Raw genomic sequence first — 52,168 nt, 5'->3', positions numbered from 1 at the left:
GGATGGGTCGGTGGGGGTGGGGTCTGCGGGGATGGGTCGGTGGGGGTGGGGTCGGCGGGGATGGGTCGGTGGGGGTGGGGTCTGCGGGGGTGGGTGGGGTGGCTGTGGCGTGCAGATGTGGGTGCAGCGGCCGGTACCGGAACGGGGCGGGGGTGGCGCGGGGCGGAGGGTCCCGAGGGGGATGTGGACCAGGGGGTGGGACGCGGGGGCGAGATGCGGGTTCGGTGCGGGGGGATCGGGCAGGATGTACCGCATGGACAGGCAGCAGGAGTTCGTGCTCCGCACGGTCGAGGAGCGGGACATCCGCTTCATCCGTCTCTGGTTCACCGACGTGCTCGGGATCCTGAAGTCGGTCGCGGTCGCCCCGGCCGAGCTCGAGTCGGCGTTCTCGGAGGGGATCGGGTTCGACGGCTCCGCGATCGAGGGCCTGACCCGGGTCTACGAGGCGGACATGATCGCGCGCCCCGACCCGACGACTTTCCAGGTCCTGCCGTGGCGCGGCGAGCGGCACGGCACCGCGCGCATGTTCTGCGACCTGCTCACGCCGGACGGCGAGCCGAGCCTCGCCGACTCGCGCAACGTGCTCAAGCGCGCGCTGGGCCGGGCGAGCGACAAGGGGTTCACGTTCTACACGCACCCCGAGGTCGAGTTCTACCTGTTCGACGCGCCGGCCGACCCGAGCCAGCCGCTCGTCCCGGTCGACCAGGGCGGCTACTTCGACCACGTTCCGCGCGGCACCGCGCACGACTTCCGGCGCGCGGCGATCACCATGCTCGAGTCGATGGGCATCTCGGTGGAGTTCTCGCACCACGAGGCGGGGCCGGGCCAGAACGAGATCGACCTGCGCTACGCCGACGCACTGACCACCGCGGACAACATCATGACGTTCCGCACGGTGGTCAAGGAGGTCGCGCTCGAGCAGGGCGTGTTCGCGAGCTTCATGCCGAAGCCCTTGGTCGACCACCCGGGTTCGGGCATGCACACGCACCTGTCGCTGTTCGAGGGCGACCGCAACGCGTTCTACGAGCCTGGCGGCCACCTCGAGCTCTCGAAGGTCGCGCGCAGCTTCATCGCGGGCCTGCTGACGCACGCGGCGGAGATCACGGCGGTCACCAACCAGTTCGTGAACTCGTACAAGCGGCTGTGGGGCGGTGCCGAGGCGCCGAGCTACGTCTGCTGGGGCCACAACAACCGCTCGGCGCTGGTCCGGGTGCCGATGTACAAGCCCGGCAAGGGCAACTCGAGCCGCATCGAGTACCGCGCGGTCGACTCCGCGACCAACCCCTACCTCGCGTTCGCGGTGCTGCTGGCCGCGGGTCTCAAGGGCATCGAGGAGGGCTACGAGCTGCCCGAGGGTGCCGAGGACGACGTGTGGGAGCTGACGGACTCCGAGCGCCGTGCGCTCGGGATCGAGCCGTTGCCGACGTCGCTGAGGGCGGCGATCGCCGTGATGGAGAAGTCGGAGCTCGTCGCCGAGACGCTGGGTGAGCACGTCTTCGACTACTTCCTGCGCAACAAGCGTCAGGAGTGGGACGAGTACCGCCACCAGGTCACGCCGTACGAGCTGAAGCGGTTCCTGCCCGTCCTGTGAGCCGGCGATGACGGAACGACCCGAGCGGGGCGCCTCGCTCGCGACGAGGTTGTCGCGCGCGGGGGTCGACGACATCGCGCGTGGGGCACGGCTCCTGTCCGACGAGGCCCTGCTCGCGGTGCTCCCGGACGCGGCGGAGGTGCTCGTCGGACCGCTGGCCGACGTCGCGGACCCCGACGCCGCGCTGCTGACGCTCGCCAAGCTCGCGGGGGCGGTGCGCAACGACGCCGGGCTGGGGGCGCTGCTCGCGCGGATGCTCACCGAGGACGGCGGGCCGCGCGCGCGGCTGCTCGCGGTCGCGGGTGCGAGCCCGGCGCTCGGGGACACGCTCACCGCCCACCCAGGTCTGCTGCACGTGCTCGAAGACGACACACCCGGCATCGGGGTGCCGGCGGCGGACGTGCGGGCGGAGCTGCTGCGCGCCGTGGGCGCGGACCCTGACGCGCCGGTCCCGGTCGCGGCGACCGGCGGTTCGGAGGGCGTCGACGCCATGCGGCGCGCGTACCGGGCGCGGCTGCTGCGGATCTCGGCGACCGACCTGACGGCCGAGGACCCGCTGTCCCGGCTGCCCGGGGTCGCCGCGGCGCTCGCAGACCTGGCCGGCGCGGCGCTCGAGGCCGCACTGGCCCTCGCTCGGGCCGACCTGCCGGACCACGGCCAGGCCGCCCGGATCGCCGTGATCGGCATGGGCAAGGCGGGCGGGCGCGAGCTCAACTACGTCAGCGACGTCGACGTCGTCTACGTGGTCGAGCCGTCGGGCCCGGACGTCGACGAGGCCGACGCGGTCGCGGCGGGGACCCGGCTCGCGACAGGCCTCGCGCGCGCCTGCGCGACGCCGTCGGGTGAGCCGGTGCTGTGGCCCGTGGACGCCGCGCTGCGCCCCGAGGGCAAGGACGGCCCGCTCGTGCGCACGCTGGCGAGCCACCGCGCGTACTACGAGCGCTGGGCCCGCACGTGGGAGTTCCAGGCGCTGCTCAAGGCACGCACGCTCGCCGGCGACCGCGAGCTCGGCGCCGCCTACGTCGAGATGACGCAGCCGTTCGTCTGGGCCGCGGTGCAGCGCGACAACTTCGTCGAGGACGCGCAGGCGATGCGCCGTCGCGTCGAGGAGCACGTGCCGGTCGCGGAGGCCGAGCGGCAGCTCAAGCTCGGGGTCGGAGGCCTGCGGGACGTCGAGTTCACCGTCCAGCTCCTGCAGCTCGTGCACGGGCGTTCCGACGAGGCCATCCGGTCCGGCAGCACGCTCACTGCACTGGCCGCGCTCGCGGCCGCGGGGTACGTGGGCCGCGGCGACGCCGCGCACCTCGCGGTCTGCTACCGGTTCCTGCGGGTGCTCGAGCACCGGATCCAGCTGCACCGGCTGCGGCGGACGCACCTGCTGCCGACGAGCGACGCGGACCTGCGCCGGCTCGCGCGCTCGGTCGGGATGCGGGCCGAGGGAGCCGACGGCCTCACCGACCGGCTGCGGCAGGTCCGCCGGGACGTGCGCCACCTGCACGAGGAGCTGTTCTACCGCCCGCTGCTGCCCGCGACCGCGCAGCTCTCGGCGGCCGAGGCCAACCTCGCGCCCGAGGCGGCTCGTGCGCGGCTCGCCGCGATCGGCTACCGCGACCCGGTCGGGGCGCTGCGGCACATCGCCGCGCTGACCGAGGGTGTGTCGCGGCGCGCGGCGATCCAGCGTCAGCTGCTGCCGGTGATGCTGGGCTGGTTCGCCGACGGCGCGGACCCCGACGGCGGCCTGCTCGCGTTCCGGCGACTGTCCGACGAGCTGGGTGCGACCCACTGGTATCTCAAGCTGCTGCGGGACTCGGGCGTCGCCGCGCAGCGCCTCGCCCGTGCGTTGTCCACCTCGCGCTACGTCGCGGACGCGCTCACACGTTCGCCCGAGTCCGTCACCTGGCTCGCGGACGACGACGAGCTCGAGCCGCGCGCCGAGCAGCGGCTGGCGGCCGAGGCGGACGCGATCCTCACGCGCGCCGACGAGCCCGTCCCGGCAGTCACGGCGCTGCGTGTCCTGCGCCGGCGCGAGCTGGCCCGGACCGCGGCGGCCGAGGTGCTCGGCGTCGTGACGGGGACCCGCGCGGCGCACAGCCTGACCGTCGCGGCCGACGTCGTTCTCGCGGGGGCCCTGCGCGTCGCCGTGTCGGAGGCGCGGTCCGCCCGGGGGCTCGACGTGAGCCCGACGCGCATGCTCGTCGTCGCGATGGGCCGACTCGGGGGCCGAGAGATGGGCTACGCGTCGGACGCGGACGTGCTGTTCGTGCACGACCCGGTGGACGGTGCGGACCCCGGCGTGGCGCAGGACTACGCGCTCGCGGTCGCGACGACGTTGCGCTCGCTGCTCGGTCAGGTCAGCGCCGAGCCGCCGCTGGCCGTGGACGCCGACCTGCGCCCCGAGGGCCGCAACGGCCCGCTCGTGCGCTCGTTCGACGCGTACGCCGAGTACTACGAGCGGTGGTCGTCGCCGTGGGAGAGCCAGGCGCTGCTGCGTGCGCGCCCCGTGGCAGGCGACGACGAGCTGGGCGAGCGGTTCGTCGCGCTCATCGCCCCTCTGCGCTACCCCGCGGGCGGGCTGGACGCCGCGACCGTGCGCGAGGTTCGTCGGATCAAGGCGCGGGTCGAGGCCGAGCGGCTGCCCCGCGGAGCGGACCCGACGCGGCACCTCAAGCTCGGGCGCGGGGGGATCGCCGACGTCGAGTGGACCGCGCAGCTGCTGCAGCTGCAGCACGCGCACGAGGTGCCGGGCCTGCGCACGACGTCGACGATCCCCGCGCTCGACGCGGCGCACGCCGCCGGGTTGCTGGACGCGTCCGACCACGTCGCGCTCGTCGAGGCCTGGGAGCTGGCCTCGCTCCTGCGGGACGCGAACGTGCTCTGGAGCGGCCGCACCGACGGGTCGCACTCGGACCTGCTGCCGCACGACCGCCAGGCGTTGGCCGGGCTCGCGCGCGTCGTCGGGTACCCGGTCGGTTCCGGCGGCGACCTCGAGGAGCACTACCTGCGGACGGCCCGACGAGCGCGCGCCGTCGTCGAGCGGGTCTTCTACGGCTGACGCGCGTCGGGCTCGGTTCCGGCGGCGTCCGGCGTCGAGTCGACCGCGATCGGCTCGTCCGGGACGCGTTCGGCCTCGTCGGTCGCCGTGTCGGCGGCCGTGTCGGCGGCGGTGTCTGTGGCCGTGTCGGTGGGCACATGGACCCAGCCGCGGTTGCGCTTCAGGGCCTCGACGTCCTCGTGCAGCAGCGGGCTGTCGACGAGCTCGTGGCGCCGCAGGTAGGTCGACAGGACGGCCTGGATCGTCGCGATCACCGGCAGCGCCAGGAAGGCGCCCATCGCGCCGAACACCGCACCGAACGCAAGCACCCCGACGAACGAGACGGCAGGGTTGAGCTGCAGGGCGCGGGCCGAGACCTTGGGGGAGAAGACGTAGTTCTCGACCTGCTGGTAGAGGATGATCCAGCCGAGCACGAGGAGTGCCTTCGCGGGAGAGATGGTGAGCGCGACCGCGACCGGCAGCGCACCACCGATGTAGGTGCCGATCGTCGGGACGAACTGCGAGACGATGCCCGTGAACGCCGCGAGCGGGAGCGCGTACGGCATCTGGATGATCGCCAGGAACGCCCAGGTGAACGCGGTCGAGAGCGCCGCGAGCACCAGGCGCGACGTGATGAAGTCGGCGATCTTCTCCTGCGAGACCTCCCACACCCGCAGCACCTCGCGCTGCCGGTCGGCACGCAGGTAGGCCAGGATCGAGGCGCGGAACCGCGGCCCCGCGCTGGCCATGTAGTACGTGACCAGGAGGATCGACGTGAAGTTGAAGACTGCTCCGATGAACGAGACGCCCGCGCCGATGATGGTCGGTGCGAAGTCCTTCCACCGGGCGGCGACCTGGTCGATCGCGGCCTCGGACGTCGGTAGCTTCGTGTGGAACGTGTCGTCGACCCAGGCCGCGAACTGCGCGTAGTACTCCGGGATGTGCTCGGCGAACTCGACCACCTGCTGCACGAACATGCTGCCGAACACCACGAGGACGACGACGCCGACGGTGAGGCCGCCGGTCATCACGAGACCCGTCGAGCGGGTGCGGCGGATGCCACGCCCGACGAGCCAACGGATCGACGGCTCCATCGCCAGGGCGATGAACCACGACAGCACCAGGATCATGATGACGTTCGTCAGCAGCCCGAGCGAGCGCCACGCGAAGATCGCGAGGAACACGGCCACCGCGCTCATGAGCAGTGCGCGCGGCAGCCACCTGGGTGGGTAGCGATCCGACGTCGCGGCGGACGGTTCGGGCTTCATCCTGGGGTGTCCTCGCGTTCCCTCGTGGACGCCGGTCCCGGCGCCGGTCACGTCCGACCCTGAGACGGCCGACCTGAAACGGTCGCAGTGGTCGTCGCCTGGCACGCAAACTACCGTGATCGGCCGCGCAAGGAACTTACCCACTGCGAGTGTGGCGCGAGCGGCCGGGTGTGCTGCCATGCTCAGGTCAGGCGACGCGCGTGGGGTCGCGTCGAGCGCGACGAGGAGACGACGATGGCCGACGGCAAGCCCGTTCGACGCACCACCGGCAGCAGCCCCCGCAAGCCGGCCGGGTCCGCGGCGCACCCGGTCCAGGAGACGACGGAGCCGATCAGCCCGACGCCGCCGGTCGGGCCGACCGACGCTCCGCTCGCCGACCAGCCGACCGAGCCGGTCGTCGAGCCGGTCGTCGAACCTGTCGTCGAGCCGGTCGTCGCGTCCGAGTCCGGTGCCGACGCGTCGTCGGAGAACGTGGCCGTGCTGCGCGCGCGGCTCGCGGCGCTCGAGGACGAGAACGCGCACCTGCGTCAGGCGACCACAGCGGTCACGGTCGTCACGGCGCCGCCCCGGAAGCGTCGCCACTGGGGCCGATCGACGGCCGCGGTCGTCCTCATCCTCGTCGGCGCGCTGCTCGCACCCGTCGCGGTGGTGTCGGCCTGGGCCCAGTCGCTCGTCACCGACACGGACCGCTGGGTCGCGACGGTCGCACCGCTCGCGGACGACGCGACGATCCAGCAGGCGGTCACCAACCGACTGACCACGGCGATCGTCGAGGGTCTGAACGTCGAGGAGCTCGCCACCACTGCCACGGAGGCGGTCGCGGACCTCGGGCTGCCGCCGACGGTGTCGACCCTCATCCTCGGCCTGCAGGGTCCGTTGGTCGACGCCGCGACCAACTTCGTCCGACAGGGCGTCGACAAGGTCGTCACCTCGGACGCGTTCTCCGCCGCGTGGGAGGAAGCCAACCGCACCGCGCACGACCAGCTCGTCGCGGTGCTGGAGGGTGATCCCGACGCGATCGCGAGCATCGACGCGAACGGCACGTTCTCGGTCAACCTCACGACGGTCGTCAACGCGGTCGTCGCGGCGCTGTCCGACGCCGGGTTCACGATCGTCGACCGCCTCCCGACGATCAACGCGTCGTTCCCCCTCATGCAGAACTCCGACCTGGTGCGGCTGCAGAACGCGTACCAGGTGCTGGACCTGCTCGGGACGTGGCTGCCGTGGATCGCGCTCGGCCTGCTCGGCGCCGGGGTGCTCGCCGCGCAGCGGCGCTCACGGGCGCTCGTCGTCGCCGGCCTGTCGCTCGCGGGCGCGATGCTGCTGCTCGGCATCGGTCTCGCGGTGGGTCGAACCGTGTACGTGGGCTCGCTGCCGAGCACGGTCCAGCGTCACGACGCCGCCGTCATCGTCTACGACCAGTTCGTCTCGTTCCTGCGCATCGCGCTGCGCTCGGGACTCGCGATCGGTCTCGTGCTCGCCGCGGTCGCGTTCATCGTGGGCGGTACGGTCGCGGCGCGCTCGCTGCGGTCGTCGTGGTCGCGCGGGACGGCCGCCCTGCGCGGTGCGGGCGACCGGCACGGCGTCTCGACCGGTCCCGTGGGCCGCTGGCTCTACCAGCAGCGGGTGCTCGTGCGGGTCGTCGTGATCGGCGGCGCCGCCGCGGTGATCGCGCTGGCGGACTACCTGACGCCTGCGTTGATCTTCTGGGTGGCTGCGGTCGCCGCGCTGGTCCTGCTCGTCGTCTCGCTCGTGTCGCGGCCCGCACGCCCGGAGTCCGACGAGGCCGAGACCGAGCCCGTCGCGACCACCTGATCCGCCCGACGACCCACCCGGCCGCGCCGGGCCGGTCGTGCCGTCAGGCGCGCCGGCCCGTCGCGGAGCCGATCCCCAGCCACGTGTGCCGGTTGCCGGCCCAGCACCAGCCGATCTTCGGTGCGCCGCGGCGCTCGCGTCCGTCGCGGCCCGTGCCGCCGGAGATCCACAACGCGGGCGTGCGCGCATCGAGCCGTCCGTCCGCGCGTCGCACGCGCGAGCCGCTCGTCATGAGGCAGTGGTTCGGGGCGACGACCCCGGTCGCCTGCAGCGCCCAGTGCAGGCCCTCGGTCAGCAGCAGTCGGGTTCGACCGCGTGCGGCGATCTCGACGTCGGCCTCGTCGGGTGACCAGCCGCGCAGGTCGTCGCCGCGGTCGATGCCGTCGACGACGTAGAGCGGCGCGTCGGGCACGTCGATTCCGTCGACCGGCGCGAACGCGTCGACGTCGGTCATGTCCTCGACGACGAAGCCCGGCAGCGCACCCAGGCGCAGCAGCGGCGCGAGCGCGGAGGCCGGCGCGATCCGACGGTCGAGCACGAGCAGCGCACCGGTGCGGTCCTCGAGCGTGCGGGCCCGCGCCACGAGGTCGTCGGCCTCGAGCTCCGCGGGCAGGTGCAGGCCGAGCGAGACGAGTCGCTCGGCTTGCACCTGCAGCGGCGGGAGCGGGCCGGGCTCGGCGCCGACGGCGGTCACGGACGGTGTCGTCGGTGCGGCAGCTGCGGACATGGATCCTCCTCGCGTCGTCCGACCAACGAGCGGGAGACCGCCGGGATTCCCGCGACGACCCCTACATGTCAGGCGAGCGCGAGGAAGAGCGACTCGAGCTTCTTGAGGTCGGCCGGCTCGTCGGATGCGAGGCACTCCTTGAGCCCGGCGGCGACGAGCGCGAAGCCCGCACGGTCGAGCGCCTTGCTCACCGCGGCGAGCTGCGTGACGACGTCCTCGCAGTCGCGGCCCTCCTCGAGCATGCGGAGCACGCCGGCGAGCTGACCGTGCGCGCGCTTGATGCGCGTGATCACCGGCGTGATGTCGTCCTCGGGGAGCTTCACGATGCCGTCCTTCGGTGGGTGGAGTCGTCGGTGGAGTCGTCGGTGCGCGTGCCGTCGAGCCACGTGCGGTACCCGCCGTCGAGGTTGCGCACGTCGCGTCCGTGCTGGGCCAGGACGCGCGCGGCGAGGTAGCCGCGCATGCCGACCGCGCAGTGCACGACGAGCGGGCCGGCGGGCAGCTCGTCGAGCCGGGAGCGCAGCTCGTCGAGGGGGAGCAGGACGGAGCCGGGGATGCGTGCGCGGGTGTGCTCGTCGGGCGTGCGCACGTCGACGAGCGTCGCGCCGGCGGCCAGGACGTCCGCGAGCTCGTGCCACTGCACGGTCGCGACGAGGCCCTCGTCGGCCGCGCGGTCAACCCAGCCGAGCATGTTCACGGGGTCCTTCGCGGAGCCGAACTGGGGCGCGTACGCGAGCTCGAGATCGGCCAGGTCGCTCGCGGTGAGCCCGCCGGCCATCGCGGTCGCGACGACGTCGATCCGCTTGTCGACGCCGTCCTCGCCGACGGCCTGTGCGCCGAGGATCTCGTCGTTCGTCGGGTCGACGAGCAGCTTGAGCGACATCGACGCGGCGCCGGGGTAGTAGCCGGCGTGCGACGAGGGGTGCGTGTGGATCGCGCGGTACGGCTTCCCCGCGGCGCGCAGGCGGCGCTCGTTCCAGCCGGTCGAGCCGACCTGCAGCCCCAGCACCGAGACGATCGCGGTCCCGCGCACGGGACGCTGCGCCGTGGGGCGGCCGACGATGGCGTCCGCGACGAGCCGCCCCTGCAGGTTGGCGGTGTTAGCGAGCGGGACGAGCGTCGCGGCGCCGTCCAGGGCGTCGAGCTTCTCGACCGCGTCACCGACGGCCCACACGTCCGGCGCGCTCGTGCGCAGGGTCTCGTCCACGACGATGCCGCCGCGTGCGCCGATGCGCAGCCCGGCCTCGCGCGCCAGGTCCACGTCCGGCCGCACGCCGATCGCTGCGACCACCAGGTCGGCCGGCAACGAGCGCCCGTCTGACGTGACGACCGCGTCGGCGGTGATCTCGGCGACCGTGGTCCCGAGCGACAGGTCGATGCCGTGCTCGCGCAGCCGGCGGTGCACCGGCGCGACCATCTCGACGTCGATCGGGGTCATCACCTGCGGCGCGGCCTCGACGATCGCGACCTGCAGCCCGGCGGCGAGCAGGTTCTCGGCGACCTCGAGCCCCACGAAGCCGCCACCGATCACCACCGCCGTGCGGGCGCGGGCGACCTGCTCGCCGAGCACGTCGAGGTCGTGGACGTCGCGCAACGTGAGCGCGCGTTCGGCACCCGGGACCGGCGGGACGACGGCCCGCGCGCCGGGGGAGAGCACGAGTGCGTCGTACCCGACGACGCGCGACTCGCCGGTCGTGAGGTCGACGATCTCGAGCTTGTGCCCGGCGGTGTCGATCGAGCGCGCCTCGTGCCGGACCAGCACCTCGATCCCGAAGCGAGCGGCCAGCCCCTGCGGCGTCTGGAGCAGCAACGAGTCCCGCTCCGGGATCACGCCGGACAGGTGGTACGGCAGCCCGCAGTTCGCGAACGACACGTGCTCGCCGCGCTCCACGACGGTGATGCCGGCGTTCTCGTCGAGCCTGCGCAGCCGGGTCGCCGCCGACATCCCGCCGGCGACCCCTCCCACGATGACGATGTCCATCCCCAGACCATATACCCCATGGGGTATTGGCTTGGACGGCGCCGGTGTCGCCAGGTCGGCGCGCGCCGGCCCGTCGTGAGGGGAACGGGAACAGCTCTTCTCGTTCCCTTCGCCGCCCGATCTGGGCGGCGAAGCACACCGTTCGTGGCCCGGTCAGCGACGCAGGTAGCCGCCTGAACTGGGAAGACGCTCGACTTCAAGGTGGAGCGACCGCAGGGCCAAGACGTGTAGGGGCTGCTGAGGAGTGCTTGGCCGACGCGAGCGTGCCAGCCGTCGTTGACATCGTCCCGGGATGCCAGGCGAGCGACCTCGAGCTGCCGTCCCGCCCGACCTACTGGAGCCTGGCTGGCCTTCGTAGGCGCGTGCGGTTGGTTGATGCTGCCGCCGCGTACGCAGGCACTGCGCGCGCCAGGACGCCTCGAAGGCGCGGCGAGACCTCACCTCGAACGAACTGGAACGCCGGGTACACCAGAGCTGCCCGGGACGCGGAACTGCGACGTCAGCCGGATAGTGGCGAAGCGCGACGAGCACATAGCGAACGTTCGACTTCGCCGGTCAGCCCCGGCGCGCGTAGGCGTCGACGGGACCGCAGGTGCCCCCGCGGTGCTGGCGCTCGCGCCAGACCCCTTCAGATTGAACTCGTTGGTGCCGATGGACGGCTTGAGGCGCGTCGGTGAGGTCGAACGGATGCGCGGTGGTCGTGTGATTCGGGGGCAGGCGGTGGGTAGGCCAGGTTCGAGTCACGGTGAGCCGCGCTCGACGTCCGGGAGGCCGCGCTCCGGGCACCCGACCGCACGAGCGGCCGGCGGCCCGCAGCGTCAGGTCCAAGACACACCGATCGGTACGCCGCCCGCGCATACAGGAGTGGCTCGTGCCTCGCGCCGCCCGCCGCGCTGGTGGGTCGCCGTCTTGGTCGCGGTCCTGGTCGCGTCGGGTACTGGACTCTTCGTGTACCGGGACCAACTCTGGGGTGTGCGCGCTGACGCGCGAGCCGCGCTTCGGGCACTCGACGACGGCGACCTGGTCGCACTCGATGAGCTATTGACGGCGAACCGTGGCCGGGGCGACTTCGCCTACCACTTCGCCTCCGGGGCCACTCCGCGCGAACTCGGAGACGCGCTCGCGACGGTTGCCGGCACGAGCAAGGACATCCCACTCAAGTCCGGAGTGAACCCCGCTACGTACGAGTTGACCTTGACCGACCTGGCGGGAGTGCTGGCACTCGCCACGCACGGAACGGGGGATGAGGCGCTGCCCACGGCATGGGCCGACGACTTCGTCGTGGCCACGACGAACCCCACCGCGCTCTACGGCGAGCACGACGGCTTCTTCGATCGCGACGGGAAGCGTCGCGAGGCGCAGGACGAGGCCAACAGGTCGAACCTCCTCTTGCTGCTCTCCCGGGGCTACTGGTCGCTCGAGTTCCTCCAAGCGGTGACGACGGGCTACCACGAGTACGACCTTGCGCACGACGAGGACGCGTGGCCACAGGCCGACCCCAGCGACGACGTTGGCTACGCACCCGCGCCCAACGGGGTCTACCTGAACGACGGCGTGCTGGCCCTCACGGCCGCACTCACGGCGAACCCAGCCGCGAGCGAGTGGGCGTTCACGGAGTTCCTGCCCGGGACGGTGACGCTCGACGGGTCCGACCAGACGATCGGCCGGTTCACCCACTACCTGTTCTTCGAGCACCGCTTCCCCGAGGACTCGGACGACAACAGCATCGGCGCGACGGCCGCACTCACCGCGCTGTCGTCCGCGATCGACGCCGCTGGCACGAGCGGCGCCACGGCGACTGCGGAATCGAACACTTCGCCGACCAGTCCCGGTCCGATGCACGACGTGCAAGTTCTTCGGGCGATGGCCCAAGACGTGTCCGAGTCGAGCGGCTGCTCCTGGAACCCGCTCGACTACGGCCACTGCGTCGTTGCCGCCGCCAAGGCCGTGTGGCGATGGGTCCAACACTGGGGCCACCTGGTGCTCGACATCCTGTCCGTCGCGACGTTCGCCCCACCGCCCTTCGACATGGTCGGCGTGGCCGCAGCCGCCACCAACGCCACCTGGTACGCGATCGACGGGGACTACGGCACGGCTGGCCTCTCGCTCGCCGCGGCCGTCCCGGGTCTCGCATTTGCGAAGACCGCCAAGGGAGCGGGTCCGGTCAAGATCACGGCTCTTGCGACGAAGCTCAAGACGACGCCCGTGCAAGCCTCGAGAGTGGCTCAGGCCGCAGCGCGCTGGCGCCCGTGGAAGCGGTGCGGCCGACTGCCCGCGGGGTACCTGCGTCTCGAGTTCGGCAAGGGCTGGACGCCCGAGCAACGCACGGCAGCCGAAGCGAAGGTGAAGGCACTCTGGGAAGCAGGTCGGCGCGGACAGTTGAAGAAGACCGTCGCGGAGCGCGATCCGACCGCGACAGCACGGTTCAAGCGGGAAGGCGGATCCATCCCCGCTGGCCACGATCTTGACCACGTCGTCGACCTTCAGCTCGGTGGAAGCAACGACACCGCGAACCTGAAGCCGCTGGACAGCACCGTCAATCGCAGCATCGGCAAGCAGATTGAGCAGAGGCTCAAGCACCTCGAGCTCGACACACCGATCCGCGGTGTGGCCATCTGCTGATGGCTGCCGACTGCCGGTCTACGCGCGGACGGCGTCCGCGGCCGCCGCTGCCGATGGAGCGCCACGGAGGAGCAGATGAGCTAACGGGCAGGTGCCTCGGCGGTCGCTGAGGTGTGGGCGCGGCTTGATGGGTCGGGCGGCGGGTCTGCGCGCGACGGTCGGTGCGGTCGGTCGTGCCCTGGAGGTGGCCGGCGCTGCGGCGACGGCGGCAGGCCCGGTAGTGGAGAGCGCTGGGCGGGTGATGGTGCAGGTCGGCTCGTCGGTGCAGCGTGCTGGGCTGCGCCGCCGGTAGGGAGTTGGCTTCCGGCGTCCGACCTGGCCAGCACGCCGGACGCCGAGACCCTGCGAGGTCGCAGCCTCGAGTCGCGTCCGGGGGCCATCGCGGGTCGCAGTCGCCACACCGAGCGCGTGGCAGAGAGACGGCAGCCCAGCCGCCGAGAAGGAGGCTGGGCTGCCGTCACTGCAGGTCACCGGCCCCCGGGAGCAGCCGGGGGCCGGGACGATCACACGTCGTAGTAGAGCTCGAACTCGTGCGGGTGCGGCCGCAGACGAATCGGGTCCACCTCGGCGGAGCGCTTGTAGTCGATCCACGTCTGGATCAGGTCCGGCGTGAAGACGTTGCCGGCCGTGAGGAAGTCGTGGTCGGCCTCGAGGTTGTCGAGCACCTCGCCGAGCGAGCCCGGGACCTGCTGGATCTGGGCGTGCTCCTCGGGGGGCAGCTCGTACAGGTCCTTGTCGACCGGCTCGGGCGGCTCGATGCGGTTCTGGATGCCGTCGATGCCGGCCATGAGCATGGCCGCGAACGCCAGGTACGGGTTCGACGACGGGTCCGGCACGCGGAACTCGATGCGCTTGGCCTTCGGGTTCGAACCGGTGACCGGGATGCGGATGCACGCGGAGCGGTTGCGGGCCGAGTAGACGAGGTTGACGGGCGCCTCGAAGCCGGGCACCAGACGGTGGTAGGAGTTCACCGTCGGGTTCGTGAACGCGAGCAGCGACGGCGCGTGCTTGAGCAGGCCACCGATGTACCAGCGCGCCAGGTCGGACAGGCCGCCGTAGCCCTTCTCGTCGAAGAACAGCGGCTCGCCGTCCTTCCACAGGGACTGGTGCACGTGCATGCCCGAGCCGTTGTCACCGAACAGGGGCTTCGGCATGAACGTCGCGGTCTTGCCGTTGGCGTGGGCCACGTTCTTCACGACGTACTTGAAGAGCATGACCTTGTCGCCGGAGACGGCGAGCTTGTCGAAGCGGTAGTTGATCTCCTGCTGGCCGGCGGTGCCGACCTCGTGGTGCGCGCGCTCCACGTCCAGGCCCAGCGCGTCGAGCTGCAGCGAGATCTCGTCGCGGATGTCCGAGAAGCCGTCGACCGGCGGGACGGGGAAGTAGCCGCCCTTGTAGGGGATCTTGTGGCCGAGGTTGCCACCCTCCTCGACGCGGCCGGAGTTCCACGCGGCCTCGAAGGAGTCGATGTGGTAGAACGCCCCGCTCTGGCTCGTCTGGAAGCGCACGTCGTCGAAGATGTAGAACTCGGCCTCGGGCGCGAAGAACGCGGTGTCCGCGATGCCGGTCGACTTGAGGTACGCCTCGGCCTTCGCGGCGACCTGGCGGGGGTCGCGGCTGTAGGGCTCGTCGGTGTACGGGTCCACGATGTGGAAGTTGATGTTGAGCGTCTTCTCCACGCGGAACGGGTCGACGTAGGCCGTCGTCACGTCCGGGATCAGCTTCATGTCCGACTCGTGGATCGCCTGGAAGCCACGGATCGACGAACCGTCGAACATCTGGCCGTCGGTGAAGAACGACTCGTCGACGGACCGCGCCGGGACGTTGAAGTGCTGCATCACGCCGGGCAGGTCACAGAACCGGACGTCGATGAACTTGACGTCCTCGCTCTTGATGAACGCCAGGACTTCCTCTGGCTTGCTGAACATCCGCTGCTCCTCGGTTGGTAGTGCCCGATGCGGGCTAGGGCGACGCTAGGCGGAACGGGTTTCTCTCGTGTGAGTCGAGTGTTTCCGCCGTGTTACGCACGAGCGTCGGATGTAACGCTTGTGGGAACGGGCCGATCTGTCCACCTACCCTGGGACCGTGGCGACGCGGGACGACGTGGGTTCGTGGCTCGAGGGTGGGCCTTCCGGCGAGGGTCGGCGGGGCGCAGGTCTCGGCCTGCCCGACGAGGGAAGCGGCTCCCTGGCCCGGCTCGGGCGGCGGGTCGCGGCCCTGTGCGTCGACTGGCTGCTCGCGCTGGCGATCTCCGCGGCGCTGTTCCCGGCGAACCAGGATGCGTGGTTCCTGGCGCGCGCGGACTCGCTGGTGACGCTCGGCATCTTCGCGGCCGAGAACGTGCTGCTCGTCGGGCTGCTCGGGTTCGGCGTGGGGCACCGGGTGCTGGGCATGCGGGTTCGCCGCGCCGGCGCGACACCCGACGGCCCGCTTCCCGACGACGGGCGCGCGCCGGGTCTGGGGCGCGCCGTGGTGCGCACGGCGCTGCTGTGCCTCGTCGTGCCCGCGGTCGTGTGGGACGCGGAAGGACGTGGCATGCACGACCGGCTCGCGGGAACCGCGCTCGTGCGCCGCTGAGTCCGCAGGCCGGCCGGACCCGTGGGCTCAGCGCCCGCGGATGCCCTTGCGGTCGGGGCGGGCGCGCATCGGGTCGACGCCCTTGGGCACCGGAAGCTTGGCCGCACCGAGCGCCGTGAGCCGCTTCGAGATCTCCGCGACCTCGGCCTTGGTGAGCTGCTGCTTGAGCTTGCGCACCTTGCCGGGCAGCTTGCGCAGGGGGACCTGGCCCTCTCCGTCGCCGCACTCGATGACGATGACGGGAGCTCCGGAGATGACGCGTGCCGTGCGCTTGCGCTCGGCCTCGAGCAGCTTGGTCACACGGCCGTGCGGGCCCTCGCCGACGAGCACGACGCCGGGGCGCCCGACGCCGCGGAACACCATGTCCTGCGTGCGAGGGTCGATCGCGACCGGCTGCTCGAGGAACGTCCAGCCCCGGCGCAGCGTGCGCAGCGCCGCGAGTGCGGCGCCGGGCTGCCCCTCGATCCGCGAATAGGCGGCGGCCTCGACCTTGCGACCGAACACCAGCATCGTCGCCATCAACGCGAACGGGACCGCGAGGACCGTGAAGTACACGACGTGGTCCAGCAGGAGGCCGACGAGGACGCCGACCGCGGTGACGCCTACGAAGATCGCGAGCAGGATCCAGGTGACCGAACGGTCGACCTCACGGGTCATCCGGTACGCCTCGGCGTACTGGTGGTACCACCGCTTCTTGCGAGGTGCCGTCGTCTCGGTCTTGTCACGCGCCATGGGGCAGGAGTCTACCGAGCGTCGGGGCGTGCGAGATGCGCGTCAGCGGGCGAGCAGGCTCGCGGCCTCCTGGCGGGCCGTCGTCGGCTCGCCCAGGTGCGCGAGCGCGTCCGGGATCGGCAGGCCCCGACGACGCATCGCCTGACCCCACAGCCGCCCGGCCCGGTACGACGAACGCACCAGCGGGCCGGACATCACGCCGAGGAACCCGAGCTCGGTGGCGACGTCCGAGAGCGCGACGAACTCCTCGGGCCGCACCCAGCGGTCGACGGGGTGGTGCCGCAGCGACGGTCGCAGGTACTGCGTGATGGTGATGAGGTCGCAGCCCGCCTCGTGCAGCGCACCGAGCGCCTCGACGATCTCGTCGTACGTCTCGCCCATGCCGAGGATGAGGTTGGACTTGGTGACGAGCCCGGCCGCGCGCGCGTGGGTCAGCACGGACAGCGACCGGTCGTAGCGGAACGCCGGCCGGATCTGCTTGAAGATCCGCGGGACGGTCTCGAGGTTGTGCGCGAGCACCTCGGGCCGCGAGTCGTTGACCTCGTCGAGCAGCTCGGGGATCGCGTTGAAGTCGGGGATCAGCAGCTCGACGCCCGTGCCCGGGTTGAGGGCGTGGATCTGGCGGACGGTCTCGGCGTACAGCCACGCGCCGCCGTCCGGCAGGTCGTCGCGCGCGACGCCGGTCACGGTCGAGTACTTCAGCCCCATCGCCTGCACGGACTCGGCAACGCGGCGCGGCTCGTCGGCGTCGAAGTCCGCGGGCTTGCCGGTGTCGATCTGGCAGAAGTCGCAGCGCCGCGTGCACTGGTCGCCGCCGATGAGGAACGTCGCCTCGCGGTCCTCCCAGCACTCGAAGATGTTGGGGCAGCCCGCCTCCTCGCACACCGTGTGCAGGCCCTCGCGCTTGACCAGGCCCTTGAGCTCGGAGTACTCGGGGCCCATGGTCGCGCGGGTGCGGATCCACTCGGGCTTCTTCTCGATCGGCGTCTGCGCGTTGCGTGCCTCGACGCGCAGCATGCGCCGGCCCTCGGGAGCGATCGTCACCTGGTCAGACTAGCCCGGGCGTCGCACCGCGGACCGGCCTCGGGCGAGTCGTGCGTCACACGGGACCGAGGTCCCCTGGTCGGCGAGAGGTTCGCGGGGGACGCTGGGCGGGCCACGTGCACGCCCGACGAGGGGAGCCGAGATGCGAGTCCTGGTGACGGTGGCATCGCGCCACGGCGCGACCGCCGAGATGGGCGACGTGATCGCCCACGAGCTGGAGGAGGCGGGGCACCAGGTCGACGTGATCGCGCCCGACGAGGTCGAGCGCGTGATGCCGTACGACGCCGTGGTCCTCGGCTCGGCGGTGTACGTGGGCCGGCTCGGGGCGTCGCTGCGCGACCTCGTCGAGCGGCAGGGCGCACACCTGCGGCTGCGGCAGGTGTACCTGTTCTGGTCCGGTCCGGTCGGCGACCCGCCGATGCCCGCGGGGGTTCCCGACGACGTCGAGGCGATGGCGCGCGCGACCGGCGCCGTCGAGGTCGAGTGCTTCGTCGGAGCCCTGGACCGGTCGCACCTCAACATCTCCGAACGCGCGCTCGTCGCGCTCACCCGGGCCGAGGCCGGCGACTTCCGCGACCTGGACGTCGTGCGGGAGTGGGGGCGCAAGGTCGCCGAGGCGCTCGCGGTGCACCACTGACCCGACGATCCCGACCGGCGCACCCGCCGCGCGGGCCTGTCAGGCGGCGGCCGGGTGCGCGGCGAGCAGCGGCGTGAGGGTCTCGACGAGGTGCCCGCGCACGATCGGCGCGACGTCGAGCACCGTGACGGCGCGGCCGAGCTCGGCGCTCAGCGAGGTCACGTCCGCGTCGGGCAGCCCGCACGGCACGATGCGGTCGAAGACCGTCAGATCCGGGCTGCAGTTCAGGGCGAAGCCGTGCATCGTGGTGCCGCGCGCGACCCGGACGCCGATCTGGGCGACCTTGCGCGCCAGCCCGCCCGGCCGTGCCGCGAACCACACGCCGCTGCGGCCCTCGACCCGGATCGCGGCCAGCCCGAGGTCCGCGCACGTGCGGATCAGGGCCTCCTCGAGCGCCCGGACGTAGCGCACCACGTCCACGGGTGCGGCGAGCCGCACGATGGGGTAGCCGACGAGCTGGCCGGGGCCGTGCCATGTGATGCGTCCGCCGCGGTCGACGTCGACCACGGGCGTCCCGTCGAGCGGTCGGTCCCACGTCCCGGTGCGACGGCCGGCGGTGTAGACGTTCTCGTGCTCGACGAGCAGGACGGTGTCCTCCCGCTCGCCGGCCGCGACCGCGGCGTGCACCTCGCGCTGCAGGTCCCACGTCGGCACGTACGGCTGGTGCCGCACGCCCAGGTCCAGCTCCTCGAAGCGCACGTCGGTCAGCCTAGCCCGCGCGCCCGGACCGCTCGGATCCCCGGGTGCCGGCGGTCCGTCGGGTGACCGCGGTCCGTAGGGTGACGGCATGGAGCCGATGCGCGTGGGACTGGTGGGGTACGGCGGCGCGGGACGGGGGATCCACGCGCGCCTGCTGCGCGCGGCGGGTCAGCGCGTGACGCACGTGGTGACCCGGAACCGGGCCGGGCAGGTCGCCGAGGACTGGCCGGGCGCGGTCGTCGTCCCGGACGTCGCGGCGCTGCTCGCGCACGCGGCCCAGCTCGACCTCGTCGTCGTCGCGAGCCCGACGGGCGACCACGTCGAGCACGTGCGGGCCGCGCTCGCGGCGGGTGCGCACGTGCTGGTCGACAAGCCGCTCGCGACCACGGCGGCCGACGCGCAGGCGCTCGTCGACGTCGCCGACGGGCGTCTCACGGTGTTCCAGAACCGCCGGTGGGACCCCGAGCAGCTCGCGCTCGTCGACCTGCTGGCCGCGGGCACGCTCGGTGACGTGCACCGGTTCGAGCGGCGCTGGGAACGGTTCCGGCCGCAGCCGCAGGACCGATGGAAGGAGAACGACGAGGAGGCCGGTGGGCTGCTGCTGGACCTCGGTGCGCACCTCGTCGACTCCGCGGTCCAGCTCTTCGGGCCTGTGCGGAGCGTCTACGCCGAGCTCGCGGCGCGCACCACGCCCGCGGTCGACGACGTGTTCCTCGCGCTGCGCCACACCGGCGGCGTCGTCAGCCACCTTCAGGCGGGCGGGCTCGTCGGGGCGCCCGGACCGCGCACGCGCGTGCTCGGGAGCGCCGGCGCGTACCTCGTCACGTCGTTCGAGGGCGAGCACACGCCGTTCGCCGTGCTCGACGACGCGTACGAGGAGGGCCGTCGTCCGGGTGAGCCCCGGCACGAGGGGTGGCTCGTGCGCGGCGCCGAGCGCACGCCGGTGCCCGCACCGGCCGGCGGGCACCACGACGTGTACCCCGCCGTGGCCCGTTGGGTGCGCGGGCTCACGCCGCCGCCGGTCGACCCGGCCGACGCCGTGATGACCGCGCGGGTGCTCGACGTCGCGCGGCTCGCCGCGGCCCGCGGTGAGGTCGTCACGATCTGATCGGTCTGGTCAGGGCAGGGCAGTGCAGGGCCTGTGGATGACGCCCGACGCGGTTCGCCGGAACGGGCTTGCATGGGCGCATGAACATCCACGCGGTGCCGCCGGAGGTCGACGAGGTGCTCGCGGCCGCCGGCTTCCGTGCCGTCGGGCCCGTGGGACCCGGGGGATCGGGGCTGCTGGCCCGGGCGCTGGACGGCTCCGCGTGGGCCGTCGAGCTGTACGTCGTTCCGGGCCGGCTGGACGACGACGCACGCGCTCGCATCGGTGCGTTGCGCGCCGTGCGGCACGAGCACGTCGCGCGGCTGCTCGAGGTCGTCGCGCTGCCGGGTGATCGACTGGCCCTGTTCGTCGAGCACCACGAAGGTCCGAGCGTGCGGCTGCTGCTCGCGGCGCGCGCCGCGCTGAGCGAGGGGGAGGCGGTCACGGTCGCGATCCCGATCGCGCAGGGCCTCGGGGCACTGCACGACGCCGGTGTGGCCCACGGCGCGGTCGGCCCCGACTCGGTGGTCGTGCGGCCCGACGGGCGTCCTGTGCTCGTGGACCTGCGCGCCGCGGTGGCCGGGACCGGTGCGGCCGGTGGAGATGTCACGGGCCTCGTCGAGTGCGCGCTCGCAGCGCTCCCACCCGAGCCAGGTCCGGCCGACCTGGTGGGCGCTCTCGGCGAGCTGCGTGACGGCAGCGCCGACGCCCGCCGCGTGGTGGACCGCTGCTTCAGGGCGGTCCCGCCCGAGCCCGTGCTGCTGCCGTCGGCGGCCGACCTCGCGGCCGCCGACGTCGCGCGCGTGCAGGGTGGCGAGCGCGTCGCGGCGCTGCGGCGTGTGGCGAGCGGGCGACCCGTCGCGCCCGACCGGTGGTCGGTGGCTCGGCGGGCGTCGATCGCGGTGGCCGCGCTCGTGCTCGTCGGCGGGCTCGCGGTGGGTGTGTTCGGCTGGCGCGGAGCGGCCCGGGCGGTCGCCGAGCCGGACGGCGGGTCGGCTGCGGCCGCCCCGGCTTCGACGTCGCCGGCAACGACCTCGCAGGCTTCGACCTCGCAGGCGACGACCTCGCCGGACGAACAGCCCGAGCGGGACCCGGCGCGGGCGGCCGAGCTGCTCACGACGCGCCGTGCGCAGGTCCTCGTGTCGGCGGACGCCGCGGGGCTCGACGGGGTGGACGAGGTCGGCGGCCCGGCGCATGCGGACGACCTGGTGCTGCTGGCGAGCCTGGGCGGGGACCGGGCGGTCGGCCTGGACGTGCGGGTGATCGAGGCCCGCGCCCTCGACGGCGATCAGCAGGTCGCTCGCGTGCGCGTGGTGAGCACGACGAGCGCGTACGAGCTGGTCGGGCCCGACGGCGCCACCCGCGCGGGCGGGCCGTCCGTCACCGCGACGGTCGTTCTCGAGCTGCGCTGGGGCCACGACGGCTGGCGGGTGTGGCAGGTCCTGCCGGCGTGAACCGGCCGGGCCGACTGTGGTCGTGATGGTCTCTCAGGAACGCGACGAGGCGAGCCAACGGGCCGCGGACGCGAGGTCGGGGTGCGTCGGGTGGAACCCCGTCGCGTCGAGCGCGGCAGGGACCGCACGGATCGAGCCGAGCACCTCGCTCGAGAAGTCCCGCAGCACGAGCCGCAGCGCCCATGCCGGTACGGGCAGCGGGGCCGGTCGGTGCATCGCGTGCGCGAGCTCGTGCACGACGTCGGAGTTGCGGTCCGCTCGTGTGACGAGGTTGACCGGTCCGGCGACGTCGGCCGACAGCAGGTGCTCGATCGCCGCGACCTCGTCGGGCAGCGTGATCCAGGACCAGTACTGGCGACCCGAGCCCATCCGCCCGCCCAGGCCCGCGCGCAGCAGCGGCCACATCGGTTTGAGTGCGCCGCCGCCCGGCCCGAGCACGACGCCGGTGCGCAGCAGGACGACGCGGACCCCGGCGTCGGCGGCGGGTGCGGTCGCCGCCTCCCACTGCCGGACGACCTCCGCGAAGAACGTCGTGCCCAGCGGCTCCGACTCGTCGAGCGCGGTGTCGCCGCGGTCGCCGTACGCACCGATGCCGGAGGCCTGCAGGAGCACGCGTGGACCGTCCAGCGTCGCGAGTGTGCGGGCGATCAGCCCGGCGCTGTCGACGCGCGAGTCCAGCACGGCCCGCTTGCGCGCGGCGGTGAGTGGTCGCGTGCCCGGGTTGACGCCCGCGAGGTCGATCACCGCGTCGGCCCCGGCGAGCGCGTCCGGGTCCAGCCGTCCGTCGCCGGGGTCCCACCCGATCTCGTCGGGCGCGGTCGGCTCGCGGCGCACCAGCAGCCGGACGTGGTGCCCCGACCCGGCGAGCCGACGGCGCAACGCCGTCCCGATGAACCCGTGCGCACCCGCGACGACGACCTGCATGCCGCCACGGTAGGCGCCGGCGGTCCCGTCGTCGCGCCGGACGCAGCGCGGCCGCCGTCGCACCCGAGGGTGCAGCGGCGGCCGCGACGTGGTCCGGTCGAGCCGGGGGGTGGCCTCAGAGACCGAGGTCGGCCTCGAACGCGCCCTCCTCGAGGCGGGCCTTGAGCGCGCTGAGGTAGCGCGACGCGTCGGCTCCGTCGACGAGGCGGTGGTCGTAGGACAGGCACAGGTAGCACAGCGAGCGGATGGCGATGACGTCCTCACCCTCCGGTCCCTTCACCACGGCGGGACGCTTGACGATCGCGCCGGTGCCGAGGATCGCCGAGGTGCCACCAGGGACGATCGGCGTGTCGATGATCGCGCCGCCCGAGCCGGTGTTCGTGACCGTGAAGGTCGCACCCGACAGCTCGTCCGGCGTCACCTTGTTGGCGCGCGTGCGGCCCGCGACGTCGGCGATCCTGCGGGCGATCCCGCCGAGGTTGAGGTCGCCCGCGTCCCGGATGACCGGTACGACGAGGCCGCGCTCGGTGTCCACCGCGATGCCGACGTTCTCCTGCGCGTGGTACGTGATCTGGTTGCCCTCGAGCACGCCGTTGATCTTGGGGTACGCCTTGAGCCCCTCGATCGCCGCGAGCACGAAGAACGGCAGGAACGTGAGGTTCACGCCCTCGCGCGCCGCGAAGTCCGCCTTGGCGCGCGTGCGCAGGCGGGCGATCTTCGTGACGTCGACCTCGACCACCGTGGTGAGCTGGGCCTGCGTGTGCAGCGCCTCGACCATGCGCTCGGCGATGATCTGGCGCAGGCGGCTCGCCTTCTCCGTGGTGCCCCGCAGCGGAGAGACCGCCGGGACGGCCGCGGGTGCGACCGGTGCCGACGACGCAGCCGCAGCCGGAGCCGGCGCTGCAGCCTTCTCGGCCGCTGCCTTCTCGGCCGCGGCGGCAGCTGCTGCGGCGGCCTCGGCGGCTGCCGCGGCCTCGAGCACGTCCTCCTTGCGGATGCGACCGCCCACGCCGGTGCCGGTGAGGCTCGCGACGTCCACGCCCTTGTCCGCGGCGAGCTTGCGCACGAGCGGCGTCAGGTAGCTGCCGGAGGCCGCGGGAACCGGAGCGGGTGCGTTCTGCGCCGGTGCAGCCGCGACGGGAGCCTGCTCGGCGGGTGCAGCCGGGACGGGAGCGGGCGTCGCCGGGACCGGCGCCGGAGCGGCGGCAGGCTCGGCTGCGGGCTCGGCGGCCTGCGGGGCCTCGGGTGCGGGTGCCTCGGCTGGTGCGGGCGCCGAGCCGGAGCCGATGACGGCGAGCACCGCGCCGACCTGCACGGTCTCGTCCTCCTGGACGAGGATCTGCTGCAGGGTGCCGGCGAACGGCGAGGGGATCTCGGTGTCGACCTTGTCGGTCGAGATCTCGAGCAGCGGCTCGTCGAGCTCGACCGTGTCGCCCACGGACTTGAGCCAACGCGTGACGGTGCCCTCGGTGACGGACTCACCGAGCGCCGGCAGCGTGACGTTCTCGCTCACGCCGCCCGCATCGGAGGCTGCATCGGACACAGCATCGGACGCGGCTGCCGGAGCGGCGGCCTCCTCGTGCTGCTCGGGAGCCTGCTGCTCGGGTGCAGCCTCGGCCGCCGGCTCCTCGGCGGGCGCCTGCTCGGCGGACTGCTCCTCGGCGGCCGCCTGCTCGGGAGCGGCCTCGTCGGACCCGGAACCGGCGCCTTCGCCGGACCCGATGACCGCGAGCACCGCGCCGACCTCGACGGTCTCGTCCTCCTGGACGAGGATCTGCTCGAGCACGCCGGCGAACGGCGAGGGGATCTCGGTGTCGACCTTGTCGGTCGAGATCTCGAGCAGCGGCTCGTCGACCTCGACCGTGTCACCAACGTTCTTCAGCCAGCGGGTGACGGTGCCCTCGGTGACGGACTCGCCGAGAGCGGGAAGCTGCACGTTGTCGGACACGTCTGCGTCTCCTTCGATGTCAGTTGTGGGCGTGCAGCGGCTTGCCGGCGAGGGCCAGATGGGCCTCGCCGAGCGCCTCGTTCTGCGTGGGGTGGGCGTGCACGAGCGAGGCGACGTCCTCCGGGTACGCCTCCCAGTTCACGATGAGCTGACCCTCGCCGATGAGCTCGCCGACGCGCGCGCCGATCATGTGCACACCGACGACCGGACCGTCCTTCTGACGCACGAGCTTCACGAAGCCCGACGTGCCGAGGATCTTGCTCTTGCCGTTGCCCGCGAGGTTGTACTCCAGGGTCTCCACGCCGTCGTCGCCGTAGAGCTCCTTGGCCTTCGCCTCGGTGACGCCGACGGAGGCGACCTCGGGCTCCGAGTAGGTCACGCGCGGGATGCCGGACTCGACGATCGGCGCGGGGTTGAGCCCGCAGATCTGCTCCGCGACGTAGATGCCCTGCGCGAAGCCGCGGTGCGCGAGCTGCAGGCCGGGGACGATGTCGCCGACGGCCCAGACGTTGCCGACGCCCGTGCGCAGGTTCTCGTCGGTGATGACGAAACCGCGGTCGAGCGTGAGGCCCTGCTCCTCGTAGCCGAGGCCCGAGGTGCGCGGACCGCGGCCGACGGCCACGAGCAGCAGGTCGGCGTCGAACGTCTTGCCGTCCTCGAGCGAGACGTGCACGCCGTTGTCGTCCTGCGTGACGCCGGAGAACCGGACGCCGAGGTTGAACTTGATGCCGCGCTTGCGGAACGCCCGCTCGAACGCCTTGGACAGCGCCTCGTCCTCGTTGGGCACCAGGTGGGGGAGCGCCTCGATGATCGTGACGTCCGCGCCGAACGACTTCCAGACCGAGGCGAACTCGGAGCCGATGACGCCGCCGCCGAGGATGATCGCGGACTGCGGCACCCAGTCGAGCTGCAGCGCCTGGTCGGACGTGATGACCCGGCCACCGATCTCCAGGCCCGGCAGCGACCGCGCATAGGAGCCGGTCGCGAGCACGACGTGCTCGCCGGTGAGCGTCTGGCCGTTCACCTCGACGGCGTTCGGACCGACGAGCCGGCCGTAACCCTCGACGACCGTGATGCCGCGCGACTTCACGAGACCCTGCAGACCCTTGTAGAGGCCGCCGATCACGGAGTCCTTGTACTGGTTGACGCCCGCCATGTCGACCCGCTCGAGCGTGGTGTGCACGCCGTAGTGCGCACCCTCGCGAGCGTTGTCGGCGAGCTCGGCCGCGTGCAGCAGCGCCTTGGTCGGGATGCAGCCCTGGTGGAGGCAGGTGCCCCCGACCTTGTCGGCCTCGACGAGGGCGACGTTCTTGCCGAGCTGGGCGGCGCGCAGGGCGGTGGCGTAGCCGCCGCTCCCGGCTCCCAGGACGACGATGTCGAAGGCGGTGCCGTTGGTGTCGGCCACGTGCTGACTCCTATGCGCAGTCGGACAGACGGGTGGGGGAGTTCGCCGACCATCTTGTCATCACCGTGCGACGCCCACGAACCCGGACGGCGCGACCGGCGTGTGACGCTGCGAACAGTCATCCCACGACTGGAGACGGCCCGGACGGGTCACGCGGTGGCGCTCTTGCGTTCCAGCAGTCGCTGACGCGCGTTCCAGTCCCGCCAGCTCTGCGGGTAGCCGGTGCGCTGCACGTCGTAGACCGGGACGCCGATGTCGCGTGCGAGCTGCTCGGCGGTGCGGGCGTCCGGTACACGCCGCCGGGTCCACTCGCCGTCCCGCGCGACGAGCATGATCGTCGTCTGCGTGACCGACGTCTGCGGCTCGACGTACGCCTCGACGCCGATGCGTGACGTCGCGAACTCGCGCAGGTGGGCCACGGTCGCATCGCGAGCCGACGTGTCGTCGGCGACGGCGGCGGGCGCGGCCTTCTTGCGGGAGAACAGACCCATGCGTGGACCCTAACGTGCCTCGAGGAACGCGAGCAGGGTGCGCACCGCAACACCCGTCCCGCCGACGGGCGTGTAGCCGTGAGCACCCTTCTCGTTGTACGCGGGCCCCGCGATGTCGAGATGCGCCCACGGCGTGCTCCCGACGAACTCGCGCAGGAAGATCCCGGCGCTGAGCATCCCGCCGAAGCGGTCGCCGATGTTCGCGATGTCGGCGACCTTCGACTTGAGGCCCGCGCGCAGGTCCTCGGGCAGCGGCATCGGCCAGAACAGCTCGCCACCCGCGTCGGCGGCGGCCACGATCTGCGCGCGCACGTCGTCGGAGCCCATCACGGCCGACACCCGGTGCCCGAGCGCGACGACCTGGGCGCCCGTGAGCGTCGCGACGTCGATCACGACCTCGGGCGCCTCCTCGACCGCGGCGACGAGCCCGTCGGCCATGACCAGCCGGCCCTCCGCGTCGGTGTTGAGGACCTCGACCGTGGTGCCGCCGCGGATCGTGATGACGTCCGACGGCCGCTGCGCGGTGCCCGACGGCATGTTCTCGGCGAGGCACAACCACGCGGTGACGGCGACCGGCAGCTCGAGCCGGGCGGCGGCCAGCACCGTGTGCAGCACCGCCGCGGCGCCCGCCATGTCGGACTTCATCGCCTCCATGCCGGCGGCGGGCTTGATCGAGATGCCGCCCGAGTCGAACGTGATGCCCTTGCCGACCAGCGCGACGCGCCCCGTGGGCCGCGAGGGCGAGTACGCCACCTTGACCAGGCGCGGCGGACGCGACGAGCCCTGCCCGACGCCGATGAGGCCGCCGTACCCGCCGGAGGCGAGCGCCTTCTCGTCGAGCACGGTCACCTTGACGCCCTTGACCCCCTTGGCCGCGGCCTTCGCCTCGTCCGCGAACGCGGCCGGGTACAGGTCGTTGGGCGCGGCGTTGACCAGGTCGCGCACGGCGTGCACCGCGGCGGCCACGACCTCGGCGCGCGCGATCGCGTCCTTGGCGGCCCGGTCGCGCGCGCGGTCCGAGAGCACGACGACCTTGGCGACCGCAGGCTTGGCGGCGGCCTGGTAGCGGCCGTAGGAGTAGGCACCCAGCAGCGCGCCCTCGGCGACTGCGGCGACGCGTGCCACGTCCTGCGCGGGCAGGGCCAGCGCGACCGTGCCGACGCCCGCGAGCTCGCGCGTCGCGGCGCCCGCCGCCCGCCGCAGGGTCTCGGCGGTCGGGTCGTCTGCGCCGACGCCCGTGAGCACGAGCACCGGGGTCTTCAGGCCGTCGACCGGGATGCGGCGGACCTCGTCGGCGGCGCCCGTGAGCCCGAGGGCCGACGCGCTCGCGATGAGCGAGGTCCGCACGTCCTGCGGGAGCCAGTCGGCGAGCAGCCGGGGCTTGCCTTCGGACTGGGCGACGGCGACCACGAGGGCGTCGGCGGAGACACGCAGGGGAGAGGTGGAGGTCAGCTCGATCACCCGTCGATGCTAACCGCCCGCACGCCCGGGTCAGGGCCGGTAGGTTGTGCGCCCGTGGTCGTCGCTCTCGCCGTCGTGGTCGGTGCCCTGTGCGTCGCACTCGCGGGCTGGGCGCTGTGGTTCGTCGTCGCCGACCGCGCGGTGGTGCTCCGCCAGCTGTGGGGTGCCGCGGTCGTCGAGGGCGTGCTCGTCGTCCAGGCCGTGATCCTGGGCGTGCTCGCCGCGACGCAGCACGACGTCGACGGTGCGTTGTTCTGGGGCTACGTCGTGACACAGGCGATCGTCCTGCCGATCGCGGCCGCGTGGGCGTTCGCCGAACGCACCCGCTGGAGCTCGGTCGTGCTGCTGGTCGCGGCGCTGACGGTCGGCTTCCTCGAGTTCCGTCTCCTGCAGATCTGGGGTGTCGTGTGACCACCGAACCGGCCGGACCGACCGCCCGTCCCCGCACGGGTGCGGGCTTCGGCCGCCTGCTCGTCGCGGTGTACGCCGTGCTCGCGCTCGCCGCGACGGCCCGCGGCCTCTACCAGGTCACGACGAAGCTCGACGAGGCGCCGCTGGCGTACGCGCTCTCCCTCGTGGCGGGCGTCGTCTACGTCGTCGCCACCGTCGCCCTCGCGACGAACCGGCGCACGCCGGCCTGGGTGGCGGTCGGGTTCGAGCTGGTCGGCGTGCTGACGGTCGGGATCCTGTCGCTCGTAGACGTGGGTGACTTCCCCGACGAGACGGTGTGGTCGGGTTTCGGCGTCGGCTACGGCTACGTGCCGCTCGTGCTGCCGTTCGTCGGGCTGTGGTGGCTGTGGCGGACGGGTCGGACGCCGACGCCCGCGCCGACCGTAGGGTGAGCGCGTGTACCGGCTGCTCTTCGAGCTCGTCTTCCGTCGTATGGACCCCGAACGCGCGCACGAGCTCGCGTTCGGGCTGATCGGCTTCGTCGGCCGAGCGGGGTTGCTGCGCTCGCTCGTCGGACGCGTGTTCGCGGTGCCGCGCGGCGGTGAGGTGCAGGTGTGGGGGCGCACGTTCCCGGGCCGGTTCGGCGTCGCGGCGGGCTTCGACAAGAACGCGCGCGCGGTCGAGGGTCTGGCGATGCTCGGCTACTCGTTCGTCGAGATCGGCACCGTGACCGCGCAGCCGCAGCCCGGTAACGAGAAGCCGCGCCTGTGGCGGGTGCTCGACCAGCGCGCGCTGCGCAACCGGATGGGCTTCAACAACGAGGGCTCGGCCGTGGTCGCCAGGCGCCTCGAGAGGCTGCGCGCCGGTGCGCACGGACGTTCGCTCGTCGTCGGCGTGAACATCGGCAAGACGAAGGTCACCCCCGTCCAGGACGCGGCGGCGGACTACGCGACGAGCGCGGGCCGGCTGGCGCCGTTCGCCGACTACCTCGTCGTGAACGTGTCGTCGCCCAACACGCCCGGCCTGCGCGACCTGCAGTCCGTCGAGGCGCTGCGCCCGATCCTCGAGGCGACGCGCACGGCCGCCGACGAGGCCACGACCCGCGCCGCCGTCGCGCCCGTCCCGCTGCTGGTCAAGATCGCTCCCGACCTGTCCGACGAGGACGTCGACGCGGTCGCCGAGCTCGCGGCCGAGCTCGGTCTCGACGGCGTCGTCGCCGTGAACACGACGATCGCGCACGACCTGGGTCCCGGCGGCCTGTCCGGCCCGCCGGTGCTGGCCCGGGGCCTCGACGTCGTCGCGCGGCTGCGCGACCGGCTCGGCCCCGAGGCCGTCATCATCGGGGTCGGCGGGATCACGACCTCCGCGGACGCGCGCGAGTACCTCGCGGTGGGTGCGACGCTGGTGCAGGGATACACGGGCTTCATCTACGAGGGTCCCGCGTACGCGAGCCGGATCGGGCGGGCGTTGGCGGCCGATGCCGGCCGGCGCGAGGCACGGGAGGCGGGACGATGACGGTGCGGCCGCAGTGGGAGTGGCGTCTGGACGACGAGCGCGGTCCGGTCGACCGGCCCGTCAGCCCGGTGTTCGGCAACCGCTACGACGCGGAGCAGTGGCTCGGCGAGCACTGGCGGACCCTGGCCGCGCAGGGCGTCGCGACCGCGAACCTGCTGCACGAGGGCGCCGTCGCGGCGCCTGCGCTCCCGTTGCCGCCCCAGGGCTGAGGTCGCCGCCTGCTGTCACGTGACTGCCTGAGGGCGGCTGCTCAGACGACCAGGCGCTCGGCGTCGAGGGGCGAGGCCGCACCCGTGTCGAGGCCGAGCGCGGACCACGCGCGGCCCAGACCGTCGACCGCCCGCTCGAGGCGGTCCGGGGTGGACGTGTAGGGAAGCCGGACGAAGCGCTCGAGGCTCGCGTCGGTGCCGAACGTCGGCCCGGGCGCGACGCGCACGCCGTGCCGCAGCGCGATGGCGGCGAGCGCCGACGAGACGGGTGCGCCGAGGTCCGCCCAGAGCGCGAGGCCGCCGGGCGGGACAGGGACGTCCCACGCGGGCAGGCGCTCGCTCACGAGTGCGTGCAGCAGGTCGCGGCGGGCCCGCAGGACACGCCGCCGCTCGGTCAGCACCGCTTCCTCGTCGGCGAGGAGCTCCACGACGACGAGCTGGTCGAGCACGGACGTCCCGATGTCGACGTGCGCGCGCGCGGCGGCCAGGCGCACGACGACGTCGGGGTGCGCGCGCAGCCAGCCCACGCGCAGCCCGCCCCAGAACGACTTCGAGGCCGAGCCGACGCACACGACGAGTCCGGCGGCCGAACCGTCGCCCGCGAACGGCGGGGGAGCCGCGCCCTCCAGGGTCAGGTCGGTCAGTGCCTCGTCGCCCACGACGAGCGTGCGGTGGCGGCGCGCGAGCGCGCGCACCTGCTCGCGGGCGGCGGCGTCCAGGGACGTGCCGTTCGGGTTGCGGTGGTCCGGGATGAGGTAGGCGAGCCGCGGCGCGGTCTGCCGCAGCGTGGACTCGAACAGGTCGAGGTCCAGCCCGTCGCGTCCGCTCGGGACGGGCACCGGCCGCGCACCGGCCGCGCGGACCGCGTCGAGCGCGTGCGGGTAGGTGGGCTGCTCGACGAGAACGCGGTCGCCGGGGCCGGCGTGCGCGGCGACGAGCAGGTGGATGGCCTGCTGCCCGCCCGTGGTGACGAGGATCTGCTCCGGCGTCGTCGGCACGCCCCGCGCGGTGTAGCGCTCGGCGATCGCCCGGCGGAGCTCCGGCAGGCCCGTGGGTGAGTACCCGGTGCTCGCGAGGTGGCGAGGCAGGGCGTCGAGTGCGGCGACGACCGCGCCGTGCAGCGCGGTCGGGGCGTCGGGTGCGGCGATCGACAGGTCGACGACCGCCTCGTCGTCGGGCAGCACGGACGTCCCGCTCGGGGCGACCGTCGCATGGTGCTCGGGCACCGTGGTGACCGTCCCCGAGCCGCGGCGGCTGACGAGGTAGCCCTCGTCGCGCAGTGCGTCGTACGCGGCGGTCGTCGTGGTGCGGGACACGCCGAGCGCGTCGGCGAGCTCGCGTTCGCTCGGCACGCGGGAGCGCAGCGGCACGGTCCCGGAGAGCACCGCGGCGCGCAGCGCATCGGCGAGGGCCGTGTAGGCCGGCCCGGGGCGGTGCCAGGCGCCGAGGAGGGTGGCGAGCCGGTGGCCGGAGACCCGGCGCTCGCTCGGGAGCTCGATCATCCGACCACTCTTCCACAAGTGGCTATGGGATACCAGGCCACTTGCATCCAGGGTGGAGCTCATGACAAGTCTGGTGCTGGGTACGCTCCTGCTCGTGCTCCTCCTCGCGCTCTCGGCCGCGCTCGTGCGGACCGTCCGTCGCGACGGCATGGCGCCGCGCGGAACGGTCCGCGACTGGGCGGTCGGCACCACGCTCCCGATCGCGCGCAGCACGCGGGCGGGCCGGTGATCCCCGCCCCGCGCACCCGACGCCTCGCCCAGCTCGCGCTCGGGCTCGTGCTCTACGCGCTGTCCATGGCGATGCTCGTGCACGCCGGGCTCGGCGCCCTGCCGTGGGACGTGCTCACGCAGGGGATCTCGCAGCGCACCGGCCTGTCGTTCGGCACCGTGACGCTGCTGGTCAGCCTCGTCGTGCTGGCGTGCTGGGTGCCGCTGCGGCAGCGGCCCGGAGTCGGGACGGTCGCCAACGTGCTGGTGATCGGGCTCCTGGTGGACCCGGCGCTCGCCCTGCTCGACCTGCTGCCCGACCCGCTGCCGCTCGGCGTGCGCATCGCCGGCGCCGCGGTCGGCATCGGCCTCAACGGCGTCGCGACCAGCCTGTACGTCGGTGCGGGCCTCGGTCCCGGTCCGCGTGACGGGCTCATGACGGGCCTGGTCGCCCGCACGGGTCGGCCGGTCGCGCTCGTGCGCACGGGCATCGAGGTGGTCGTCGTGCTCGCGGGCATCGCGCTCGGCGGGACGTTCGGTGTCGCGACGGTGGCGTACGCGCTCGTCGTCGGGCCCGTGGTGCACCTCGTGCTCCCGCGTGTGCGCGTCCCGACCGACGAGCGCGCTGTCCCCGCCGCCGGTCCGAGCACGCAGGAGGCCCCGGCCGTCGTGTGACGAGCGGGGCCTTCTGCGAGTCGATCAGTACAGGTCGATCAGCGCGGGCCGGGGGCGTTGCGGGCCGTCATGCCCGGGTCGCGCTGGACCGAGTCGCCGAGGACCTCGTCGATCGTCGCGAGCAGCTCGGGCGGGATCGTGACACCCGAGGCCACGACGTTCTCGGTGACCTGCTCGGGCCGCGACGCGCCGATGATCGCCGCCGCGACGTTGTCGTTCTGCAGCACCCACGCCACCGCGAGCTGCGCCATCGTCAGGCCCAGCTCGTCGGCGACCGGACGCAGTCGCTGGACGCGCTCGAGCGTGTTCTCCTGGCCGAGGATCCGGGAGATGAAGTTCGCGCCGCCCTTCTCGTCGGTCGCGCGTGATCCGGCCGGCGGCGGCGTGCCCGGCAGGTACTTGCCGGTCAGGACGCCCTGCGCGACGGGCGACCAGACGACCTGCGAGACGCCGAGCTCGCGCGAGGCGGGCACGACCTCCTCCTCGATCACACGCCACAGCATCGAGTACTGCGGCTGCGACGAGATGAGCTGGACGTCGAGCTGCGCGGCGAGCGCGTGGCCGGCGCGCAGCTGCTCGGCGGTCCACTCGCTGACGCCGATGTACAGGGCCTTGCCCTGGCGCACGACGTCCGCGAACGCCTGCATCGTCTCCTCGAGCGGGGTCGACACGTCGTAGCGGTGCGCCTGGTAGACGTCCACGTAGTCGGTTCGCAGGCGTCGCAGCGAGCCGTTGATCGACTCGAGGATGTGCTTGCGGGACAGGCCGGAGTCGTTCGCACCGTGCGGCCCGGTCGGCCAGTACACCTTGGTGAGGATCTCCAGGCTCTCGCGCCGCTCGCCGTCGAGCGCCTCGCCCAGCACGGCCTCGGCGGCGGTGTTGGCGTAGACGTCGGCGGTGTCGAACGTGCTGATCCCGGCGTCGAGGGCGGCGCGCACGCAGGCCTTGGCGGTGTCGTTCTCGACCTGCGAACCGTGCGTCAGCCAGTTCCCGTAGGTGATCTCGGTGATCTTCAGGCCGGATCGGCCCAGATAGCGGTAGGCAACCATGCCGTTCACCCTAGGCTCCGGCCGGGCCTGCGACCGCCCGTGCCGTCAGGCGGGGGTCACTCGGGGAACTGGCGACGCTTGACCTGCGGCTTGGGCAGGCGGGCCCGGCGTAGCTGGAACGCGCGCATGACCGCGTACATCAGCAGGCCGGAAGGCACCTCGCCGAACTTGGCCTTCAGGCGGCGCTTGAGCTGCCACCACATGACGATGCCGTCGATGATCGACACGACGACGTACAGGTACAGGAAGAGCATCGCGAAGATCGCGATGGGCGAGTTCGCTGCGGCGAACGCGAACTGCACGACGAGGAAGAGCGCCGCGACGGGCAGGAAGAACTCACCGAGCGTGAGCCGGGCGTCGATCCAGTCGCGCACGTAGCGCCGGACGGGGCCGCGGTCGCGGGCGGGCATGTGGCGCTCGTCGCCGCTCTGCATCGCACGCATCTCGCGGTCGCGCTGCTCCTTGGCCGCCGTGCGGGCGGCCTTGGCCGCACCCGAGCGGTCCTGCGCGACGAGCGGACGCTTGTTGGCCGCCTCGGCCTCCTTGCGCCTGGGCGTGGGCCGACCCTTGCCGGTCACGTCCGTGGGCGCGTCCTGCTGCGGCGTGGGGGAGATGATCTCCGGGTCCTTCTGGCGTCCGAACACCCCGTCAGGGTAGTCGAGTAGCGTGACGGAGCGTGACTGCGAACGACGCTGCGACCCCCGCCCATGTGCCTGCCGACGTGCCCACCCACGACGATCCGCGCACCGCGACGCTGCGCTCGCGCGTCGCCGCCGGGTTCCCCGCCCTGCGGGCCGATCTCGAGGCGCTCGTGCGCATCCCGAGCGTCTCGAACGGAGAGTCCGACCAGGCACACGTCGCGGCCAGCGCCGATGCGGTCGCGGCACTGCTGCGAGGCGTCGGGTTCGACGACGTCCGCGTGCTGTCGGTGACGACGGCCGACGGTCGCACCGGGCGGCCCGCCGTGGTCGCGCGGCGCCCCGGACCGGCCGGCGCACCGACGGTGCTGCTGTACGCGCACCACGACGTCCAGCCCGTCGGCGACCTCGCCGAGTGGACCACGCCGCCGTTCGAGCCGACCGAGCGGGACGGGCGCCTGTACGGACGCGGTGCGGCCGACGACAAGGCGGGCATCGTCGCGCACCTCGGCGCGCTGCGGGCCCTGCGCGACGAGCTCGCCGTGGGCGTGACGGTGTTCGTCGAGGGCGAGGAGGAGATCGGTTCTCCGACGTTCGTCGAGTTCCTGCACGCGCACCGCGACGAGCTCGGTGCGGACGTGATGGTCGTGGCCGACTCGTCGAACTGGGCCGTCGGCACGCCGGCGCTCACGACGGCACTGCGCGGCCTGGTGTCGTGCGACGTCGAGGTCGCCGTGCTCGACCACGCGATCCACTCCGGGATGTTCGGCGGCCCCGTCCTTGACGCGCCGACGCTGCTGGCGCGCCTCGTCGCGACCCTGCACGACGAGAACGGCGACGTGGCGGTCGCCGGCCTCGTGCACGCCCCGGACCCGCAGGTCGACCACGACGAGGCGACGTTCCGCGCCGACGCAGGCGTGCTCGACGGCGTGCGGCTGGCCGGCACCGGACCGCTGAGCGCCCGGCTGTGGGCGCGGCCCGCGATCGGCGTCATCGGGTTCGACGCGCCGCGGGTCGCGACCGCGTCGAACACCATCGCGCCGCGCGCGACCGCGCGCCTGTCGATGCGGATCGCGCCCGGGCAGGACCCGGCGGCCGCTGCGGCCGCGCTGGCGACCCACCTGGAGGGGCACGCGCCGTTCGGCGCACGCGTCGAGGTCCGGACCGTCGACCTCGGCAAGCCGTTCCTGGCGCCCGCGGACTCGCCCGCGATGCGCGCCGCGCGCAGGGCGTTCGCGCAGGCGTGGCGCACCGCGCCCGTCGACATCGGGCTCGGCGGCTCGATCCCGTTCATCGCCGACCTGCTCGAGGTGTACCCGGACGCGTCGATCCTCGTCACAGGCGTCGAGGACCCCGACAGCCGCGCGCACGGCGCGAACGAGTCGGTGCACCTCGGCGAGCTCGAGAAGGCCGTGCTGGCCGAGGCGCTGCTGCTCGACGGCCTGGCGCACCCGCTGGCCTGAGCGACGGGCTCAGCGGGCGGCGACGTCCACAGCCCGTGCCCACGCGGCGACGTCGGCGGGCAGCTCCGGGGGGCTCACCGGCTCGCCCGCGAGCAGCGCGACGACGTCGGGCGCCGCGACGCGCTCACCCTTGCGGCCGAGGAACCGGCCCGCGACGATGCCGCGCGCGACGTGCTCCGGTTCGCCGTCGCGACCTCGTCGGGAGAACGACTGGTCGAGGTACACGACGCGCTCGTCCCAGCCGAGCACGCTCGTCGTGACCTCGAAGCGCTGGCGCCACGTGAGCGAACGGCGGTACTTGATCGTCTGGGCCGCGACCACGGGGTACCAGCCGCGCTCGTTGAGCGCGCCGAACGCGCCGAGGTCCGCGAGGTAGTTGGACCGCGCGACGTCCATGCACTGCAGGTAGATCCCGTTGTTGACGTGCCGGTACAGGTCGAGGTCCGACAGGTGCACGCGCATGCGCGTGACGGACGGGCTGAACAGGTCCTGACCGGGGACCGCGCGGCGGGGACGGAACGTGGCAGCCGCGAGCTGGAGGGTGCGGATCACCCGGCGATGTTACTCAGTGGTAGCCGGGCTCGTCTCGGGCGGTCCCGTCCGCCTCAGACCGGCGGCTCGGGGTCGTACTGGATGCCGCGCCGCACGATCCGGGCCGCCTCGACCGAGTCGAGGCGCGCGACCAGGTGCAACGCCATGTCGATGCCCGCCGAGACGCCCGCGGAGGTGACGACGTCGCCGTCGTCGACGAACCGGGCCTCGGTGTCCACGAGCACGCTGGGGTCGAGGAGCGCCAGCTCGTCGAACGCCGACCAGTGCGTGGTGGCCGGACGACCGCCCAGCAGCCCGGCAGCGGCGTACACGAGCGACCCCGTGCACACGCTCGTCAGCAGCGGCGTCGTCGCGCGCATGGACCTGACCCACGTCAGGTGGTCGGGGTCCTTCGCGAGCGCCCGGGTGCCCTGACCGCCCGGGTAGACGAGCACCGACAGCGGGCCGAGGTCGTCCGACGAGGTGTCCGGCACGAGGCACAGGCCCTTTGCGCAGCGCACGCCCGAGCCGTCCTGCGAGAACGTGCGCACCTCGGCGTCGGTGCGCAGGTGCTGGGCCCACCAGGACAGCACCTCGTAGGGCCCGACGACGTCGAGCTCCTCGGCGCCGTCGAACACGAAGATGCCGATGCGCAAGGGTCGGCCGGCGGCCATCGAACCTCCTGGTGGCTCGGGGGTGTCAGTAGCCCGGCAGCGCCAGCATCTGGTCGAGCGCGACGCGCGCCCAGTGGGCGTCCTCGGGGTCCACGACGATGCGGTTGACGGGACGTCCGGCGACGAGCGACTCCATCGCCCACACCAGGTGGGGCAGGTCGATGCGGTTCATCGTCGAGCAGAAGCAGACCGTGTCATCGAGGTACGCGACGCGCTTGTCCGGGTGCTGGTCCGCGAGGCGGCGCACGAGGTTGAGCTCGGTGCCGATCGACCACGACGAACCCGCGGGGGCCGCGTCCAGCGTCTTGATGATGAACTCCGTCGAGCCAACGAGGTCCGCCGCGGTGACGACCTCGTGCGTGCACTCGGGGTGCACCAGGACGGTCACGTCGGGGTCGGCCGCGCGGGCGTCGGCGACGTTGCGGGCCGAGAACCGGCCGTGCACCGAGCAGTGGCCGCGCCACAGGATCATGCGCGCGTCGCGCAGCTGCTGGACCGTGAGGCCGCCGTTCGGGCGGCGGGGGTCGAACACCACGCAGTCGTCGAGCGTCAGGCCCAGCGCCAGGACGGCGGTGTTGCGGCCGAGGTGCTGGTCCGGCATGAAGAGCACCTTGCCCGTGCCCTCGACGCCGCCGACCTTCTCGAAGGCCCAACGCAGCGCGACGTGCGCGTTCGACGACGTGCAGACCGTCCCGCCGTGGCGGCCCGTGAACGCCTTGATCGCCGCGGTCGAGTTCATGTACGTCACCGGCACGGTGTCGTCCGCGACGCCCGCGTCGACCAGCACGTCCCACGCGTCCTCGACCTGGTCGATCGCCGCCATGTCGGCCATCGAGCAGCCGGCGGCGAGATCGGGGAGCACGACCTGCTGGTGGTCGGCCGTGAGGATGTCGGCCGACTCGGCCATGAAGTGCACGCCGCAGAACAGCACGAACTCGGCCTCGGGCCGCGCGGCGGCCTCGCGCGCGAGCTTGAACGAGTCGCCGGTCACGTCGGCGAACGCGATGACCTCGTCGCGCTGGTAGTGGTGGCCGAGCACGAACGCGCGGGGGCCGAGGGCCGCCCGCGCCGCACGCGCACGTTCGACGAGGTCCGGGTCGCTGGGGGCCGGCAGGGCACCCGCGCACTCGACGCCGCGCTCGGAGGCCAGGTCGACGCCGCGTCCCAGCAGCAGCAGCGCGGAGGCTGCCGGCTCGGTGAACGCAGCGGGGGAGGTCGTCAGGCTCACGGTGCCGATCCTTGCACACGGCGCTCGCGCGGCCCCCGGCGCGCCGTCCCGTGGACGGCCCGGTGTGACCGCCGCCACGGGGACGTGCGAGAGTGCGCACGTGCACGTCCTGGTGGCTCCCGACGGCTTCGGCTCCAGCCTGACCCCGACGCAGGCGGCGGCCGCGATCTGCGCCGGCTGGGCCGACGGCGCACCGCACGACGAGACGATCGGGCGACCCCTGTCCGACGGCGGACCCGGCTTCGTCGAGACGCTGCGCACCAGCCTGCGCGGCGAGCTCGTCGCGACGACCTGCACAGGTCCGCTGGGGGAGCAGGCGCCTGCGGCGATCCTGCTCGACGAGGCCCGCGGTACGGCATACGTCGAGTCGGCGCACGCCGTGGGTCTCGCGCTGGTCGCGCCGGCGCACCGCGACCCCACCCGGACCTCGACGCGCGGCCTGGGTGAGCTGCTGGTAGCCGCCCGGGCGACCGGCGCGCGGCGCATCGTCGTCGGTCTCGGGGGTTCCGCGACGAACGACGCGGGTGCGGGGCTGCTCGTCGGGCTCGGGCTCGACGACCCCGCCGGTCGGCTGACCGAGGGCGGCGGGCGCCTCGGCACGGTGGTGCCCGACGACCTGACGGGGCTGCGCGCGCTGCGCGCCGACTGGGCCGGCATCGAGCTCGTCGTGGCCACCGACGTCGACGTGCCGTTGCTCGGCCTGCAGGGTGCGAGCGCGGGCTTCGCGCCGCAGAAGGGGGCGAGCCCGCAGCAGGCCCAGGACCTCGAGCGCGCGCTGGCCCACTACTCGCGGCTCGTCGTGGATGCGCTCGGCGACGCCGTGCGCCCCGACCTGCTCGCCGGTGCGCGGGCCTCCTCGGGTGCGCAGCGGCTCACGCACACGCCCGGTGCGGGTGCCGCGGGCGGGCTCGGGTTCGGTCTGGCCGCGCTGGGGGCGCGCATCGTGCCCGGCGCCGCACTCGTCGCCGACGCCGTCGGGCTCGACGCGGCGCTGGCGGACGTCGACCTCGTCGTGACCGGCGAAGGGCGGTTCGACTGGCAGTCGCTGCACGGCAAGGTCGCCTCGCTCGTCGCCGAGCGCGCACTGCTGCACGCCGTGCCGACCGTGGTGCTCGCGGGCCAGGTGGAGGTCGGGCGTCGCGAGCTCGCCGCGGCCGGCATCACGGCCGCCTACGCGGTCGCGGAACGGCCCGACGAGGTCGCGGCGGCGCTCGCGGATCCCGCCGGGACCCTCGCCACGCGGGCCGCCCGCGTCGCCCGCACCTGGAGCCCGGCCGGGGCGTGATGCGTGCGCGCGGCCGTGCTCGTCGTACCCTGGGAACAACAGGCCGGGTGTGCGTGTTGGCACCCTCGACAGTCGCCGCCTTCCAAGGAGTGAGCATGAGCGAGACCACCGAGGTCGCCACCCACGGCGTCATTCTCTCCGACGTCGCCGCGGGCAAGGTGCGCAGCCTGCTCGAGCAGGAGGGTCGTGACGACCTGCGACTGCGTGTCGCGGTCCAGCCCGGCGGGTGCTCCGGCCTGATCTACCAGCTCTACTTCGACGAGCGCGTGCTCGACGGCGACGCCGTGAAGGACTACGACGGCGTCGAGGTCATCGTCGACCGCATGAGCGTCCCCTACCTCGAGGGCGCGACGATCGACTTCGCGGACACCATCGAGAAGCAGGGCTTCACGATCGACAACCCGAACGCCGGCAGCGCGTGCGCGTGCGGCGGTTCGTTCAGCTGATCCGCTGACGCCACGAGAGGCCCGGTCCCCCGCGGGGCCGGGCCTCTCGGCGTCCGAGCACCGCTCGGATCACGCGACCGTCAGTCGTCGGGGTCCAGCGCGGCGCGCACGCGCGCGACCGCTCCCGGCAACGCGTCGAGGAACGCCGTCACGTCGTCGCCGGTCGTCGTCGGCGGCAGCGCCAGACGCACGTTGCCCTGCGTGAGGACGTGCATCGCGGCCAGCACGTGGGACGGCTCGAGGGTGCTCGACGTGCACGCCGAACCCGAGCCGACGGCGAACCCGAGCCGGTCGAGCTCGGTCACCAGTGCCTCGCCGTCGGCGTACAGGCACGAGAACGTCAGCACGTGCGGCAGGCGGTCGTGCGGGTCGCCGACGACCGCGACGTCGGGCACCTGCGCCGCGACGCGTTCGCGCACGAGTCCGACGAGCCCGCGCAGCCTCTCGTCCACCGCGCGCTGCGCCGCCTGCGCCTCCTGGAGCGCGACGGCGGCGGCCAGCGCGGCAGGCACGCTCACGCCGCCGGGGAACCAGCGCGCGTCGTCGTGCGGCCCGTCCGGCGAGCGACGCACGCCCGCGCGCGTCACGAGCACGCCGATCCCGGCGGGCCCGCCCCAGTCCGCCGCGTCCGCGGCCAGCACGTCCCACGCCGGGCCGACGTCGACGTGACCGAGGCTCGAACCGGCGTCGACGAGCAGGGGGACACCGGCCGCGCGCGCGGCCGCGTGCACCTCGTCGAGCGGCTGCCGGGTCCCGACCTCGCCGTTGGCGTGCTGGAGCGCGACGAGCGCGACACCGGGTGCGGCGAGCGCGGCCGCCATCGCGTCCGGGTCGACCCGGCCCAGGCGGTCCACGGGCACGACGACCCGGCGGCCCGCACCACGCGCCGCGACGAACTCGGCCGCGTGCAGCACCGCGGCCCGCTCGACGGCCCCGACGACGACGTCGGCGCCCAGCCGGCGTCGGCCGTGCGCCACGGTGCGGACGGCCGAGTGCAGCGCGGCCGTGTGGGACGGCGCGAGATCGACCTCCTCGGTCCGGGCGCCGACGGCGGCCGCGATCGCCTCGCGCGCGCCGTCCAGCAGTGCGCGGGAGCGGCGACCCTCGGCGTGCAGCCGGCGGGGGTCCGCCCAGCCCTCGTCGAGCGCCTGCAGGAAGGCCTCTCGGGCGCGAGGGCGCAGCGGTGCGCCCCCTCCGGCGTCGAGCATGCGGCGCGGCGCCGGAGGGGCCGTGGCGGCCCGCTGCGCGGCTCGCTCGTCGTGCATGCGTGGATCCACACGGGGAACCGTAGCCCGCACGCCCGACCTGCGGATGTGACGGTGCTGACACAGTGTCGTCAAGTGGTGTCGTCGGGGCGAAACCCGGTCCGCAGCGCGCTAGGCTGCACGCGTCGAGGACGAAGGTCCCGGGTGAGGCGCTTCCGCAAGGCCGCGCTCCGGGACGCCGAGTGAGAGGTCACCCGTTGCACCCGGACACCCCCCGCCGGAAGCGGCGCCCGGCCCTGAAGTGGGCGGGCCTCGCGGCCGTCGTCGCGCTCGCCCTGAGCGGATGCTCCGCCGAGGTCAGGCGCGGCTGGCTCCCCGGCAACTCCGACGCCGAGGTCACCGACCAGACCGGCCGCATCACCGACCTGTGGGTCGGCTCGTGGACCGCCGCGCTGATCGTCGGGCTCATCACGTGGGGCCTGATGCTGTGGTGCGTCACGGTCTACCGCAAGCGCAAGGACGACGACGTCCTGCCCGTGCAGCTTCGCTACCACGTGCCGCTCGAGATCATGTACGTGATCCTGCCGATCGTCATGGTCGGGGTGCTGTTCTTCTTCACGAACCGCGACATGACCGAGATCAACGCGACGGACAAGCCCGCGGACCTCCACGTCCAGGTCGTCGGCAAGCAGTGGAGCTGGGACTTCAACTACCTGGACGACGACGTCTACGACACGGGGCAGCACGCGCAGGACGTGGGCGGATCGCACGGCGTGCTGGCCGACCAGGTCACGCTGTACCTGCCCGTGGGCGAGCGCGTCGAGTTCACGCTCGACTCGCGCGACGTCATCCACTCGTTCTGGGTGCCCGAGTTCCTCTACAAGCTGGACATGATCCCGGGCAAGACCAACCACTTCCAGGTCACGCCGCAGCAGGAGGGCACCTACCTGGGCAAGTGCGCCGAGCTGTGCGGCGAGGAGCACTCGTCGATGCTCTTCAACGTCAAGGTCGTCTCGCGTGACGAGTACGACGCGCACATGGAGGAGCTGCGGGCCAAGGGCCAGACCGGGTCGCTGGGCCTCGAGTACAGCCGGCAGCAGGACCTGAGCAGCACCACGCAGGAGGACGAGAACTGATGGCGGCCGTCGCGGAGCACGTCCCGGGGCTGGCGCCATCCCGCCAGACGCTGGGTCGCACGATCATCAAGTGGGTCACGTCGACCGACCACAAGACGATCGGCTACATGTACCTGATCACGTCGTTCGTGTGGTTCATCGTGGGTGGCCTCCTGGCGCTGCTCATCCGCGCCGAGCTGTTCCAGCCGGGCATGGAGGTCTTCCAGTCCAAGGAGCAGTACAACCAGGCGTTCACGATGCACGGCACGATCATGCTGCTGCTGTTCGCGACGCCGCTGTTCGCGGGTTTCGCGAACGTCATCATGCCGCTGCAGATCGGCGCGCCCGACGTCGCGTTCCCGCGGCTCAACATGTTCGCGTTCTGGCTGTTCTTCTTCGGCGGGCTCATCGCCGCGTTCGGCTTCCTCACGCCGCAGGGGGCCGCGTCGTTCGGCTGGTTCGCGTACGCGCCGCTGTCGAACACCGTGTACTCACCCGGGCTGGGCGGGGACCTGTGGGTCTTCGGCCTCGCGCTCGGCGGTTTCGGCACGATCCTCGGCGCGGTCAACTTCATCACGACGATCGTGACGATGCGCGCGCCCGGCATGACGATGTTCCGGATGCCGATCTTCACCTGGAACACGCTCGTCACGTCGCTCCTCGTGCTGATGGCCTTCCCGCCGCTCGCCGCCGCGCTGTTCGCGCTCGGCGCCGACCGCCGGCTCGGCGCACAGGTCTTCAACCCCGAGAACGGCGGTGCCATCCTCTGGCAGCACCTGTTCTGGTTCTTCGGCCACCCCGAGGTCTACATCATCGCGCTGCCGTTCTTCGGCATCGTCACCGAGATCCTGCCGGTGTTCAGCCGCAAGCCGATCTTCGGCTACAAGGGCCTGGTCTACGCGACGATCGCGATCGCGGCCCTCTCCGTGACCGTCTGGGCGCACCACATGTACGTGACCGGCTCGGTGCTGCTGCCGTTCTTCGCGTTCATGACGATGCTCATCGCCGTGCCGACCGGTGTGAAGTTCTTCAACTGGATCGGCACGATGTGGCGCGGCAAGCTCACGTTCGAGACGCCGATGCTCTGGGCCATCGGCTTCCTCGTGACGTTCCTGTTCGGCGGTCTGACGGGCGTCATCCTGTCCAGCCCGGCGCTCGACTTCCACCTGTCCGACTCGTACTTCGTCGTGGCGCACTTCCACTACGTCGTGTTCGGCACCGTCGTGTTCGCCATGTTCGCCGGCTTCTACTTCTGGTGGCCCAAGTTCACCGGCAAGATGCTCGACGAGCGGCTCGGCAAGGTCCATTTCTGGCTGCTGTTCATCGGCTTCCACACCACGTTCCTCGTGCAGCACTGGCTCGGCGTGCGCGGCATGCCCCGGCGGTACGCGGACTACTCGCCCGACGACGGCTTCACCTGGATGAACCAGCTCTCGACGATCGGTGCCGTCATCCTCGCCGCGTCGACCCTGCCGTTCCTCTGGAACATCTACATCACCGCGCGCCACGCGCCCAAGGTGACCGTCGACGACCCGTGGGGCTACGGCGGCTCGCTCGAGTGGGCCACGAGCTGCCCGCCGCCGCGGCACAACTTCACGTCGCTGCCGCGCATCCGCTCCGAGCGGCCCGCGTTCGACCTGCACCACCCCGAGGTCGCCGCGATGGACCACATCGAGCCCAACCCCGGTCCGTGGGACTGGGAGGCGCAGCGCACCGGTGAGACGCAGGTCGCGCAGGAGCGGACGGCCGAAGGGACCGGCGAGCCGGAGCAGTCGTCCGCGGTGATCGTCGAGGAACGGCCCGCGGACCAGCCGCTCGACGGCGACGAGGAGGGCACGAAGTGAGGCTCGAGGCGAAGATCTTCGGGATCGGCGTGCTGTTCTTCGTCCCCGTCGGACTCATCTACGCCGTGATGAGCGACGGTGAGCCGGTCGGCACCGTCGGCCTTCCGCTGGTCGGCGGCCTGGTGGGCATGATCGGCGCGTACTTCGCGCTCCTGGCGCGCCGCATCGACCCTCGCCCCGAGGACGACGACGAGGGCGAGATCGACCAGGGCGCCGGCGATCAGGGCGTGTACGCGCCGTGGAGCTGGTGGCCGCTGGTCATCGGGTTCGCGGCCGCGCTGGCGTTCGCGGGCCTCGCGATCGGCTGGTGGCTCGTGCTCATCGGTACGGCCGTCGGCGCGATCGGCCTCGTCGGGTGGGTCTTCGAGTTCTCCCGCGGACAGCACGCCCACTGACGCCTCGGCGTCAGGAGGACGGCAACAGGAGGACTTGGCGGCGCGGCGCGCCACTGGCGAAGTCGCGAGCCTCCGGCTCGCTAGTCGCGGCGGCGTGAGCGGACGAAGCGGGTCGTGGTCTCCAGGCTGCGCGCCGCCTCGATGCGTGCCCGATGGCCCTGCTCGAGCTTGGGCAGGTCGTCGAGCGGGAACCAGTAGGCCGCGATGTTCTCGTCGTCGGCCGGGAACGGCTCGCCGGCGACCCAGCGCATCAGGAACACGAGGTCGAGGAACTGCGCGACGTCGCCGTTCGGGTAGGTGACGGGCGGCAGGGTGTGCACCAGGGCGAGCCGCTGCGGCTCCGCGACGACACCGGCTTCCTCGAGCGTCTCGCGCGCCGCGGCGTCCGCCGGCTCCTCGCCGGGGTTGACGATGCCCGTGACGGGCGTCCAGCGACGGTTGTCGGCGCGCCGGACGAGCAGCACGTTCTCGTCGCGCAGGACGACGGCCGTGACGCCGACCAGCGGCAGGGACTGGTGGCCGACGTGGGCACGCAGGGCGAGGACGAAGTCGGGCGTGGGCACGTGCCCATGCTGCCATCGACGGGCGTACACATGCCGGAGGCCGCCCCGCAGCGGCGGGACGGCCTCCGGCACAAGTGCTCAGGTCGAACGGATCAGACCGGGACGATCAGGCCGGGACGATCAGACCGGCGGTCTGGGTCCGTGCGCGCTCGAAGCGGGCGCCCGCGTCGGTCCAGCTGACGATGTTCCACCACGCCTTGACGTAGTCGGCCTTCACGTTGACGTAGTCGAGGTAGAAGGCGTGCTCCCACATGTCGAGCACGACGATCGGCACGAGGCCGAGCGGGAAGTTGCTCTGCTGGTCGTAGAGCTGGAAGATCGCCAGCTTCTGGCCGATCGAGTCCCAGCCGAGGATCGACCAGCCGGAGCCCTGGATGCCGATCGCGTTCGCCGCGAAGTGCTTCTGGAAGGCCTCGAACGAGCCGAAGAACTCGTCGATCGCCGCGGCCAGCTCGCCGACGGGCTTGTCGCCGCCCTCGGGAGACAGGTTCTGCCAGAACACCGAGTGGTTGACGTGACCGCCGAGGTTGAACGCGAGGTTCTTCTCGTGCAGGTTCACGGCAGCGAGGTCGTCCGCCGCACGGGCGGCGGCGAGCTTCTCGAGCGCCGTGTTCGCTCCGGCCACGTATGCGGCATGGTGCTTGTCGTGGTGCAGCTCCATGATGCGGCCGGAGATGTGGGGCTCGAGGGCCGCGTAGTCGTACGGCAGGTCCGGAAGCGTGTAGTCAGCCATGTGTGAGTACCTCTCCTGCGTCGGTGCGGGTCGCATCTCTGAGGACCCGCGGTGGTACGAAGCGGGCGGCTCGCCGTGTAGCGCGCCGCCCGACCTCGTCAACTCTTGCCGACGATCAGCTGTTCCGCCCGTCGGGGGCCGTCTCACCATCCGGCTCGGCGCCGTGCGCGGACGCGCCGACACCGGCGGGCTGGCCGTGGCCTTCGATCGCGGTGTGCTGCTCGTCGTGCTCGTCGTGCCCGTGTGCGGCGGCGACCTCGGCCGGGGTCACGGGCTCGACACGGTCCTCGTAGAACAGCTGCGAGAGCCGCTGGCGCATCCGGTCGGCCTTGTACCCCTTGCGCCGCACGCCGCGCGAGTCCTCGGCGGGTTCGATCTCGAGGGGACGCACGGCCTCGTGCTGCACGCGCAGCCAGCGCTCGTGGGCGTCGAGGGGCTTGTGCACCTCGATGTACTCGCCGCTCGCGAACCGCACGATGCGGCCGGTCTCGTGGCCGTGCAGCACGAGCTCGCGGTCCTTGCGCTGCAGCCCGAGGCAGATGCGCTTGGTGACGACGAACGCGATCCAGGGACCCAGGAACAGGAACACCCGGAACGTCCACGTGATGTCGTTGATCGACAGGTGGAAGTGCGTCGCGATGAGGTCGTTGGACCCGGCCAGCACGAGGATGAAGAACGCGACCAGCAGGGCGACGCCGAACGCGGTCCGGAACGGACGGTTGCGCGGCCGGTCGAGCACGTGGTGCTCGCTCTTGTCGCCCGTCGCGAACGCCTCGAGGAACGGGTACGCGGCGAGTGCCGTGAACAGGATCCCGGGCACGATCATCGCCGGGATGATCACGTTCAGGCTCAGCGTGTACGGGCCGATCATCACCTCGGTCGCGCCTGGCATGAGCCGGAGCGCACCTTCGAGGAAGAGCATGTACCAGTCCGGTTGGGCGCCGGCCGAGACCGGCGACGGGTCGTACGGGCCGTAGTTCCAGACCGGGTTGATCGTCATGGTGCCGGCCATCAGTGCGATGACGCCGAAGACCACGAAGAAGTTGAACAGCAGCTTGCCCGCGTAGACCGGGACCGCCGGGTAGCCCACCACGTTCGTGTTCTTGCGACCCGACCCGGGGTACTGCGTGTGCTTGTGCATCACCATGAGGAACAGGTGCAGGCCGATGAGCGCGAGGATCAGGCCCGGCACCAGCAGGATGTGCACCGTGAACAGGCGCGGGATCAGGTCGTGGCCGGGGAACTCGCCGCCGAACACGAAGTACGACATGTACGAGCCGATGATCGGGATCGCCTTGATCACGCCGTCCGTGATGCGCAGGCCGTTGCCGGAGAGCACGTCGTCGGGCAGCGAGTAGCCGGAGAAGCCCGCCGCGAGGCCGAGGATGAGCAGCACGAAGCCGACCACCCAGTTGATCTCGCGCGGCTTGCGGAACGCGCCCGTGAAGAACACGCGCATCATGTGGACGACGATCGCGGCCATGAAGACCAGCGCCGCCCAGTGGTGGATCTGGCGCATGAGGAGCCCGCCGCGAACCTCGAACGAGAGCCGTAGCGTCGAGGAGAACGCCTCGGACATCTCGACGCCGCGCATCGTGGCCCAGACGCCCTCCGTGGGGTACGTGACCTCGCTCATGCTCGGGACGAAGAACAGCGTGAGGAAGACGCCGGAGATCAGCAGCGTGACGAAGCTGTACAGCGCGATCTCGCCGAGGAAGAACGACCAGTGGTCGGGGAACACCTTGCGCGCGAAGAACTTGACGGCGTTGCCGACGCCGGTGCGCTGGTCCAGGTAGTCAGCCGTCGCCGCGGCGGCCTTGGCGCCGCCCGACGGGGGAGTCTTGAGCTCGCTCACTTCGTCGCACGCTCCCAGAAGCTCGGGCCGACGGGCTCGTGGAAGTCGCTCTGGGCGACCAGGTAACCCTCGTCGTCGACGGTGATCGGCAGCTGCGGCAGCGGCCGCTTCGCGGGACCGAACACCACCTTGCACGCGTCGGCGACGTCGAACGTCGACTGGTGGCAGGGGCACAGCAGGTGGTGCGTCTGCTGCTCGTAGAGCGCCACCGGGCAGCCGACGTGGGTGCACACCTTGGAGTACGCGACGATGCCGTCGTAGCCCCAGGTCTCACCCGCGGGCGACTGGTCGGACTTGAGGTCGCGCGGGTCGAGGCGGACCAGCAGCACGATCGCCTTGGCCTTCTCGTCGAGCTTGCCGTGCTCGAGCTCGTTGAGGCCGTCGGGGATGACGTGCCAGACGTCGCCGATCGTGACGTCGGACGCCTTGATCGGGCGGCCCTGGGGGTCGGTCGCGAGGCGGGTGCCCTTCTTCCACATCGTGTGCTTGAACTTGCGGACGTTCCAGTCCTCGCCGACGTTGCCGATCAGCGGCACGACGATCGCGAGCGGGAACAGCGCGAGCGCGGTGAGCCCGGCGCCGACGAGCGCGCCGCGTCGGCTCAGGCCCGAGTCCTGCGCGCCGTCCTTGAGCATCTGGACGGCGATCTCGCGGGTCTCGTCGCTGGAGCGCTGTTCGTGGCGCTCCTCGACGTACTCGCGGTTGCTCATCAGCACCTTGATGTAGTGGTTGCCGCCGATGCCGATGCCCAGCAGGCTCAGGGCGAGGCAGACACCCAGCACCACGTTGGACGTACGCATCGAGTCCGGGGTCTCGCCCGGCGGCAGCGCGAAGTAGGCCCAGACGACGCCGATCGTGCCGAGGATCGAGAGCGTGAACAGGAAGAGCACCTGTCGCTCGACGCGCTTGGCGACCTTGGGGTCGACATCCGCCTGCCGGGGCTTGTGCTCGTGCAGCCCGGGGTCGTCGAACCGATCGGGCAGCTCGCCCTCGCCGTGCACGACGACGTCGCTGTGGGGGTCGTGCGTGCTCACGAGGACTTCGCTCCGATCCAGACTGAGATACCGATGAGCAGACCGAGGCCGACGACCCAGGCCCACAGGCCCTCGCTCACCGGACCGATCGAACCGAGGTCGAGACCGCCGGGAGAGACCTCACCCTGCTCGTCGATGAACGCGATGATGTTGCGCTTCTCCTCGGGCGTGAGGTTGGCGTCGTTGAACACCGGCATCGACTGCGGGCCGGTCAGCATGGCCTCGTAGATATGGGTGGGAGTGGTTTCCCAGAGGTTCGGGGCGAACTTGCCCTGCGAGAGCGCACCGCCCGCGCCGACGGCGTTGTGGCACATCGCGCAGTTGGTGCGGAACAGTGCCATGCCGTTGGCCGGGTCACCCTTCGACGGGTCGACCATGTCCTCGGTCGGGATCGCCGGGCCGACGCCGAGCGAGGCCACGTACGCCGCGAGCTGGCTGATCTGCTCGTCGTCGAACACGACGGGCTTGGAGGGTGCCTGCGGTCCGTCGGACTGCATCGGCATGCGTCCCGTGCCGACCTGGAAGTCGACCGCCGCCGCGCCGACGCCGATGAGCGACGGGGCGCTGGCGGTGCCGGAGGCGGACGCGCCGTGGCATGTCGCGCAGTTCGCCTGGAACAGCTTCTCGCCGGTGGCGACGTCGTCCGCGGTCGCCGTCTTCGTCGTGGCCGCGTCGGCGGACGAAGGGACGAGCACGGCGTACGCGCCGCCGACCAGCAGCAGCGCCAGCAGGAGGAGCAGGGCCGGCGCGCGCCGGTCGTGCCTGCGGGCTGCGAGTGCCTTCACGGATCGATCCTCGTCTCGCGCTGGGGGTCGGGGGGCTGGAGGGCTGCGGGCGTCAGCGCAGCAGGTAGATGACCGCGAACAGCGCGATCCAGACGACGTCGACGAAGTGCCAGTAGTAGGACGTCACGATCGCCGTCGTCGCCTCGTGATGACCGAACCGCTTGGCCGAGAACGAGCGGCCGAGCAGGAACAGGAAGGCGATCAGGCCGCCGAGCACGTGCAGGCCGTGGAAGCCCGTCGTCAGGTAGAACACCGAGCCGTAGGGGCTCGACGAGATCGTCAGGCCCTCGCTCACCAGCTCGGCGTACTCGAAGATCTGACCGCCGACGAAGAACGCGCCCATGAGGTAGGTGAGCGTCATCCACTCGTTCATGCCCCAGCGGTTCACCTGGATCAGTGAGCCGGTGCGCACGGGCTGGAACCGCTCGGCGGCCCACACGCCCATCTGGCACGTCACCGACGACAGCACCAGGACGGTCGTGTTGATCGCCGCGAAGGTCAGGTTGAGCTTCTGCGTCTGCTCGGCCCACTCCTCGGGCACCGCGGCGCGCACCGTGAAGTACATCGCGAACAGGCCGGCGAAGAACATGAGCTCGCTGGCGAGCCACACGATCGTCCCGACCGAGACAGGGTTCGGTCGGTTGACGCTCACGTGCGGAGCTGTGTGGGGGGCAGCCGTTGCGGTCGACACGGACGCCATTATGGCCGAACCAGGCTGCGCATGGGCCATTGGGCCCAGTGTCGGCGCGCGGGATATGTCACATCGTCATGATGTCAGGCTCCCGGGGGTTCCCGCGAGGGCATCTGCGCCGTCGCGTGCCCGTGTCGCGGACGCCGACGGTGGGTCGCGGGCGGGCCCGGCGGTTCTTCGCGCGCTCGTCGTGCCAAGATGCCCTTCGGACGCACGTCGACGACGAGGTGAGGGACCCACATGAGTACGGCGAACACCGCGGACCGCGCGGCCGGACCGCTGATCGTCCTGTACAGCGACGACGTCGAGGCGCGCCGACAGGTGCGACTCGCGGTCGGCGGCCGGCTGCGGCACGGCGCACCGGAGATCCGCTGGCACGAGGTCGCCACGGCGGCCGCCGTGATCGGCGTCGTCGAGGCCGGCGGCGTCGACCTGCTCGTGCTGGACGGCGAGGCGGACAAGGTCGGTGGCCTCGGCCTGGCGCGCCAGCTCAAGGACGAGATCTACAACTGCCCGCCCGCACTGGTGCTCACCGGCCGCCCGGAGGACGCCTGGCTCGCCACCTGGTCCAACGCCGACGCGTTCGTCAGCCGCCCGCTGGACCCGATCGAGGTGCAGGCGGTCGTCGCCGAGCTGCTCGAGCCGAGCGCGGGCGCCGCGGCGGGATGAGCGCGTACACCTGGCCCGACCTGCTGACCTGGCTCGTCGCGAAGCGCGACCTCACGGCCGAGCAGTCGTCGTGGGCCATGGACGAGATCATGAACGGCGCTGCCTCGCCCGTGCAGATCGCCGGCTTCCTCGTCGCGCTGCGCGCCAAGGGTGAGACGGTCGACGAGCTGCGCGGCCTCGCCGACACCATGCTCGCGCACGCGATCCGGATCTCGGTGCCGGGCCGCACGGTCGACATCGTCGGCACCGGCGGAGACCGTGCCCACACCGTGAACATCTCGACGATGTCCGCGCTCGTGATCGCGGGCACGGGCCTGCGCGTCGTCAAGCACGGCAACCGGGCCGCGTCGTCGTCGTCGGGTTCCGCGGACGTCCTCGAGGCTCTCGGCATCCGGCTCGACCACCCGCCCGAGCGCGTGGCCCAGGTGGCGCAGGAGGCGGGCATCACCTTCTGCTTCGCGCAGGTGTTCCACCCCTCGTTCCGGCACGCCGGCCCCGCCCGCGCGGGACTCGGCATCGCGACGACCTTCAACTTCCTCGGCCCGCTCACCAACCCTGCGCAGCCGCACGCCGGTGCGATCGGCGTGGCGGACGCGCGCATGGCGGGCGTGATCGCCGGGGTGCTGGCCGCGCGCGGCAAGAACGCGATCGTCTTCCGGGGCGAGGACGGGCTCGACGAGATCGCGGCCACCGGCCCGACGCGCGTCTGGGAGGTGCGCGACGGCGTGGTCGACGAGCAGGTCATCGACTGGCCGAGCCTCGGTGTGCCACCTGTGACTCTCGACGAGCTGCGCGGGGCCGACGCCGCGTACAACGCGGACGTCGCTCGTCGGCTCCTGGACGGTGCTGCCGGAGCGGTGCGGGAGACCGTGCTGCTCAACGCGGCGGCCGGGCTCGTCGCGGACGGCACGCTCGTGCGCCCGGACGCGGGCGACCTGGGTACCCGGCTCCTGGCGGGCGCCGAGCTCGCACGCGCCGCGATCGACTCGGGTGCGGCGGCCACCGTGCTCGACCGCTGGACCGCGGCGACCGCCTGACCTGACGGGACCGCCTGACCTGACCGAGGGCTGCTCAGTCCTCGAGACCGAGGGCGAAGGCCGACTCGAGGTCGTGCTGGGAGTAGGTGCGGAACGCGATGTAGGTCTGCGTGCGCAGGACGCCGTCGACCTTGCTCACCTTGTCCGCGATGACGTCGGCCAGGTGTTCGTGCTCGCGCACGCGCACGACGGCGATGAGGTCGACCTCGCCCGTGACCGAGTACACCTCGCTCACACCGCGGATGTCGGCGATCGCGGCCGCCGCCTCGGGGATGCGCGTCGCTTCGGTCTCGATCATGACGATGGCGGTCAGCATGTCGCCATCATGCCGTGTGTCTCGCCGCCGCGTCCCGCGACGCGGCCTCGCGCGACGCGGCCTCGCGCACGGCGGCCGATCGCGTGACGGCGTCGTGCGCCTCGACCGCGACCGGAGTCGGGTGCGCCAGCCCGCGGACCTCGGCGGCGTGCGCGGCGATCGCCGCGGCCGGGTCGACGTTGGCGAGCGCCGTGCGGGCGGGCATCGCCCAGGGTGTGTCGACGTGCACCAGGCGAACGCCGGGCCGCTCGAGCCAGTCGAGCACGAGGTCGGTCTCCTCAGGGTGCGCGGCGGACGACGGGGGCACGGGCGCGGGCACGTGCTCGGCCGTCGCGCGCAGCGTCTCGATCACCGGTCGTGGATCGGTGTGCCGGTCGACGCGCGCCGTCGCGGCCAGGCGCCCGTGGCGCACCACGACCACCTCCCAGCCGCCGTCGTCGGTGCGTCGCGCGGCGACGACCTCCGCGCACGACGCCAGCGGCGTGACGCGCTGGGCCCGGGCCGCTCCGCGCAGGAACGCGCCCAGCCGGTCCCGCACGGTCGCGGCCTCCTCGTAGCGCTGCTGTGCGACGAGGTTCTCGATGCGCTCGGCGTGCGCGGCGACGACGGGAGCCGGGTCG

50 protein-coding genes (1 of these 50 running past the window's edge) are annotated in these 52,168 nt (G+C 72.5%); 22 read left to right on the top strand and 28 right to left on the bottom strand.

The features are described 5' to 3' along the window. The first annotated feature begins 253 nt into the window (after window positions 1-253). Window positions 254-1,591, top strand: coding sequence for a glutamine synthetase family protein (locus CCO02nite_RS02585; RefSeq protein ID WP_146841427.1), 1,338 nt, complete (start codon window positions 254-256; stop codon window positions 1,589-1,591). A 7-nt stretch (window positions 1,592-1,598) separates the two neighbouring features. Continuing rightward, entirely contained in the window at window positions 1,599-4,643 is a 3,045-nt protein-coding gene (locus CCO02nite_RS02580; RefSeq protein WP_146841426.1) for a bifunctional [glutamine synthetase] adenylyltransferase/[glutamine synthetase]-adenylyl-L-tyrosine phosphorylase, read from the top strand. Here the strand turns inward: CCO02nite_RS02580 and CCO02nite_RS02575 are convergent. After that, window positions 4,634-5,890: an AI-2E family transporter gene (locus CCO02nite_RS02575; protein WP_146841425.1), complete on the bottom strand. Its 1,257-nt coding sequence runs from the start codon at window positions 5,888-5,890 to the stop codon at window positions 4,634-4,636. The genes CCO02nite_RS02580 and CCO02nite_RS02575 overlap by 10 nt on opposite strands. Window positions 5,891-6,124: 234 nt before the next feature. Between CCO02nite_RS02575 and CCO02nite_RS02570 the strand changes: the two genes are divergently transcribed. Next, window positions 6,125-7,705: a hypothetical protein gene (locus CCO02nite_RS02570; RefSeq protein ID WP_246117287.1), complete on the top strand. Its 1,581-nt coding sequence runs from the start codon at window positions 6,125-6,127 to the stop codon at window positions 7,703-7,705. 43 nt (window positions 7,706-7,748) lie between these two features. Here the strand turns inward: CCO02nite_RS02570 and CCO02nite_RS02565 are convergent, their stop codons facing one another. The 3 genes from CCO02nite_RS02565 to CCO02nite_RS02555 form a co-directional block, all read right to left on the bottom strand. After that, complete coding sequence (locus CCO02nite_RS02565) at window positions 7,749-8,432, bottom strand: DUF5701 family protein (RefSeq protein ID WP_222593115.1); 684 nt, start codon at window positions 8,430-8,432, stop codon at window positions 7,749-7,751. Window positions 8,433-8,500: 68 nt separating this feature from the next. Continuing rightward, window positions 8,501-8,755: a metal-sensitive transcriptional regulator gene (locus CCO02nite_RS02560; protein WP_146841424.1), complete on the bottom strand. Its 255-nt coding sequence runs from the start codon at window positions 8,753-8,755 to the stop codon at window positions 8,501-8,503. Beyond that, entirely contained in the window at window positions 8,752-10,413 is a 1,662-nt protein-coding gene (locus tag CCO02nite_RS02555; RefSeq protein WP_146841423.1) for an FAD-dependent oxidoreductase, read from the bottom strand. Before CCO02nite_RS02555 ends, CCO02nite_RS02560 begins: the two co-directional genes overlap by 4 nt. Before the next feature lie 909 nt (window positions 10,414-11,322). Between CCO02nite_RS02555 and CCO02nite_RS02550 the strand changes: the two genes are divergently transcribed. Then, a complete protein-coding gene (locus CCO02nite_RS02550; protein ID WP_146841422.1) occupies window positions 11,323-13,035 on the top strand; it encodes a DNA/RNA non-specific endonuclease in 1,713 nt (570 codons plus the stop codon). A 503-nt stretch (window positions 13,036-13,538) separates the two neighbouring features. On the opposite strand, the gene glnA is transcribed toward CCO02nite_RS02550, so the two are convergent. Then, window positions 13,539-14,963 carry a type I glutamate--ammonia ligase gene (glnA, locus tag CCO02nite_RS02545; protein ID WP_146841421.1) on the bottom strand — a complete coding sequence of 475 codons (1,425 nt, stop codon included), beginning with the start codon at window positions 14,961-14,963 and terminating at the stop codon, window positions 13,539-13,541. Between the two features lie 157 nt (window positions 14,964-15,120). On the opposite strand from glnA, the gene CCO02nite_RS02540 reads away from it, so the two are divergent. After that, window positions 15,121-15,612, top strand: coding sequence for an RDD family protein (locus tag CCO02nite_RS02540; RefSeq protein WP_146841420.1), 492 nt, complete (start codon window positions 15,121-15,123; stop codon window positions 15,610-15,612). A 27-nt stretch (window positions 15,613-15,639) separates the two neighbouring features. On the opposite strand, the gene CCO02nite_RS02535 is transcribed toward CCO02nite_RS02540, so the two are convergent. Both CCO02nite_RS02535 and lipA read right to left on the bottom strand, forming a co-directional pair. Continuing rightward, complete coding sequence (locus CCO02nite_RS02535; RefSeq protein ID WP_146841419.1) at window positions 15,640-16,344, bottom strand: DUF4191 domain-containing protein; 705 nt, start codon at window positions 16,342-16,344, stop codon at window positions 15,640-15,642. Window positions 16,345-16,386: 42 nt separating this feature from the next. After that, window positions 16,387-17,388, bottom strand: a complete 1,002-nt coding sequence (gene lipA / locus CCO02nite_RS02530; RefSeq protein WP_146841418.1) for a lipoyl synthase — start codon at window positions 17,386-17,388, stop codon at window positions 16,387-16,389. A gap of 142 nt (window positions 17,389-17,530) precedes the next feature. Between lipA and CCO02nite_RS02525 the strand changes: the two genes are divergently transcribed. Continuing rightward, window positions 17,531-18,025 carry a flavodoxin domain-containing protein gene (locus tag CCO02nite_RS02525; RefSeq protein WP_146841417.1) on the top strand — a complete coding sequence of 165 codons (495 nt, stop codon included), beginning with the start codon at window positions 17,531-17,533 and terminating at the stop codon, window positions 18,023-18,025. 39 nt (window positions 18,026-18,064) lie between these two features. On the opposite strand, the gene lipB is transcribed toward CCO02nite_RS02525, so the two are convergent. Continuing rightward, window positions 18,065-18,724, bottom strand: a complete 660-nt coding sequence (lipB, locus tag CCO02nite_RS02520) for a lipoyl(octanoyl) transferase LipB (protein ID WP_222593114.1) — start codon at window positions 18,722-18,724, stop codon at window positions 18,065-18,067. An 88-nt stretch (window positions 18,725-18,812) separates the two neighbouring features. On the opposite strand from lipB, the gene CCO02nite_RS02515 reads away from it, so the two are divergent. After that, a complete protein-coding gene (locus CCO02nite_RS02515; protein ID WP_146841415.1) occupies window positions 18,813-19,832 on the top strand; it encodes a Gfo/Idh/MocA family protein in 1,020 nt (339 codons plus the stop codon). A gap of 80 nt (window positions 19,833-19,912) precedes the next feature. Further along, complete coding sequence (locus CCO02nite_RS15595) at window positions 19,913-21,265, top strand: serine/threonine-protein kinase (protein ID WP_186812547.1); 1,353 nt, start codon at window positions 19,913-19,915, stop codon at window positions 21,263-21,265. Between the two features lie 33 nt (window positions 21,266-21,298). Here CCO02nite_RS15595 and CCO02nite_RS02505 read toward each other — a convergent pair whose 3' ends face one another. From CCO02nite_RS02505 to CCO02nite_RS02485, 5 genes are all read right to left on the bottom strand, one after another. Beyond that, a complete protein-coding gene (locus tag CCO02nite_RS02505) occupies window positions 21,299-22,189 on the bottom strand; it encodes a TIGR01777 family oxidoreductase (protein ID WP_146841414.1) in 891 nt (296 codons plus the stop codon). Between the two features lie 115 nt (window positions 22,190-22,304). Next, window positions 22,305-24,137, bottom strand: coding sequence for a 2-oxoglutarate dehydrogenase, E2 component, dihydrolipoamide succinyltransferase (sucB, locus tag CCO02nite_RS02500; protein WP_146841413.1), 1,833 nt, complete (start codon window positions 24,135-24,137; stop codon window positions 22,305-22,307). A gap of 19 nt (window positions 24,138-24,156) precedes the next feature. Continuing rightward, on the bottom strand, window positions 24,157-25,542 hold the full coding sequence (lpdA, locus tag CCO02nite_RS02495) for a dihydrolipoyl dehydrogenase (protein ID WP_146841412.1): 1,386 nt from the start codon (window positions 25,540-25,542) through the stop codon (window positions 24,157-24,159). Between the two features lie 149 nt (window positions 25,543-25,691). Then, complete coding sequence (locus tag CCO02nite_RS02490; RefSeq protein WP_146841411.1) at window positions 25,692-26,033, bottom strand: oxidoreductase; 342 nt, start codon at window positions 26,031-26,033, stop codon at window positions 25,692-25,694. A 9-nt stretch (window positions 26,034-26,042) separates the two neighbouring features. Continuing rightward, on the bottom strand, window positions 26,043-27,494 hold the full coding sequence (locus CCO02nite_RS02485) for a leucyl aminopeptidase (RefSeq protein WP_146841410.1): 1,452 nt from the start codon (window positions 27,492-27,494) through the stop codon (window positions 26,043-26,045). 54 nt (window positions 27,495-27,548) lie between these two features. Here CCO02nite_RS02485 and CCO02nite_RS02480 point away from each other — a divergent pair, with 54 nt between their 5' ends. The 4 genes from CCO02nite_RS02480 to CCO02nite_RS02465 are packed head-to-tail and all read left to right on the top strand — an operon-like array spanning window position 27,549 to window position 29,608. Next, on the top strand, window positions 27,549-27,905 hold the full coding sequence (locus CCO02nite_RS02480; RefSeq protein WP_146841409.1) for a hypothetical protein: 357 nt from the start codon (window positions 27,549-27,551) through the stop codon (window positions 27,903-27,905). After that, complete coding sequence (locus tag CCO02nite_RS02475; RefSeq protein ID WP_146841408.1) at window positions 27,902-28,336, top strand: hypothetical protein; 435 nt, start codon at window positions 27,902-27,904, stop codon at window positions 28,334-28,336. The genes CCO02nite_RS02480 and CCO02nite_RS02475 overlap by 4 nt, the downstream gene beginning before the upstream one ends. Window positions 28,337-28,340: 4 nt before the next feature. Further along, a complete protein-coding gene (locus tag CCO02nite_RS02470) occupies window positions 28,341-29,399 on the top strand; it encodes a quinone-dependent dihydroorotate dehydrogenase (protein WP_146841407.1) in 1,059 nt (352 codons plus the stop codon). After that, on the top strand, window positions 29,396-29,608 hold the full coding sequence (locus tag CCO02nite_RS02465; protein ID WP_146841406.1) for a hypothetical protein: 213 nt from the start codon (window positions 29,396-29,398) through the stop codon (window positions 29,606-29,608). The genes CCO02nite_RS02470 and CCO02nite_RS02465 overlap by 4 nt, the downstream gene beginning before the upstream one ends. Window positions 29,609-29,649: 41 nt before the next feature. Here CCO02nite_RS02465 and yczR read toward each other — a convergent pair whose 3' ends face one another. Further along, the gene (gene yczR, locus CCO02nite_RS02460) at window positions 29,650-31,110 is read right to left on the bottom strand and encodes a MocR-like transcription factor YczR (protein WP_146841405.1); all 1,461 of its coding nucleotides are present in this window, start codon (window positions 31,108-31,110) and stop codon (window positions 29,650-29,652) included. Between the two features lie 61 nt (window positions 31,111-31,171). Between yczR and CCO02nite_RS15590 the strand changes: the two genes are divergently transcribed. Both CCO02nite_RS15590 and yczE read left to right on the top strand, forming a co-directional pair. Beyond that, on the top strand, window positions 31,172-31,339 hold the full coding sequence (locus CCO02nite_RS15590; protein WP_186812546.1) for a hypothetical protein: 168 nt from the start codon (window positions 31,172-31,174) through the stop codon (window positions 31,337-31,339). Further along, window positions 31,336-31,992, top strand: a complete 657-nt coding sequence (gene yczE, locus CCO02nite_RS02455) for a membrane protein YczE (RefSeq protein ID WP_146841404.1) — start codon at window positions 31,336-31,338, stop codon at window positions 31,990-31,992. Before CCO02nite_RS15590 ends, yczE begins: the two co-directional genes overlap by 4 nt. Before the next feature lie 38 nt (window positions 31,993-32,030). On the opposite strand, the gene CCO02nite_RS02450 is transcribed toward yczE, so the two are convergent. Both CCO02nite_RS02450 and CCO02nite_RS02445 read right to left on the bottom strand, forming a co-directional pair. Then, window positions 32,031-33,041 (bottom strand): aldo/keto reductase family protein, encoded by a 1,011-nt coding sequence (locus CCO02nite_RS02450; RefSeq protein WP_146841403.1) that lies wholly within the window; start codon window positions 33,039-33,041, stop codon window positions 32,031-32,033. 56 nt (window positions 33,042-33,097) lie between these two features. Next, window positions 33,098-33,685: a DUF3043 domain-containing protein gene (locus tag CCO02nite_RS02445; protein ID WP_146841402.1), complete on the bottom strand. Its 588-nt coding sequence runs from the start codon at window positions 33,683-33,685 to the stop codon at window positions 33,098-33,100. A 32-nt stretch (window positions 33,686-33,717) separates the two neighbouring features. On the opposite strand from CCO02nite_RS02445, the gene CCO02nite_RS02440 reads away from it, so the two are divergent. Next, a complete protein-coding gene (locus tag CCO02nite_RS02440) occupies window positions 33,718-35,142 on the top strand; it encodes a dipeptidase (RefSeq protein WP_146841401.1) in 1,425 nt (474 codons plus the stop codon). Window positions 35,143-35,151: 9 nt separating this feature from the next. Here CCO02nite_RS02440 and CCO02nite_RS02435 read toward each other — a convergent pair whose 3' ends face one another. From CCO02nite_RS02435 to nadA, 3 genes are read right to left on the bottom strand one after another with little or no spacing between them, the layout of a single operon-like run. Next, window positions 35,152-35,694 carry an acyl-CoA thioesterase gene (locus tag CCO02nite_RS02435; RefSeq protein ID WP_146841400.1) on the bottom strand — a complete coding sequence of 181 codons (543 nt, stop codon included), beginning with the start codon at window positions 35,692-35,694 and terminating at the stop codon, window positions 35,152-35,154. 53 nt (window positions 35,695-35,747) lie between these two features. Then, entirely contained in the window at window positions 35,748-36,347 is a 600-nt protein-coding gene (locus CCO02nite_RS02430) for a DJ-1/PfpI family protein (protein WP_146841399.1), read from the bottom strand. Window positions 36,348-36,372: 25 nt separating this feature from the next. Then, complete coding sequence (nadA, locus tag CCO02nite_RS02425) at window positions 36,373-37,575, bottom strand: quinolinate synthase NadA (RefSeq protein ID WP_146841398.1); 1,203 nt, start codon at window positions 37,573-37,575, stop codon at window positions 36,373-36,375. Window positions 37,576-37,675: 100 nt separating this feature from the next. Here nadA and CCO02nite_RS02420 point away from each other — a divergent pair, with 100 nt between their 5' ends. Together CCO02nite_RS02420 and erpA are read left to right on the top strand one after the other, a co-directional pair. Continuing rightward, on the top strand, window positions 37,676-38,860 hold the full coding sequence (locus tag CCO02nite_RS02420; RefSeq protein ID WP_186812545.1) for a glycerate kinase family protein: 1,185 nt from the start codon (window positions 37,676-37,678) through the stop codon (window positions 38,858-38,860). Between the two features lie 95 nt (window positions 38,861-38,955). Beyond that, a complete protein-coding gene (gene erpA / locus CCO02nite_RS02415) occupies window positions 38,956-39,306 on the top strand; it encodes an iron-sulfur cluster insertion protein ErpA (RefSeq protein WP_146841397.1) in 351 nt (116 codons plus the stop codon). Window positions 39,307-39,386: 80 nt separating this feature from the next. Here the strand turns inward: erpA and CCO02nite_RS02410 are convergent, their stop codons facing one another. Then, complete coding sequence (locus tag CCO02nite_RS02410; protein ID WP_246117286.1) at window positions 39,387-40,571, bottom strand: cysteine desulfurase family protein; 1,185 nt, start codon at window positions 40,569-40,571, stop codon at window positions 39,387-39,389. Window positions 40,572-40,768: 197 nt separating this feature from the next. Here CCO02nite_RS02410 and ctaC point away from each other — a divergent pair, with 197 nt between their 5' ends. The 3 genes from ctaC to CCO02nite_RS02395 are packed head-to-tail and all read left to right on the top strand — an operon-like array spanning window position 40,769 to window position 43,865. Continuing rightward, the gene (gene ctaC / locus CCO02nite_RS02405) at window positions 40,769-41,647 is read left to right on the top strand and encodes an aa3-type cytochrome oxidase subunit II (RefSeq protein WP_146841396.1); all 879 of its coding nucleotides are present in this window, start codon (window positions 40,769-40,771) and stop codon (window positions 41,645-41,647) included. Further along, window positions 41,647-43,470, top strand: coding sequence for an aa3-type cytochrome oxidase subunit I (ctaD, locus tag CCO02nite_RS02400; RefSeq protein WP_146841395.1), 1,824 nt, complete (start codon window positions 41,647-41,649; stop codon window positions 43,468-43,470). Before ctaC ends, ctaD begins: the two co-directional genes overlap by 1 nt. Next, complete coding sequence (locus CCO02nite_RS02395) at window positions 43,467-43,865, top strand: cytochrome c oxidase subunit 4 (protein WP_146841394.1); 399 nt, start codon at window positions 43,467-43,469, stop codon at window positions 43,863-43,865. The genes ctaD and CCO02nite_RS02395 overlap by 4 nt, the downstream gene beginning before the upstream one ends. 80 nt (window positions 43,866-43,945) lie before the next feature. Here CCO02nite_RS02395 and CCO02nite_RS02390 read toward each other — a convergent pair whose 3' ends face one another. From CCO02nite_RS02390 to ctaE, 6 genes are all read right to left on the bottom strand, one after another. Further along, on the bottom strand, window positions 43,946-44,428 hold the full coding sequence (locus CCO02nite_RS02390; RefSeq protein WP_146841393.1) for an NUDIX hydrolase: 483 nt from the start codon (window positions 44,426-44,428) through the stop codon (window positions 43,946-43,948). A gap of 106 nt (window positions 44,429-44,534) precedes the next feature. Further along, window positions 44,535-45,161, bottom strand: coding sequence for a superoxide dismutase (locus CCO02nite_RS02385; protein ID WP_146841392.1), 627 nt, complete (start codon window positions 45,159-45,161; stop codon window positions 44,535-44,537). Window positions 45,162-45,276: 115 nt separating this feature from the next. Continuing rightward, window positions 45,277-47,016 (bottom strand): cytochrome bc1 complex cytochrome b subunit, encoded by a 1,740-nt coding sequence (qcrB, locus tag CCO02nite_RS02380; RefSeq protein WP_146841391.1) that lies wholly within the window; start codon window positions 47,014-47,016, stop codon window positions 45,277-45,279. Beyond that, window positions 47,013-48,050, bottom strand: a complete 1,038-nt coding sequence (qcrA, locus tag CCO02nite_RS02375; RefSeq protein WP_146841390.1) for a cytochrome bc1 complex Rieske iron-sulfur subunit — start codon at window positions 48,048-48,050, stop codon at window positions 47,013-47,015. Before qcrA ends, qcrB begins: the two co-directional genes overlap by 4 nt. Continuing rightward, window positions 48,047-48,835 (bottom strand): cytochrome bc1 complex diheme cytochrome c subunit, encoded by a 789-nt coding sequence (gene qcrC, locus CCO02nite_RS02370; protein WP_146841389.1) that lies wholly within the window; start codon window positions 48,833-48,835, stop codon window positions 48,047-48,049. Before qcrC ends, qcrA begins: the two co-directional genes overlap by 4 nt. Before the next feature lie 52 nt (window positions 48,836-48,887). Then, on the bottom strand, window positions 48,888-49,535 hold the full coding sequence (gene ctaE / locus CCO02nite_RS02365) for an aa3-type cytochrome oxidase subunit III (protein WP_146841495.1): 648 nt from the start codon (window positions 49,533-49,535) through the stop codon (window positions 48,888-48,890). 231 nt (window positions 49,536-49,766) lie between these two features. Between ctaE and CCO02nite_RS02360 the strand changes: the two genes are divergently transcribed. After that, window positions 49,767-50,195, top strand: a complete 429-nt coding sequence (locus CCO02nite_RS02360; RefSeq protein ID WP_146841388.1) for a response regulator transcription factor — start codon at window positions 49,767-49,769, stop codon at window positions 50,193-50,195. Next, the gene (gene trpD / locus CCO02nite_RS02355) at window positions 50,192-51,232 is read left to right on the top strand and encodes an anthranilate phosphoribosyltransferase (RefSeq protein WP_146841387.1); all 1,041 of its coding nucleotides are present in this window, start codon (window positions 50,192-50,194) and stop codon (window positions 51,230-51,232) included. The genes CCO02nite_RS02360 and trpD overlap by 4 nt, the downstream gene beginning before the upstream one ends. Before the next feature lie 34 nt (window positions 51,233-51,266). On the opposite strand, the gene CCO02nite_RS02350 is transcribed toward trpD, so the two are convergent. Then, window positions 51,267-51,548, bottom strand: a complete 282-nt coding sequence (locus tag CCO02nite_RS02350; protein ID WP_146841386.1) for an Lrp/AsnC family transcriptional regulator — start codon at window positions 51,546-51,548, stop codon at window positions 51,267-51,269. A 7-nt stretch (window positions 51,549-51,555) separates the two neighbouring features. After that, window positions 51,556-52,168, bottom strand: the end of a protein-coding gene (locus CCO02nite_RS02345) for a DEDD exonuclease domain-containing protein (protein ID WP_146841385.1). Its footprint extends 1,280 nt past the window's final position; 613 of the gene's 1,893 nt are visible here — the last part of the coding sequence; its start codon lies beyond the right edge, outside the window; its stop codon occupies window positions 51,556-51,558.

Source organism: Cellulomonas composti (assembly GCF_007990245.1).
Classification (GTDB): Bacteria; Actinomycetota; Actinomycetes; order Actinomycetales; family Cellulomonadaceae; genus Cellulomonas; species Cellulomonas composti.
This window is presented reverse-complemented; position numbering and strand designations above follow the sequence as displayed.

Excerpts from the sequence above, each read along its gene's own strand:
- CCO02nite_RS02585 (WP_146841427.1), top strand. The coding sequence starts at position 254 with ATGGACAGGCAGCAGGAGTTCGTGCTCCGCACGGTCGAGGAGCGGGAC.
- CCO02nite_RS02580 (WP_146841426.1), top strand. The coding sequence starts at position 1,599 with ATGACGGAACGACCCGAGCGGGGCGCCTCGCTCGCGACGAGGTTGTCG.
- CCO02nite_RS02575 (WP_146841425.1), bottom strand. The coding sequence starts at position 5,890 with ATGAAGCCCGAACCGTCCGCCGCGACGTCGGATCGCTACCCACCCAGG.
- CCO02nite_RS02570 (WP_246117287.1), top strand. The coding sequence starts at position 6,125 with ATGGCCGACGGCAAGCCCGTTCGACGCACCACCGGCAGCAGCCCCCGC.
- CCO02nite_RS02565 (WP_222593115.1), bottom strand. The coding sequence starts at position 8,432 with ATGTCCGCAGCTGCCGCACCGACGACACCGTCCGTGACCGCCGTCGGC.
- CCO02nite_RS02555 (WP_146841423.1), bottom strand. The coding sequence starts at position 10,413 with ATGGACATCGTCATCGTGGGAGGGGTCGCCGGCGGGATGTCGGCGGCG.
- glnA (WP_146841421.1), bottom strand. The coding sequence starts at position 14,963 with ATGTTCAGCAAGCCAGAGGAAGTCCTGGCGTTCATCAAGAGCGAGGAC.
- CCO02nite_RS02535 (WP_146841419.1), bottom strand. The coding sequence starts at position 16,344 with ATGGCGCGTGACAAGACCGAGACGACGGCACCTCGCAAGAAGCGGTGG.
- CCO02nite_RS02525 (WP_146841417.1), top strand. The coding sequence starts at position 17,531 with ATGCGAGTCCTGGTGACGGTGGCATCGCGCCACGGCGCGACCGCCGAG.
- CCO02nite_RS02515 (WP_146841415.1), top strand. The coding sequence starts at position 18,813 with ATGGAGCCGATGCGCGTGGGACTGGTGGGGTACGGCGGCGCGGGACGG.
- CCO02nite_RS15595 (WP_186812547.1), top strand. The coding sequence starts at position 19,913 with ATGAACATCCACGCGGTGCCGCCGGAGGTCGACGAGGTGCTCGCGGCC.
- CCO02nite_RS02505 (WP_146841414.1), bottom strand. The coding sequence starts at position 22,189 with ATGCAGGTCGTCGTCGCGGGTGCGCACGGGTTCATCGGGACGGCGTTG.
- CCO02nite_RS02490 (WP_146841411.1), bottom strand. The coding sequence starts at position 26,033 with ATGGGTCTGTTCTCCCGCAAGAAGGCCGCGCCCGCCGCCGTCGCCGAC.
- CCO02nite_RS02465 (WP_146841406.1), top strand. The coding sequence starts at position 29,396 with ATGACGGTGCGGCCGCAGTGGGAGTGGCGTCTGGACGACGAGCGCGGT.
- yczR (WP_146841405.1), bottom strand. The coding sequence starts at position 31,110 with ATGATCGAGCTCCCGAGCGAGCGCCGGGTCTCCGGCCACCGGCTCGCC.
- CCO02nite_RS15590 (WP_186812546.1), top strand. The coding sequence starts at position 31,172 with ATGACAAGTCTGGTGCTGGGTACGCTCCTGCTCGTGCTCCTCCTCGCG.
- CCO02nite_RS02450 (WP_146841403.1), bottom strand. The coding sequence starts at position 33,041 with ATGGTTGCCTACCGCTATCTGGGCCGATCCGGCCTGAAGATCACCGAG.
- CCO02nite_RS02430 (WP_146841399.1), bottom strand. The coding sequence starts at position 36,347 with ATGGCCGCCGGCCGACCCTTGCGCATCGGCATCTTCGTGTTCGACGGC.
- erpA (WP_146841397.1), top strand. The coding sequence starts at position 38,956 with ATGAGCGAGACCACCGAGGTCGCCACCCACGGCGTCATTCTCTCCGAC.
- CCO02nite_RS02410 (WP_246117286.1), bottom strand. The coding sequence starts at position 40,571 with ATGCACGACGAGCGAGCCGCGCAGCGGGCCGCCACGGCCCCTCCGGCG.
- ctaD (WP_146841395.1), top strand. The coding sequence starts at position 41,647 with ATGGCGGCCGTCGCGGAGCACGTCCCGGGGCTGGCGCCATCCCGCCAG.
- CCO02nite_RS02385 (WP_146841392.1), bottom strand. The coding sequence starts at position 45,161 with ATGGCTGACTACACGCTTCCGGACCTGCCGTACGACTACGCGGCCCTC.
- ctaE (WP_146841495.1), bottom strand. The coding sequence starts at position 49,535 with ATGGCGTCCGTGTCGACCGCAACGGCTGCCCCCCACACAGCTCCGCAC.
- CCO02nite_RS02360 (WP_146841388.1), top strand. The coding sequence starts at position 49,767 with ATGAGTACGGCGAACACCGCGGACCGCGCGGCCGGACCGCTGATCGTC.
- trpD (WP_146841387.1), top strand. The coding sequence starts at position 50,192 with ATGAGCGCGTACACCTGGCCCGACCTGCTGACCTGGCTCGTCGCGAAG.
- CCO02nite_RS02350 (WP_146841386.1), bottom strand. The coding sequence starts at position 51,548 with ATGCTGACCGCCATCGTCATGATCGAGACCGAAGCGACGCGCATCCCC.